This is a genomic window from Acidimicrobiales bacterium, assembly GCA_036378675.1.
Lineage (GTDB): Bacteria > Actinomycetota > Acidimicrobiia > Acidimicrobiales > Palsa-688 > DASUWA01.
The window spans coordinates 1-57,671 of record DASUWA010000027.1 but is presented as its reverse complement, the minus strand read 5'-3'; the positions used below and the strand labels follow the sequence as shown (position 1 = coordinate 57,671).

General features: G+C 64.8%; 57 protein-coding genes (1 of these 57 running past the window's edge). 34 read left to right on the top strand and 23 right to left on the bottom strand.

From position 1 onward, the window contains the following. From VFZ97_10140 to VFZ97_10110, 7 genes are all read right to left on the bottom strand, one after another. A protein-coding gene (locus tag VFZ97_10140) for a limonene-1,2-epoxide hydrolase family protein (GenBank protein ID HEX6393793.1) crosses the window boundary here: on the bottom strand, window positions 1-4 show its beginning. 398 nt of this gene lie to the left of the window's left edge; only the first 4 of its 402 coding nucleotides appear in the window; its start codon is at window positions 2-4; its stop codon lies off the left edge, out of view. 82 nt (window positions 5-86) lie between these two features. Next, entirely contained in the window at window positions 87-968 is an 882-nt protein-coding gene (locus tag VFZ97_10135) for an NAD-dependent epimerase/dehydratase family protein (protein ID HEX6393792.1), read from the bottom strand. Window positions 969-1,154: 186 nt separating this feature from the next. Continuing rightward, a complete protein-coding gene (locus tag VFZ97_10130; protein HEX6393791.1) occupies window positions 1,155-2,153 on the bottom strand; it encodes an MBL fold metallo-hydrolase in 999 nt (332 codons plus the stop codon). 117 nt (window positions 2,154-2,270) lie between these two features. Further along, window positions 2,271-2,762, bottom strand: a complete 492-nt coding sequence (locus tag VFZ97_10125) for a DNA starvation/stationary phase protection protein (GenBank protein ID HEX6393790.1) — start codon at window positions 2,760-2,762, stop codon at window positions 2,271-2,273. A gap of 28 nt (window positions 2,763-2,790) precedes the next feature. Continuing rightward, the gene (locus VFZ97_10120; GenBank protein HEX6393789.1) at window positions 2,791-3,687 is read right to left on the bottom strand and encodes an NAD(P)-dependent oxidoreductase; all 897 of its coding nucleotides are present in this window, start codon (window positions 3,685-3,687) and stop codon (window positions 2,791-2,793) included. Window positions 3,688-3,728: 41 nt separating this feature from the next. Next, entirely contained in the window at window positions 3,729-4,697 is a 969-nt protein-coding gene (locus tag VFZ97_10115; protein ID HEX6393788.1) for an aldo/keto reductase, read from the bottom strand. Between the two features lie 27 nt (window positions 4,698-4,724). Then, window positions 4,725-5,468 carry a YoaK family protein gene (locus VFZ97_10110; GenBank protein HEX6393787.1) on the bottom strand — a complete coding sequence of 248 codons (744 nt, stop codon included), beginning with the start codon at window positions 5,466-5,468 and terminating at the stop codon, window positions 4,725-4,727. Window positions 5,469-5,555: 87 nt separating this feature from the next. Here VFZ97_10110 and VFZ97_10105 point away from each other — a divergent pair, with 87 nt between their 5' ends. After that, on the top strand, window positions 5,556-6,428 hold the full coding sequence (locus VFZ97_10105) for a LysR family transcriptional regulator (GenBank protein ID HEX6393786.1): 873 nt from the start codon (window positions 5,556-5,558) through the stop codon (window positions 6,426-6,428). A 36-nt stretch (window positions 6,429-6,464) separates the two neighbouring features. Here VFZ97_10105 and VFZ97_10100 read toward each other — a convergent pair whose 3' ends face one another. Together VFZ97_10100 and VFZ97_10095 are read right to left on the bottom strand one after the other, a co-directional pair. Continuing rightward, entirely contained in the window at window positions 6,465-6,788 is a 324-nt protein-coding gene (locus VFZ97_10100) for an STAS domain-containing protein (GenBank protein HEX6393785.1), read from the bottom strand. Between the two features lie 93 nt (window positions 6,789-6,881). Further along, window positions 6,882-7,580, bottom strand: coding sequence for an alpha/beta hydrolase (locus VFZ97_10095; GenBank protein ID HEX6393784.1), 699 nt, complete (start codon window positions 7,578-7,580; stop codon window positions 6,882-6,884). 177 nt (window positions 7,581-7,757) lie between these two features. Between VFZ97_10095 and VFZ97_10090 the strand changes: the two genes are divergently transcribed. The 5 genes from VFZ97_10090 to VFZ97_10070 all read left to right on the top strand — a co-directional run bounded on the left by VFZ97_10090 (window position 7,758) and on the right by VFZ97_10070 (window position 14,207). Then, entirely contained in the window at window positions 7,758-10,502 is a 2,745-nt protein-coding gene (locus tag VFZ97_10090; protein ID HEX6393783.1) for an AAA family ATPase, read from the top strand. Window positions 10,503-10,817: 315 nt separating this feature from the next. Next, entirely contained in the window at window positions 10,818-12,125 is a 1,308-nt protein-coding gene (locus VFZ97_10085; GenBank protein ID HEX6393782.1) for an FAD-dependent oxidoreductase, read from the top strand. After that, complete coding sequence (locus tag VFZ97_10080) at window positions 12,122-12,754, top strand: LUD domain-containing protein (GenBank protein HEX6393781.1); 633 nt, start codon at window positions 12,122-12,124, stop codon at window positions 12,752-12,754. The genes VFZ97_10085 and VFZ97_10080 overlap by 4 nt, the downstream gene beginning before the upstream one ends. Before the next feature lie 2 nt (window positions 12,755-12,756). After that, window positions 12,757-13,263, top strand: a complete 507-nt coding sequence (locus tag VFZ97_10075; protein ID HEX6393780.1) for a thioredoxin domain-containing protein — start codon at window positions 12,757-12,759, stop codon at window positions 13,261-13,263. Between the two features lie 143 nt (window positions 13,264-13,406). Then, a complete protein-coding gene (locus VFZ97_10070; GenBank protein HEX6393779.1) occupies window positions 13,407-14,207 on the top strand; it encodes a VIT1/CCC1 transporter family protein in 801 nt (266 codons plus the stop codon). Between the two features lie 92 nt (window positions 14,208-14,299). Here the strand turns inward: VFZ97_10070 and VFZ97_10065 are convergent, their stop codons facing one another. Beyond that, window positions 14,300-14,908, bottom strand: coding sequence for a hypothetical protein (locus tag VFZ97_10065; protein ID HEX6393778.1), 609 nt, complete (start codon window positions 14,906-14,908; stop codon window positions 14,300-14,302). A gap of 13 nt (window positions 14,909-14,921) precedes the next feature. Here VFZ97_10065 and VFZ97_10060 point away from each other — a divergent pair, with 13 nt between their 5' ends. The 4 genes from VFZ97_10060 (at window position 14,922) to VFZ97_10045 (ending at window position 19,469) form a co-directional block, all read left to right on the top strand. Then, window positions 14,922-15,152 (top strand): hypothetical protein, encoded by a 231-nt coding sequence (locus VFZ97_10060; GenBank protein HEX6393777.1) that lies wholly within the window; start codon window positions 14,922-14,924, stop codon window positions 15,150-15,152. Continuing rightward, a complete protein-coding gene (locus VFZ97_10055) occupies window positions 15,149-15,316 on the top strand; it encodes a hypothetical protein (protein HEX6393776.1) in 168 nt (55 codons plus the stop codon). The genes VFZ97_10060 and VFZ97_10055 overlap by 4 nt, the downstream gene beginning before the upstream one ends. Window positions 15,317-15,410: 94 nt before the next feature. Next, complete coding sequence (locus tag VFZ97_10050; protein ID HEX6393775.1) at window positions 15,411-17,279, top strand: hypothetical protein; 1,869 nt, start codon at window positions 15,411-15,413, stop codon at window positions 17,277-17,279. A 6-nt stretch (window positions 17,280-17,285) separates the two neighbouring features. After that, window positions 17,286-19,469 (top strand): hypothetical protein, encoded by a 2,184-nt coding sequence (locus tag VFZ97_10045; GenBank protein HEX6393774.1) that lies wholly within the window; start codon window positions 17,286-17,288, stop codon window positions 19,467-19,469. Window positions 19,470-19,498: 29 nt separating this feature from the next. Here the strand turns inward: VFZ97_10045 and VFZ97_10040 are convergent, their stop codons facing one another. The 3 genes from VFZ97_10040 to VFZ97_10030 are packed head-to-tail and all read right to left on the bottom strand — an operon-like array spanning window position 19,499 to window position 20,912. Continuing rightward, complete coding sequence (locus tag VFZ97_10040) at window positions 19,499-19,957, bottom strand: Rrf2 family transcriptional regulator (GenBank protein ID HEX6393773.1); 459 nt, start codon at window positions 19,955-19,957, stop codon at window positions 19,499-19,501. A 49-nt stretch (window positions 19,958-20,006) separates the two neighbouring features. Then, the gene (locus VFZ97_10035) at window positions 20,007-20,396 is read right to left on the bottom strand and encodes a rhodanese-like domain-containing protein (protein HEX6393772.1); all 390 of its coding nucleotides are present in this window, start codon (window positions 20,394-20,396) and stop codon (window positions 20,007-20,009) included. 21 nt (window positions 20,397-20,417) lie between these two features. After that, entirely contained in the window at window positions 20,418-20,912 is a 495-nt protein-coding gene (locus tag VFZ97_10030; GenBank protein ID HEX6393771.1) for a hypothetical protein, read from the bottom strand. A 314-nt stretch (window positions 20,913-21,226) separates the two neighbouring features. Between VFZ97_10030 and VFZ97_10025 the strand changes: the two genes are divergently transcribed. After that, window positions 21,227-22,066, top strand: coding sequence for a hypothetical protein (locus VFZ97_10025; protein ID HEX6393770.1), 840 nt, complete (start codon window positions 21,227-21,229; stop codon window positions 22,064-22,066). Between the two features lie 5 nt (window positions 22,067-22,071). Here VFZ97_10025 and VFZ97_10020 read toward each other — a convergent pair whose 3' ends face one another. The 6 genes from VFZ97_10020 to VFZ97_09995 form a co-directional block, all read right to left on the bottom strand. Further along, window positions 22,072-22,956, bottom strand: a complete 885-nt coding sequence (locus VFZ97_10020) for a phosphate ABC transporter ATP-binding protein (protein ID HEX6393769.1) — start codon at window positions 22,954-22,956, stop codon at window positions 22,072-22,074. Continuing rightward, the gene (gene pstA, locus VFZ97_10015; GenBank protein HEX6393768.1) at window positions 22,953-23,864 is read right to left on the bottom strand and encodes a phosphate ABC transporter permease PstA; all 912 of its coding nucleotides are present in this window, start codon (window positions 23,862-23,864) and stop codon (window positions 22,953-22,955) included. The genes VFZ97_10020 and pstA overlap by 4 nt, the downstream gene beginning before the upstream one ends. Window positions 23,865-23,878: 14 nt before the next feature. After that, on the bottom strand, window positions 23,879-24,871 hold the full coding sequence (gene pstC / locus VFZ97_10010; GenBank protein ID HEX6393767.1) for a phosphate ABC transporter permease subunit PstC: 993 nt from the start codon (window positions 24,869-24,871) through the stop codon (window positions 23,879-23,881). Window positions 24,872-24,895: 24 nt separating this feature from the next. Next, window positions 24,896-26,281: a phosphate ABC transporter substrate-binding protein PstS gene (pstS, locus tag VFZ97_10005; GenBank protein HEX6393766.1), complete on the bottom strand. Its 1,386-nt coding sequence runs from the start codon at window positions 26,279-26,281 to the stop codon at window positions 24,896-24,898. Window positions 26,282-26,393: 112 nt separating this feature from the next. Further along, entirely contained in the window at window positions 26,394-26,840 is a 447-nt protein-coding gene (locus VFZ97_10000) for an Rrf2 family transcriptional regulator (GenBank protein HEX6393765.1), read from the bottom strand. A 45-nt stretch (window positions 26,841-26,885) separates the two neighbouring features. Continuing rightward, the gene (locus VFZ97_09995; GenBank protein ID HEX6393764.1) at window positions 26,886-28,070 is read right to left on the bottom strand and encodes a M20/M25/M40 family metallo-hydrolase; all 1,185 of its coding nucleotides are present in this window, start codon (window positions 28,068-28,070) and stop codon (window positions 26,886-26,888) included. Between the two features lie 164 nt (window positions 28,071-28,234). Between VFZ97_09995 and VFZ97_09990 the strand changes: the two genes are divergently transcribed. From VFZ97_09990 to VFZ97_09900, 19 genes are all read left to right on the top strand, one after another. Then, window positions 28,235-29,224 (top strand): amidohydrolase family protein, encoded by a 990-nt coding sequence (locus VFZ97_09990; protein HEX6393763.1) that lies wholly within the window; start codon window positions 28,235-28,237, stop codon window positions 29,222-29,224. Then, window positions 29,224-30,843 carry an ABC transporter substrate-binding protein gene (locus VFZ97_09985; protein ID HEX6393762.1) on the top strand — a complete coding sequence of 540 codons (1,620 nt, stop codon included), beginning with the start codon at window positions 29,224-29,226 and terminating at the stop codon, window positions 30,841-30,843. Before VFZ97_09990 ends, VFZ97_09985 begins: the two co-directional genes overlap by 1 nt. Window positions 30,844-31,158: 315 nt before the next feature. Beyond that, on the top strand, window positions 31,159-32,550 hold the full coding sequence (locus VFZ97_09980) for a hypothetical protein (GenBank protein ID HEX6393761.1): 1,392 nt from the start codon (window positions 31,159-31,161) through the stop codon (window positions 32,548-32,550). 4 nt (window positions 32,551-32,554) lie between these two features. Further along, window positions 32,555-33,403: a creatininase family protein gene (locus VFZ97_09975; protein ID HEX6393760.1), complete on the top strand. Its 849-nt coding sequence runs from the start codon at window positions 32,555-32,557 to the stop codon at window positions 33,401-33,403. Beyond that, complete coding sequence (locus VFZ97_09970) at window positions 33,400-34,083, top strand: type 1 glutamine amidotransferase (GenBank protein HEX6393759.1); 684 nt, start codon at window positions 33,400-33,402, stop codon at window positions 34,081-34,083. Before VFZ97_09975 ends, VFZ97_09970 begins: the two co-directional genes overlap by 4 nt. Then, window positions 34,080-34,856, top strand: a complete 777-nt coding sequence (locus VFZ97_09965) for an SDR family NAD(P)-dependent oxidoreductase (protein ID HEX6393758.1) — start codon at window positions 34,080-34,082, stop codon at window positions 34,854-34,856. The genes VFZ97_09970 and VFZ97_09965 overlap by 4 nt, the downstream gene beginning before the upstream one ends. A 34-nt stretch (window positions 34,857-34,890) precedes the next feature. Then, on the top strand, window positions 34,891-36,528 hold the full coding sequence (locus VFZ97_09960) for an ABC transporter substrate-binding protein (GenBank protein ID HEX6393757.1): 1,638 nt from the start codon (window positions 34,891-34,893) through the stop codon (window positions 36,526-36,528). Beyond that, entirely contained in the window at window positions 36,525-38,579 is a 2,055-nt protein-coding gene (locus VFZ97_09955; protein ID HEX6393756.1) for an ABC transporter ATP-binding protein, read from the top strand. Before VFZ97_09960 ends, VFZ97_09955 begins: the two co-directional genes overlap by 4 nt. Next, a complete protein-coding gene (locus VFZ97_09950) occupies window positions 38,579-39,457 on the top strand; it encodes an ABC transporter permease (protein ID HEX6393755.1) in 879 nt (292 codons plus the stop codon). Before VFZ97_09955 ends, VFZ97_09950 begins: the two co-directional genes overlap by 1 nt. Next, window positions 39,454-40,452, top strand: a complete 999-nt coding sequence (locus VFZ97_09945; GenBank protein ID HEX6393754.1) for an ABC transporter permease — start codon at window positions 39,454-39,456, stop codon at window positions 40,450-40,452. The genes VFZ97_09950 and VFZ97_09945 overlap by 4 nt, the downstream gene beginning before the upstream one ends. Continuing rightward, entirely contained in the window at window positions 40,449-41,534 is a 1,086-nt protein-coding gene (locus VFZ97_09940; protein HEX6393753.1) for an aromatic ring-hydroxylating dioxygenase subunit alpha, read from the top strand. Before VFZ97_09945 ends, VFZ97_09940 begins: the two co-directional genes overlap by 4 nt. A 44-nt stretch (window positions 41,535-41,578) precedes the next feature. After that, window positions 41,579-42,715 (top strand): agmatinase family protein, encoded by a 1,137-nt coding sequence (locus tag VFZ97_09935; GenBank protein HEX6393752.1) that lies wholly within the window; start codon window positions 41,579-41,581, stop codon window positions 42,713-42,715. Further along, window positions 42,712-43,554 carry an N-acyl homoserine lactonase family protein gene (locus tag VFZ97_09930; protein HEX6393751.1) on the top strand — a complete coding sequence of 281 codons (843 nt, stop codon included), beginning with the start codon at window positions 42,712-42,714 and terminating at the stop codon, window positions 43,552-43,554. The genes VFZ97_09935 and VFZ97_09930 overlap by 4 nt, the downstream gene beginning before the upstream one ends. Continuing rightward, window positions 43,551-43,853 carry an urease subunit gamma gene (locus VFZ97_09925; GenBank protein ID HEX6393750.1) on the top strand — a complete coding sequence of 101 codons (303 nt, stop codon included), beginning with the start codon at window positions 43,551-43,553 and terminating at the stop codon, window positions 43,851-43,853. Before VFZ97_09930 ends, VFZ97_09925 begins: the two co-directional genes overlap by 4 nt. Next, window positions 43,850-44,176, top strand: a complete 327-nt coding sequence (locus VFZ97_09920) for an urease subunit beta (GenBank protein HEX6393749.1) — start codon at window positions 43,850-43,852, stop codon at window positions 44,174-44,176. The genes VFZ97_09925 and VFZ97_09920 overlap by 4 nt, the downstream gene beginning before the upstream one ends. Next, window positions 44,173-45,882, top strand: a complete 1,710-nt coding sequence (locus VFZ97_09915) for an urease subunit alpha (protein HEX6393748.1) — start codon at window positions 44,173-44,175, stop codon at window positions 45,880-45,882. Before VFZ97_09920 ends, VFZ97_09915 begins: the two co-directional genes overlap by 4 nt. A gap of 7 nt (window positions 45,883-45,889) precedes the next feature. Beyond that, entirely contained in the window at window positions 45,890-46,582 is a 693-nt protein-coding gene (locus tag VFZ97_09910; GenBank protein ID HEX6393747.1) for an urease accessory UreF family protein, read from the top strand. Next, window positions 46,572-47,210, top strand: a complete 639-nt coding sequence (ureG, locus tag VFZ97_09905; protein HEX6393746.1) for an urease accessory protein UreG — start codon at window positions 46,572-46,574, stop codon at window positions 47,208-47,210. The genes VFZ97_09910 and ureG overlap by 11 nt, the downstream gene beginning before the upstream one ends. Beyond that, complete coding sequence (locus VFZ97_09900; protein ID HEX6393745.1) at window positions 47,207-47,956, top strand: urease accessory protein UreD; 750 nt, start codon at window positions 47,207-47,209, stop codon at window positions 47,954-47,956. Before ureG ends, VFZ97_09900 begins: the two co-directional genes overlap by 4 nt. Here VFZ97_09900 and VFZ97_09895 read toward each other — a convergent pair. After that, window positions 47,949-49,574 (bottom strand): alpha/beta fold hydrolase, encoded by a 1,626-nt coding sequence (locus tag VFZ97_09895; GenBank protein HEX6393744.1) that lies wholly within the window; start codon window positions 49,572-49,574, stop codon window positions 47,949-47,951. The two genes, VFZ97_09900 and VFZ97_09895, sit on opposite strands and share 8 nt — an antisense overlap. 454 nt (window positions 49,575-50,028) lie before the next feature. Here VFZ97_09895 and VFZ97_09890 point away from each other — a divergent pair, with 454 nt between their 5' ends. Beyond that, window positions 50,029-50,631, top strand: a complete 603-nt coding sequence (locus VFZ97_09890; GenBank protein HEX6393743.1) for an ACT domain-containing protein — start codon at window positions 50,029-50,031, stop codon at window positions 50,629-50,631. 26 nt (window positions 50,632-50,657) lie between these two features. On the opposite strand, the gene VFZ97_09885 is transcribed toward VFZ97_09890, so the two are convergent. Beyond that, window positions 50,658-52,811 (bottom strand): hypothetical protein, encoded by a 2,154-nt coding sequence (locus VFZ97_09885; protein HEX6393742.1) that lies wholly within the window; start codon window positions 52,809-52,811, stop codon window positions 50,658-50,660. Between the two features lie 216 nt (window positions 52,812-53,027). Between VFZ97_09885 and VFZ97_09880 the strand changes: the two genes are divergently transcribed. Beyond that, on the top strand, window positions 53,028-53,918 hold the full coding sequence (locus tag VFZ97_09880; GenBank protein ID HEX6393741.1) for a helix-turn-helix transcriptional regulator: 891 nt from the start codon (window positions 53,028-53,030) through the stop codon (window positions 53,916-53,918). A 139-nt stretch (window positions 53,919-54,057) separates the two neighbouring features. Here the strand turns inward: VFZ97_09880 and VFZ97_09875 are convergent, their stop codons facing one another. Then, window positions 54,058-54,360, bottom strand: coding sequence for a helix-turn-helix transcriptional regulator (locus VFZ97_09875; protein ID HEX6393740.1), 303 nt, complete (start codon window positions 54,358-54,360; stop codon window positions 54,058-54,060). A 106-nt stretch (window positions 54,361-54,466) separates the two neighbouring features. Between VFZ97_09875 and VFZ97_09870 the strand changes: the two genes are divergently transcribed. Then, window positions 54,467-55,942: an MFS transporter gene (locus VFZ97_09870; protein ID HEX6393739.1), complete on the top strand. Its 1,476-nt coding sequence runs from the start codon at window positions 54,467-54,469 to the stop codon at window positions 55,940-55,942. 67 nt (window positions 55,943-56,009) lie between these two features. Here VFZ97_09870 and VFZ97_09865 read toward each other — a convergent pair whose 3' ends face one another. After that, window positions 56,010-56,912 (bottom strand): SDR family NAD(P)-dependent oxidoreductase, encoded by a 903-nt coding sequence (locus VFZ97_09865; GenBank protein ID HEX6393738.1) that lies wholly within the window; start codon window positions 56,910-56,912, stop codon window positions 56,010-56,012. Between the two features lie 116 nt (window positions 56,913-57,028). On the opposite strand from VFZ97_09865, the gene VFZ97_09860 reads away from it, so the two are divergent. Then, window positions 57,029-57,671: TetR family transcriptional regulator (locus VFZ97_09860; GenBank protein HEX6393737.1), on the top strand; the 643-nt coding region annotated here is incomplete at its 3' end.

Genomic DNA, 57,671 nt, shown 5'->3' with positions numbered 1-57,671 from the left:
CCATCTGGTTCCTCCTCCGGTCGGGCTTCGGTCCTTCGGTCATGGGGTCTCATCCATTTCATTGCTGTTGGACACGAGAATCCCCTTTAGTTGCGGTAGCTGCCACCTCGAAATTCGTCGACGATGCCGAGGTGGGAAGGCTGCCAGCCGAGTTCGTTGCGGGCCCGATCGGCGGTGACTCCCTGGTCGAGCAGCAGGACCTCGGCAAAGTATTCGCCTAGCCGGGCACGCGCCTCGTCGTCTGATCCGGGGACTGCCCCAGGCGCGCCCACCGCAAGGGCGACTGCCTCAGTCACTTCCGCGACGGTCGGGCTGAGGTCGTTCGCGATCACGTAGTAGCCCCTGGCCCGGTCGTCTTCGAGCGCCCGGCGGAAGGCGTCGGCCAGGTCGGCGACATGGACCGTTGACCAGTGCTGCTGGCCGGTCCCGATCATGATGAGGTTGCCGTCGCTGTCCCGCGGGGAACCGAGCAGGACACCGGGGACCCCGCCGCCGGCGTCGCCGTACGCGGTGGCCGATACGATCACAATTCCGCGCATCCCGGCGGCGTCGAGCAGGCGCTTAGCGACCGCAGGCCTCCAGGCCACCAACGCGGGTGGGTTCAACGGGGACTCCTCGGTGATCGAGAGGTTCGACCCGAAGATCCACGCCCCGCTTATCTGGGCGTAGGGCTTGCCCGCAGCAGCGTAGGCGTCGATCGCAGCGTCGAGCACTGCCGACTCGAGGTCGGCGCTGGTGGCGTCGCCCGGGCTGGCGGTGTTGACCGCGCCGTCGGTATCGCTGAACACCTTGACCACCGCAGCCCGGTCGTAGAGATCGACGACGATTGGCGTGGCCCCTCGAGGCGCGACAGCTCCTGCTTCCGTGTCATCGCGGACGAGAGCGGTCACCTCGTGTCCGTGGGACACGAGGTCGGACAGGATGTGGGATCCGACGAATCCAGTAGCTCCGGTGAGGGCAATTCTCATTTGGCTTTACCTCCATTTGTGTGGTCCGGTTTTCTTTCGGTCGTGCGTTCTCGGGAAGGGGGTCGGTACCCTCGCCGTGCTCCGACGCGAACAGGTAGTTCAGTGCAAGGCTCCGGCACGGCCTCCACCGGTCGGCGATCTGGAAGATAAGGGTGGTGCTGGTTCCGGCCATCGTGTTCCTTTCGGTTAACGGCGGACCCGTGAGCCGTATCCCAAATCGAGGCGCATGGACTCCATGACCTTGAACGCGGCGCTGGCGGTGCAGACATCGACCGCCGCCAGCACGCCGGTGTATTTCTCGACGACCGGCGCCGCGGCGCTGGCGCTGACGGCTTCGTGGTATGCCTTCATCGCAGCCCAGGTGTTAGGTCCGTATTTCTGGAAGTACAGGGTCGGATCGACGGTGTCGAGCGCGATCGTTACGCCGGCCGCGATATCCGCCATGTACTGCCGGTGGAGCATCACGTCCTCCCGGGTCCCGAGCCGTCCAGAGTGGCCACCGATGAAGTGCTTCCACGGATACGCCAGGGCATTGGAGGGGGCCTCGAGGTACCCGGGGATGTCCCCGAAGCCGGAGATGCCCACGGGCGCCCAGCCCGAGTTGACTACGTCGACGAGCATGAGGGCGTCGTGGTCGGGCAGGTGGATGTAGATGTTGTCGGGAGAGTGGTTCGACCCGTACCACGCGAGGTCGATCCGCTCACCGCCGATGTCAAGAGTGAGGTGGGACTGAAATGTCTCATCCGGTGGCGGCCTCGCCGGGTCGTCGTCGCGCAGCAGGAGTCGCCTCGTCTCCTCATGCCCGATCCGTACGACGTTCCTGCCGAACAGGAACGACGCACCGGCGTGGTCAGCATGATGATGCGAATAGATCAGGTGGGTCACGCGGTTGCTGACCCCGCTGGCGCCTGCGATCTCATCCACCGCCCTCTGCAGGTTGTGGCCGATGCTCGGGGGTGCGTCGAGCAGAACGACACCATCCGGGGTGGCCAAGAAGCCAGACTGGTAGACGCCGTCGGTGACCCAATAGAGGTTCCGCTCGACTTGTCCTACGAAGTAACCGTGGTCGTTCACCGCCGGGCCCAGCGCCGACCGAGGGACTGGAGCGTATTCCCGCAACGTCTCAGCGGGCGTGGGTCCAAGTCCTCCTGACGCTGACGGGGTGATCGACGCCGTTGTCTCCATGTGTTCCTCGCGACTTCCATTGCTTCCACGGGGAATCCTGCGCCGGCCCTGCCGCGGTCGAATCCACAATTTCCTTAGTCAGACCTCAGCCGCAACCATGAGGTCCCGAGATTGCGGTCAGATTGTCCGGTTCTCGGAGCTGAGCATCCAAGCCTGCTTTTCGAGTTGGTCGATGATGGTGTGGAGCAGGTCGGATGTGGAGGGGTCTTCGGCGTCGACTTGGTCGTGAACCCGGCGGATGGTTCCGGCTGCGTTTCGCAGGGCGGTGGTCATCAGGTCGACGGCCTGGGAGGTTGCGATCTCCCCTGAGGGCAGGGGACTCAGGCTGGCGGTCGCGGCCACGATGGGGGCTCGCCCGTCGGGGGTGGCCCCTAGGGCTCGCATGCGCTCGGCGATGGTGTCGCTCGCGTCGCGGGCGAGGTCGACGATCTCGTCGAGCTGGAGGTGGAGGTCCCTGAAGTTGGGGCCGACCAGGTTCCAGTGGGCCTGCTTGCCCTGGAGGTGCAAAGCAATGAGGTCCACTAGAACCTGTTGGAGGTTGCCTGCGAGTTCCTCGCTGGCGGCGAAACCTGTGGTCATATTCCTGGGGGTATCGGTGATGGCTGTCATTTGGGTTCTCCTGCTATTTCGGTTGTGATTACGAAAGGGTGTTGAGGGAGTGGACCGAACTCTCGATTGCTGATTGGCCGAGGATGGTGGCGGCGACAGCGGAGAAGTCGAGCTGTCCGGCTCCTTGGCTCATCGCCGTTTGCATCCAGTGGCTGACTGCGGTGGCTTCTGCGAGTGAGAGCCCGGCTGTTTGGGCGGCCTCTTCGACCAGGCCCATGTCTTTGGTGGCCAGCTCGAGTTTGAAGCTTGCGGGATAGCTGCCTGCTTGCACGTTGGCGCGTTTGGCGTTGACGATTCCGCCTATGGGTGATTCGGACAGGACGTCCATGACGGCGTCCTGGTCGAGATCCAGCGCCTTGGCGAGGGCGAGGGCTTCACCGAAGGTGACCATGGCGGCTACGAGTGCCAGGTTGACGACCAGTTTCATCGCGGCTCCCGAGCCTGGTCCGCCGGCGTGTCGGACGTCGCCCAACGGCTGGAGTAGCGACTCGACCCGGCCGTACAGGTCGTCGTCGGAGCCGACGAATATGTGCAGTCGCCCGTTGGTCGCTTCGGGCACGCTTCCTCTGACAGGGGCGTCCACCTTGGCGACCTCGGCGGGTAGACGGGCGGCGGCTGTGGCGAACTCGGCGGGCCCGACGGTGGACATGTCGATCCATGTCTGGCCGGCCGTGATGGCCGAGGCAACTCCGTTCGGACCGAAGAGGACGTCTTCGAGGGCCTGGGGGTTGGCCAGCATGGTGATGAGGAACTCGGCTCCGACCGCGGCCTCACCTGGCGAAGCCGCAGCGTTGGCGACTTGGGCGAAGGGGTCGGTGTGGGAGGGGGTGCGGTCCCAGACGGTGAGGTCGTTGCCGGCGTCGATTAGCCGGCGGGCCATCGCGCTGCCCATCATGCCGAGTCCGAGAAATGCGATTTTTGACATTGTCAGCCTCCTTTGCGCTGATCGTTTGACACGGTTGTGCTTCACATGCCTTCGGGGGAGGGGCCGGCCACCCGCACCGAGTCGGCAAGGATGAGATCTATGTCGCTGCGATCCGAGTCGGACAGCTGGATCTCCGAGGCTGGGGTCAGGCCCTCGAGCTGTAACGGACGACGTGCCCCGACGATGGCGACGTCTACGGCCGGGTTCGAGATGGTCCAGGCCACTGCCAGTTGCGCCAAGGGGATCCCGCGGGACTGAGCGAACTCTCTTAGCCGCTCCACCACTCGCAGGTTGGTTTCGAAACGTTCACCGTTGAAATCGGGGCTGTGGTTTCGCCAGTCGTCGGCTGGGAATGTCGTCTCAGGGGTCATGCGCCCGGCGAGCATCCCGTGGGCGAGCGGCCCGTAGACGAGCACGCCGATCCCGTGCTCGGCGGTGTAGGGGAGGATTTCGTCCTCGATGTCACGGTGGAACATGTGATACGGGGGCTGCAGCGTTTCGACCCTCCCGTGCGAGGCCAGCTCGGCCATCTGCTTGGGGTCATAGTTCGACACACCGACGTGGCGAATTTTTCCTTCACCTACCAGCTTCTCGAGGGCCCCTGCGGTCTCCTCGGGTGGGGTGCGCAGGTCCGGCCAGTGGAGCTGGTAGAGGTCGATGTACTCGATGCGCAGGTTCCGAAGGCTGGACTCGACGCCAGCTCGCAGCCATCCGGCGCTGTTGTCGCGCAACAGGTTCTCGCCATCCATGCGCAGACCGCCTTTGGTGGCCACCACCACCTGGTCGCGGCGGGTGACCTTCCACAGCGTGTCGCCGAGCAGCCGCTCGGAGATGCCGAACCCGTACGCCTGGGCCGTGTCGAACAAGGTGACGCCAAGCTCCACGGCCCTTCGGATCGTGGCCTTGGCCTCTTCTTCGTCGAAGGAGCCCCAGTCCCCGCCGTAGGCCCAAGTTCCGAGGGCCAGCTCGGAGACCTCCAGCCCGGTCTTTCCCAACTGAACGTATCTCATGACATATCTCCTTTGCTTCGTGTCCTGCTAGTGAGCGGGTGTCTTCGCGGCCGCCGCTTCGGGGGCGACAGTCCTCGCCTGTAACGCCATAGCGCCGACCATCAGCAGCAGTCCAACGGCGATGGCCAGCGTCAGCGCGGTTTCGGAGTGGATCACCAAGAGCGCGCCGATGGCTGCGCCGGCGAGCATGGCGGCCACCGACAACAGCCTCCTGAAAATCGTCGGTGTTGCCCCCGCCCGGACGTCCGAGGCGATCCCGGTGAGCGTCATCGTCAGGACCGTGGTGGTCAGATCAGGAACAGCGAGGCTGCGGGCTGTGGTGTTCTGAACTCCCATGGCGAGGGCGAGCAGACCGGCCACAGCGTCCCGTGCTCCCGAGGGGAGCGGTATCGCTACTGCCGCGACGACGATCGTGGCGGTCCCCACCAGTACAAGTTCTGTGCCTGCGGTGATAGCGAGGAGCCGGGTGCGGCTGGAACCGAGACGACGGGTGAGCGGGCCTCCCGCTCCGGCACCGGCCAGGAACCCTGCGAGCGCGATGAGCGATGCGGTCAGGGAGAAGCCGGGAGCACTAGCCACGGCGAAGCCGATGAAGACGATGTTGCCGGTCATGTTGGCCACGAACACCCGGCCCAGTTCGAGGATGCTGACGGCGTCGACCAGCCCGGTCACCACGGTCAATGCCAACAGCAAGGCTGGGAGTCGCCCGTCGCGGGGATCGGCTGTGAACTGGCGAACCGTGTTGCGGATGAGGCTCCGATGTGTCTGCACGGTGCACCTCCTTGCTTCCATCCTCCGCCCGGCGGATTCATAAATCCAATAGCAATATGTGATCTCTTTCAGCAGTAGGCTTGCTGAATGGAGCTTCGTCAGCTCGAGGCATTCGTGGCTGTAGCTGAGGAACGCAACTTCACCCGGGCCGCCGCCCGCCTCCACGTGGCGCAATCCGGCTTGTCCGCCACCATCCGGTCTCTCGAGCGGGAACTGCACGCACCGCTGTTTCTGCGCACCACCCGCCAAGTCGAACTCACCCCGGCCGGGGGCGTTCTCGTAGTCGAGGCCCGGAGGACCCTCGCCGCGGCTCGCGCAGCGGTTGAAGCGGTTGCAGCGGTTGAAGGCGTACAACATGGAACGCTGAGCCTGGGGATCATGCAGGCCAGCTCGTTCATCGACCTGGCCGGGTTGCTGATCCGCTTCCGCGACGAATATCCCGGTATCGAGCTCCGATTGCAGCAGTCCGGCGCCACGGAGCTCGCCCGGTTGCTCCGAGAACACGCCGCGGATCTGATCTTGACCATCGGTTCCGACGAGGCCGACCCGGAGGTGCTGTCCAAACCTCTCGTCCGATCCCCAGTGATCATCGCCTGCCGCGCCGACCACTCCTTCGCGTCCAAGAAGACGATCGAACTGAAACAGCTCGCCGGCCAACCTCTCGTGGGTTTCCCCCAGGGGTGGGGGGTCAGAGACCTCACCGACCACGCAATGCAATCCGAAGGAGTGCAACCCTCCTATGCGTTCGAGGTCAACGACACCGCCACGATGCTCGACCTCGTCCAAGCCGGCTGCGGGGTCGGTGTCCTGCCCGAAGTCATGGCCGCTCTTCGCCCCGAGCTGTGCAGCGTGTCCATCAAAGGGCGTCAGCGGACCTGGACCATCGCCGCACAAGTGCTCGCACCTGCGCCACCCAACCCGGCTGCCAGAGCATTGTGGACCATGCTGGACTCCTTGTAAGCGCCCCGGGTTCACACTCGGCCCCAGCGACGACGGTCACGCCACGTCATCAGCCGTAGCGATTGTTCTGATTAGGAGGTCCTTGACTCCAGCGAGCTCGAATACCGCTGTGACCCGAGGTCGCGCGTTGATCACCTGTGCGGTCCCTCCTGCCGATCGAGCGCGGCGAATTGAACCGACCAGAGCGCTCAAGCCTGCGGCATCAATGCCTTCGACGCGCGACAGATCGATGGTCAGGTCAAGCTCCTGGCAAATCGCGTCATGGACCAGGTGTCGAAGAGACACGGCTGACGTCCAGGTGAAGTCTCCAAACGGGCGCAGCTTCACCCGACCATCGGTGCAAGTTTGGATCTCGATCATCGATAGCTCCTTTTGAGATTGCTGGCCGATCAAGGCCGTGCGCTTCGTCGCCTGGTGCCCGTGCGTGACGGTTGGGCTGCCCGGCATACGGCGTCAGTGCGGTTGGACCACCGCTTCGGCGGCCTGAGATATGAGGTTCGCAACCGCAGCAGGTTGGGATACGTAGATGGCGTGGCTTCCGGGGACCTCGACTGTCGTCGAGCCGGCTCGTTCGGCCATGGCCCGCTGGGCGGGGGGCGGGATCATCCGGTCGTCGGTAGCCACGAGGTACCAGCTGGGCTTGACCCGCCAGGCGGGCTCGGTTACGTCGCCGTCGAGGGCCTTAACTCCCCAGGGCACCTGGGAGTCGGCCATGAAGGCGGCCTGGCTGGCCGGCAGGTCCGCCGCGAAGGAAGCGGCGAACTTGTCGCGGTCGAGGAACAGAAATCCCTCGACCGGGGGGAGGATCGGGGGGACCGGGGCGCCAGGGGGCGGGTCCGCGATGAGGGTGCTGACCAATTCGCCCTTGTCGGGTGCGAAGGCGGCGATATACACCAGGGCGCTGACCTGGTCGTGGGTTCCGGCCTGGGTGATGACGACACCGCCGTAGGAGTGGCCGACGAGCACGACCGGGCCGTCGAGCTGCTCGAGCACGAGGATCGTGGCTCCCACGTCATCAGCGAGCGAAGTGGTGGGGTTCTGCACGACGCGGACGTCGTAGCCTTGCTGGGTGAGCTGGTCGTAGACGCCTTGCCATCCTGAGCCGTCGACGAAACCGCCGTGGACCAAGACGATCGGTGGTTTGTTGTTCATTTGTCTCTCCTCGTGGCAGAGGTGATTGGGTCACACTGACCGTAAGAGGGGAGGCTGGTTGATCGAGTCCCGCGCGGCGCGTAGTCCGCTGGCTCCTGCCGATCAAACGATTCGAGCCTTCCCGCACCTGAACTGCCTTGGCTAGTGTCCGTTTCATGCCCATGGCGAGGCCCGGACATGCCATCTGAGCTTTTGGGAAGAGCCCGGGAGCGGGCGATGGTTGAAGGTCTGGTGGAGCAAGCCCGACAGGGTCTGAGCAGTGTCATGGTCATCCGTGGAGAGGCCGGCATCGGCAAGACCGCCCTGATTGAGCACACACTCAGCTCGGCCCGAGGTTCAGCTCATGCTCGGGTCATGGGATTCGAAGCAGAGATTGAACTTGGCTTTGCCGGGCTCCACCGGCTGTTGGCACCATGGTCATCGGCGATGGTCGACCTGCCCGAGCCCCAGCGGTCCGCGCTAGCGGCGGCGTTCGGCGAGATCAGTGACACCGTTCCTGATCGGTTCCTCGTCGGTCTGGCCGCCCTGACGCTTCTCGCCGCCGCTGCGTCCAGCGACCGGCCTCTTCTTTGTGTCGTCGACGACGCGCAATGGTTGGACCAAGCGTCTCTTGAGGTGCTGGCCTTCGTGGGTCGCAGGCTGTACGCCGAGAGTGTTGTTTTGATATTTGGAGTGCGCGACGTGCTCCCCCCACCCACTGTGCTTGCCGGCTTCCCCGAGCTGCACCTGTCCGGGCTGGATGAGACCGTCGCTGCACAGTTGCTCGCTGCCCTGGGTGCCTCGATGCTGGACGATCGGGCAGTGAAGCGGATTGTCGAGGAGACCAACGGCAATCCACTTGCCATTGTCGAGCTGGTGAAGGCGATGGCTCCTGAACAGCTTGCCATCGGCGGGTTCTTCCCTGACGTCCTCCCGATTGACCATCAGCTTGAGAGGCAATTCCTACGGCAGGTTATGTCCCTTCCGACGGGTTCAAAGAGGCTTCTGTTGTTAGCGGCCGCGGATGGGACGGGCGATTCAGCACTGCTGTGGCGAGCGGCCAAGTCGCTTGGCCTCACCGTCGATGACGCCGCCGCGGCGGAGGCGGCGAACCTCTTGCGGCTACGGCCGAGCGTTGCATTTCGACATCCTCTTATTCGCTCCTCTGTGTATGGCGCAGCTACTCCAGCGGAGCGACGCCAATCTCACGCAGCTCTGGCCGAGGCCACTGACGCGCGTCGCGATCCTGACCGAAAGACTTGGCATCGCGCCGCCGCAACCGTCGAGCCCGACGAGCACGTCGCGTCGGAACTCGAGCAGTCCGCCATCCGAGCCCGGAGCAACGGAAGCTACGCGGCGGAAACGCGCTTCTTGAGTTTCGCGGCCGATCTCAGCCCCGACGATGCGGAACGAGGTCGGCGTCGCCTCGCCGCCGCAGAAGCAGCGCTCAAGGCGGGTGGCAGACAGCAAGCGCGAAGCCTGTTGTCAGAGGCGATGCCAGAGTTGATCGGGACGATACTGCAGGCGCAGGCTCTGCGCCTCGACGCCGCATTGCAGGCCGAAGCCGTCCCTGGCGAGGTGCCGGCCATCTTGCTCAAGGCGGCGCGAGCACTACGGCCCCTCGACGAGCAACTTACGAGAGAGACACTGCTCGAGGCGCTCGCCGCGACGCTTATCTCATCGCAGCTGACCCAAGGGACCGACCAGTTCGAGATCGCGACCGAGGCTATGACAGCGGTCGCTGGACATCACGACAGAACCATCACCGACCTGATGCTCGAAACCTTCGGCACCCGGATGACCGCCGGGTTCGAAACGAGTGTTCCCCTGCTGCGAGAATCGATTGAAGCCTTGCTGAAACACGATCTGTCAGCCTCAGGTCTGCTGCGTTGGTCGGTGTTAGGGACCAATCTCGCGTGTGATCTGTGGGATATCGACGGGTTGCGCGACCTCCAGCAGCACATGGAGCGGGTCGATCGCGAACGAGGCGATCTCAATCATCTCCGGGCGACTCTCGGTGGTAGCGCCCAGTACGAGATGTGGGCTGGAAACCTCGCCCTCGCCGAGGCTCTCCACGACGAAGCGTCCCGGATCGCGATCGCGCTGGGCGAGTTCCCCGAAGGTGACGTCCTGAACGTGAGCGTCTACGCCTGGCTGGGCAGGGAGGAGCGCACACGCGAGATAGCAGCCTTGGCCACCAGCGAGTTCTTCGAGGCCATCGGCGCCGGCGTAGTAGTTAACCTCGCGTTGGCGGGGCTGGCTACCCTCGAGATAAGTCTCGGTCGCTATCGTCAGGCGGTGGTGCCAGCCAAGCGCCTCTTCGACGACGATCAGCTTCCCTTCGGCAACAACATACTTCCATTGTTGGTCGAGGCATCCGCGCGCTGCGGTGAAGACAGACTTGCCGCCGAGGCTCTATCCCGGCTCGCCAGCAGGGCAGAGGCATCGGGGACTCTATGGGGCCTGGGCCTGCTCTCTCGTTGCCGAGCCCTGATCAGCGAAGGGGCAGAGGCCGAGGCCCACTACCGAGACGCCATCGCCAAACTTGAACAGACGCCGGCGGCAACTGATATCGCGTGGGCGCACCTGGTTTTCGGTGAGTGGCTGCGCCGACAAAACCGACGAGTCGAAGCCCGCGAGTCGCTCCGCGTGGCCTTAAACATGTTCAGCTCGATGGGAGCCAAGACCTTCGCTCAGCGAGCGACGATCGAACTGCGAGCAACCGGCGAGCACGCCCGGAAGCGGTCACCGGAGGCACGCGACAGCCTTACCCCTCAAGAGGAGCAGATCGCACACATGGCCGCGCGGCACGCCACCAACGCCGAAATCGCTGCGCAGCTATTCATCAGCGCTAACACCGTCGACTACCACCTCCGCAAAGTGTTCAGAAAGCTCAACGTGAACTCAAGACGGGAGTTGACCTCGATGCACAAATCCGGCTAGTGCCTTGGGGCGCTTAGCCACGGCGGCGTTTCGCCGCTCGGGGGCGCCCCGCTGGCTGGTCTGTAGCGGCGCCGGCCGGAGCCTGGGGTCGGAGGATCGACACGATCGGGCCTTCGACAAGGCTCTGACCAGCGAGAATGAAGGCCCCTGACGTTTGCCCGAGCGAGCACCGTACGCTTCTGCGTTAGCTGCGAGGAGGAGGGACACGAATATGAGCTCTGGGTGCACCCATCTCGATTACTGGTGCTATGTCGACGAGCTGGCGTTGGAGCTCGAAGGGGCCCCGCCGGCGCCGTCGCATCCCTGAGGATCCTGGTGTCCGATTTCGCCTCGCCGTCGTCGATGTTCGATTACGACTCGCGCCCGGTCACGCCACAGGTGGTGCTGGTCGGCGGCCGAGCGTCGCCCGACGGGTACGCCATCCGGGACTTCTTGAGCCGGAACGGATACCCGTACGAGTGGGTCGATGTGGACGATCAGCAGCGAGTCAGCGCGCTGTTCGGGTCCGACGATGTGGATCGATCTCGGCTGCCGGTATGCGTACTGCCGGACGGTACCCGGCTTGCGCCGGCGAGGATCGAGCAGGTGGCGGCCGGGTTGGGGATGGTGTCGGCGCCGTCGTTGTCCGAGTACGACGTCACAATCGTGGGTGCGGGACCTGCTGGCCTGGCTGCCTCGGTGTATGGCGCTTCTGAGGGGCTCCGGACCGTGGTGGTCGAGGCCGTGGCGCCCGGCGGTCAGGCCGGTACGACGTCGATGATCGAGAACTACCTGGGCTTTCCGCAGGGGATTTCCGGTAACGAGCTGGCGACCAGAGCGGCCGCGCAGGCCCGCCGTTTTGGGACGGAGATTCTCCTGGCCCGCCGGCTGGTCGACCTCTCGACGGACGGACCGGGATATTCGGTGTGTTTGTCGGATGGATCCACCGTGCGGACCAGGGCGGTGATTCTGGCCAGCGGCGTTGACTGGCGGAGAATTGAGGTCCCCGGGGTCGAGGACCTCCTCGGCGCGGGTGTGTATTACGGGGCCGGACCGAGCGAAGCGCTTTCTTGCCGGGGCTGTCGGGTGGCGGTCGTCGGAGGGGGGAACTCAGCAGGACAGGCTGTGGCGCGGTTCTCGCGCTACGCGTCCCGGGTCACGCTGTTGGTGAGGGGTGACACGCTTGCCGCGTCGATGTCCCAGTATCTGATCGACAGTGTGACCAACCTCGCCAACGTAGACGTCCGCACCTCCACCCGGATCGTCGGCGTCGAGGCCGACGGGCACCTGCATGGTTTGGTCCTCTCCACAGGTGAAGAGGGAGAGCAGGAACGCTTGCCGGTGGACTCGTTGTTCGTCTGCATCGGCGGTGTTCCCCGCACGCAGGGTGCGGGGAAGGTCGGCCTGGCGACCGATGCTTCGGGCTATATCCGCACCGGTAACGATCTGGCGGCGGTGCCCGGCTCGCTTGACGACTGGCCGTTGCCGCGCCAGCCCCTGCCGCTTGAAACGAACCTGCCGGGTCTGTTCGCCGCCGGCGACGTGCGTAGCGGTTCGATCAAGCGTTGCGCAGCCGCGATAGGCGAGGGATCAATGGCTCTCGCGCTGGTTCACCGGCGGCTAGCGGAACTGGGCGGCGAATGAAGCTGAGCGAAGAGGTCACAGCCGAGTTCTCCGAGCTCGCCTCCGACGGCCGGATCCAAGCCGCCGCAACGGCGCTCGAGCAAAACGGGATACAGACCCAGATCGTCGACTCAGGCGAAGAGGCCCGGGAGGCGGTTCGTTCGCTTCTGGTCGACGGCGCGGAGGTATACAACAACACGTCGCAGACACTCGAAGCGATCGGCGTGGCAGACGACATCGAACGGTCCGGTCGATACCAACCGTTGAGGCTGCGCCTGTACCAGATGGACCGCGAAATGCAGAAACGTGAGATGCGCAACCTCGCCGCGTCCCCTGATTACGTGGTGGGTAGCGCCCACGCACTCACGGAGGACGGTTTGCTTCTGTTCGCGTCTGCGTCGGGGAGCCAGCTCGGCCCGATCGTATCGGGGGCAGGACGGGTGATCCTGGTGATCGGCGGCCAGAAGATCGTCCCTGACGTCGCTACTGGGATGCGACGTTTGTACGAGTACTGCTTTCCACTCGAGGACCAGCGTGCCCGGCTCGCTTACGGGGTTCCCAGCGGCGTCAACAACATCCTGATCATCAACCGGGTGGTCGGTCCCGGCCGGATCACGGTCATTCTGGTGAAAGAACGGCTCGGTTTCTGATGGTGCAGCCGATCGACGATCACGTCGACCATGTGCGTGGGGCGCCTGGGGGAAAGGTGATCCTGGTGTATGGCGATTTCGAGTGCCCCTACACCCGCCAGGCATACAGGGAGATTCAGTCCGTCGAGGACAAGATGCGGGACCGAGTGCGCTTCGCGTTCCGGCACTTCCCGCTCACCGAGATCCATCCCCACGCCATGGCCGCGTCGAAAGCCGCTGAAGCTGCAGCCGCACAGGGCCGCTACTGGGAGATGCACGACATGCTCTTCCACCGGCAGAAGGCGCTCGAAGACGGGGACCTGCGCAGTTACGCAAAGGACCTGGGTCTCGACCTCGACGCGTTCGATGGCGACCGAAACAGCGATGCGGTCGCCAAACGGATCCAGCGCGACGTCGACAGCGGGGACGACACCGGCGAGGTGTTCGGCACTCCGACCCTGTTCATCGAGGGCAAGGTTCACAGGGCGTCATATGACGCCGCCACCATCATCGAGGCTCTGGGGACTTAGCTCCGAGGAGCCTCTGGTGGTTCGAACTGAACCAGATCAACATCAAGGAGCGGAGCATAAGGAGGTACTGAGATGCCGACCTATTGGATGGTGTACGGCGACGAGAGCCAGGTGGTCGGCGAGACCTACCACGATGTCGATTCATGACATCTGCCGACCTACCAACGGCGCCGGCAACCCGGCTCGGCAAATGCGTTGCCGAGGGTCCCGGCGCAAAGGGCGAACGAGACGCGGCTGAGCCCCAAGTCACCAGACGTCGACATCAGCACATAGGCGGGAAAGACTGGCTAAGGGACGTCATCCTCGGCGGGCAGGATGGCCTGGTCAACATCCTCGGGATAATCCTGGGAGTGGTGGCTGGCGGTGGTAGCAAGACCGTCCTCTTGTCGGCCGGCTTCGCAGCGGCCATAACCGAGTCGATTTCGATGGGAGCAGTCGGCTACACGTCGACCGTTGCCGACCGGGACTACTACACAGCGCAACGAGCGATCGAGGAATCGGCGCTGAGCGATGATCACGACATGGAATGCCTCGAGATCACCAACCTCTATCGCAGCAAGGGGTTCTCCGGTGAGCTACTCGATCAGGTCGTGTCGACGATCACCGCCAACCGAGAGAAGTGGCTCGGCACGATCATGGAGGAAGAGCGCCACCTCCAACCTGTCGAAACCAGGGACATCATCCGCAGCTCCGTGGTCATCACCATCGCGACCCTCATAGGGCACCTGATCCCCCTCTTCCCGTTCGTATTTCTGGCCCGCAGCACCGCGATGGTCATCGCGATCATCCTCAGCGCACTCGTCCTATTCGGTGTGGGGACCTACCAAGCTCTCACACGAGTCGGTGTGTGGTGGAAGACCGGAGCCAGGATGGTCGTCATCGGGCTGGGAGCCGCCGGCGTCGGCTTTCTGATCGGCCGTCTCTTCCATGCGAGCGGGGCTTGATCCCCCAACTCTCGCGTCTAGAACGCGTCTTGGACTTCGGCTAAATGCAGCCGTCTTGATCGTCCATGGTCAATAAGGATTGGGATCGTCGCCTAGGAAGTGTGTGAGGGAGCGAACGAGGCGAGTGTCGCCACAAGCTGGTTGTCGTAGGTGATTGTGAATCCCGCAACGGTCTGCTGACCGTGTTGCTTCTCCGAGAACTTCACCCAGAAATGGCGGCTGGGATCGAACCAGTAGGTCTCGGTCCGATTGTCGGTTTGCGAAGACCCGGGCAGGCTATGCCTCTCTGTCGTGATCTGCCAGGTAGGTGTGTTACGGCCCGCAATGTTCAGCGTCACGGGCCCGTCCACGGTGACATTCCACGCCTCTGTCCTCTCGGTGCTTCCGTCGCTTGCTATGACCGCGCTTGTACCGCTGTAGCTCCGCCCGGCCGCCAGCGGCAGAGGTACTTGCAGCAGCGGTGGACGGTAGTCACCTTCGTTGGACTGAGCCACTGGGCCGAATCGAACCTGACCTCCTTCGAAATCGAAGAACACTCCGCTATCGCGGCAGCCCAGAATTTCGCGTTCTTGGTGGTCGCTGGAGTAGGTCAGGTCGAGGACGACTTCCCGCGGATCAGAGGTCCCGGAGTGCGCAACCATCGTCATCTGAGGCGGGAAGTTGCGACTGCCGAATCCGGTCGCCGTCTCCGAGCCGCTCACGTCCCAGATGTAGGTGCCGAGTGCAGGAACGCCTGCGCTTGATGATGAGGCGGCGGGGGGAGGGGATGGAGCAGAAGCCGAGGCAAGAGTTGTCGGCGACCCAGTTCGCCCCGGTCTGCTCGACACGCCGTTGGTGGTTGATGTAGTCGGGGCCGACGTCATGGATGCAGGCGACGTCGTTGGCGGCCCGGGAGCCCCGAACGCCGAGAACGGACCATTCGCAATGCTGGGCGGCCTGGTATGACCCGGAAGGACGAATGGTCCGCCAAGGCTGAAGTGAGGGGGTCGTCGGTCGAGCACGCCGACCTTGTAAGCGGCCAAACCGTCGCACACGACCAGGACGGCAGCGAAGGCCGCGAGCCGTCGGCGGCGCCGGCTTGTAAGTGCCCCGAAAGGGACGGTTCTTGACAATCCACTCATAGTCGCCTAAGCATATCGCTAAATCCGATGGATAAAGTCGGAAATTGCCCCTGGCACCCCAGCCCTACCTAAGGACATACCTGTGAACCGTCTCATCTGGCGCGCCCCTAAGCGGCGCTTCGCCCTAGTTCTGGCCGTCGCGCTCCTGTCGGGCCTGCTGTTCAAGGCCGTCTCGACCCCCGCGCATGCAGCAGTAACCGTCTTCCGGTCCACCGTCGTGAAGGACGGAAAGCCCTACTGGGTGACCAATCACCTCGTCAGTTCGTACGTCCCGGGCCTCGTGGCTCCGAGCAACGGTGAAACTGTGACGTCGACTAATCCCAGCCGCCCGCACGAGTACCTATTGGTGTGGGCTGGCGATGCCAACGTCTCTGACACGACGGGCGCCTCTTTGTCCGAGATAAAACCAGGCGTCAATATCGTGAAGACGGTAAACGAGGACGCCGTGGACGACCCTCCCAATCCCGACTTCCTCGCTGTCATCGACGCCGACCGCAACTCTCCGACCTACGGCAAGGTCGTCAACACCGCCACGGTCGGACCGGTGGAGGAGAACGAACCCCACCACACGCAGTACATCTACCACAAGGGCGACCACATCTTCGCTGGCGGACTGTTCAGCTCGGTCACCTACGTGTTCGATGTGGCGAAGCTGCCCGCCATCTCGCTGGCTGGTGTCAGCCTTCCCACCGACACGATGGGCGGCTCCATTCCTGACGCCTTCTGGACCCTCCCGGACCACACCGCATACGGCACCTACATGGGCGGCCCGGTCCTGCCCGGGCCGTACACCTACACCGACGGACAGACGCGGGTGGGCAACGGTTACGGCGGCTCACCAGGTGAGATCATCCATTTCGCCGCCGACGGTGCCGTTCTGTCCCAGGAACCGGCCGCTTTGCCCACGGCGGAGGACTCGAGCAATTGCCCGAACTATCCGGCTCTTCCGGCCGCGACCTGTGCCAACCCACACGGCATCCAGGCCCGGTCTGACCTGCACCGGCTCATCACCAGCGACTACGCCGAACCACGCAACATAGTCCTCGACCCGATCAAGCCGTGGGACCAGAACATCTTCCGCGACACGGTCCGCATCTACGACATAAGCGACGAGAACGACCCGAAGCTCGTCTCGGTGTCACAGATGCCCGACGGCCCCCGGAACGAACGAAATCCTGGCCACGAAGAGCCCCGGGGCATCATGGAAACCACCGTCACCAACCTGCCGCAGCACAAGGGTGCCTTCGCCGAGTCGATGTGCGGAGGAGCGATCTTCTACACGCCCGACATCACCGCATCCAACCCGGTGTGGCGTGAGGTCTTCGACGACACCGCCGCCGCCAAAGTCGTCCAACCTGACGTCACCGAGGGTGCCGGCTGCGACGGCGGCGGCTGGGTGCAGACCGATCCGACCGACCACTACCTCTACCACGCGCTGATCGGCCGGAACCCGGGCAGCCTGGATCAATACGACACCGGCTCACCCAAGATGGTCTACGCCCTCGACATCGCGAAGCTCATAGCCGCCGGACCAGCGGTCCAGTGCAACATCAACAGCATTGACCAGGTCTGGGACGGCGGGAGCGCCCCCGACTGCCCGACGGTCGCCAGCGTGCAATCGATACCGGACGGCACGACCGGCGGACCACACTGGGGTGCACTCGACAACTTCGCTCATGGCCCCGATGGCCTGTTCGCCGAGACCAGCACGCCCGATCGGATCGCGGTTTCTGACTACTTCGTCGCCCGCACCGGCGTGGACGGCAACCACAAAGTCTGCATGCTGAACCTCTCGCCGACCGGCAAGCTTTCGCTCGACACGTCATTCCGGGACGAGAACGAAGGCACGCCCTGCGTCGACTTCAACCGGACCGACTGGCCCCACGGCAAGACCGGCAACGCCAATCCACACTCCGAGCTGTTCGTCGTCGCCGACGACGCACTTCAGTAGGCGGACGTGAGACGACTGGCCGCGGTCACCACGACGGTGACCGCGGCCCTGGTCTTCTGCGCTCCCCCTGCCAGCGCCCATGAGTTGCACGGCGGCGGCGTCCCCCAACCTCTATCCCAGGTGCTCGGGCGCACGGTCGCCGGGGGAGTCCTGATCGCCTCCACCCTGCTGCTAGCGGGCCTTCTCGCCGTCGGCGCGCTGATGGGCAGGCGGGCGACGAACCTCAGGCGCGCGCAGGTGACGCTCGCGGTGGTGGCGACGGTCCCCGACGCGGTCGTCCTGGTCGCGACGGGATCCACCGCGGCCAAGCTGTTCAATCCTTGGCCGGCGCGTTTAGCGGCCCTGCACCTTGGAGTCGTAACCGTGCTGATGCTCCGCAACTCGCGGCTCGGTTGGCGGGTGGTCGATGGCATTGGTGGCACCGTTCTTCTGGTGGTCCTGGCCTGGGCCAGCCACCCGAAATGGGCCTCGCAGGGGGCCGCTTCCCGTTTCGCTATCGGTCTCGCCCATCTGGACGGGGCCGCCATATGGGTTGCGGCGGTGCTCGTGCTGCTCCTCGACCGCGAGGGACGGGCCCTGCCCCGCCGTCTGGGTGGGATCGGCATCACGAGCGCTGCCGTCACCGTCGCCAGCGGCGTGCTCAACGTCACCGTGCACCTGCCGAACCTGGGCGCCCTGCCTGTCACGGCGTACGGGCGGGTGCTGATCACCAAGATCAGCCTGGTCGCCGCCGCCGTTCTGCTCGGCGCGCTCGCCTATCGGTACCGGCGCAGTCTGCGGCTGACGGCGACAGAGGCGGGGGCCATGGCATTGGTTCTGGTTCTGGCCGTCACGCTGGTCGGGATGCCCGGGTCGTCGTCCAGGCCGCCCAGTGACTCGTCGCCGCTGACGCGGGTCCGCGTCGGCGCCCAGGAGATCTCGGTCGTAGTCACGCCTGACCGCCCCGGCCCCAACCTGGTGCAGATAGCTACCTCGGACCCACTTGTCGAGCCGGTGGCATGGGTCGGCCGCGACACCCGGTCCCTGAACTTGCAATCCGATGACGGTGCCGGGGAGTGGTCGGCTTTAACCGACCTGCGTGGCGGTACAGTCCGGCTGCACCTATTGATCGCGCGCCGTAAGGCCTTCGCGGACATTCGGGTTCCGAGTCGCGCGCCGAAAGAGATTCTGCTCGGCGAGATCAGCTCCCTTGACGGCCCCGATCGGGCCGAGTGCCTGAGCCGTCACATAGGCCACGTGGTCGCGTTGGCCGAGGCCAACCAGGCGGGCCAGGGACCGTTCGTGCTCACGCCGAACCTGGAGCAGGCCAAGGACGTCGTGGGCGCATGCGGCCCCTCGGATCCAACAACGTTGACTGCTGCCGTTTCTCAGGCTGAGCGGATGAAGTTGCCTGTCTTCGGGGCCCCGCAAGGCACGCCCGTGGACGATGGGGTGGTGTTCGAGCCTGACCCCGCCACCCTGGGTCGTGCCTACGGGCAGGAGCTGATATCTGCGGACGCCCGATCGATAGCGGTCATCGGCGACGACACCCTCCGGTCGACAGCTTTCGTGGGCGGGTTGCAGCAGGTCCTGGCCGCGCACGGTATCGCGGCAACCACCCTCGAACCCGGAAGGCGACCTAGTGACCAGTTAGCTGGCTACGACGCAGCCGTCGTCGCCACCGGGTGGAAGGACGCCCGAGCGGCACTCCCGGCTTCCGGGAAGGGACCCCGGCGAGGAATTTTCTTTGCGCCGTGGCTGATGGACCAGGGTCTCATGAGCGAGAGTCTGACACCGGACGGTGTCCAGATCGCAGTCGGCGTCCCGGAGGACCTGCAATCACCCATCGCTCTTGGGTACCTCAACGCGCTCGCCCGCTTCGCTCCCCGCGAGATCCCTTCACTGCCGGGCCTGGAGGGGTACATCGAAGCCAGGACTGCATTGGACCAATACGGAGACCGAAAACCTCTCAGCTCGAGCGATGAACGCCTTGACTTGGCGACCGCGTTGGCCCGTGAGCGGAGAACTGGCGTGACGCTCGCAGGAGTGTACGACCGACCGGAACTCCAGTTCTTTACGCCCACCCGGATCGACTTCCTTCCGCCAAGTCTCAATCGCGGTCACAGTGGGCACAGCGCTCCGAGCTTCATTTCCGATGGCGGAAACCTCGGTGCGATCAGCGCCGTCTTCTCGCTCGTTCAGCCCGGTTGAGGGAGCATCCCGGCATCGACACGGTGTCACTACGGCATCCGCGCCACCCAGGCATCAGGGTCGGCCACCAGCTTTGCCACCGACTTGCGGAATCTCCCGTGCAGAACATCCTCGATGGACACCGACTCCAACACCGCTCGCAGGCTCGCCCGAGTCGCGATCCACACGTCCTGCAAGTGTTCCGCAGAACCTTCATACGTCTTCATCTCGGGCCGCAGGCCCTGGACCTCCGCCAGCGGCCCGTCGATTGCCCGCATCACATCGGCGACCGTGATCTTCGACGGCGGCCGAGCAAAGCGGTAGCCGCCGTCGAGTCCCCGGCGGCTGGTCACAAGCCCCGCCCTGCGTAGGTCGTTCAAGATAGAAGCCAGGAACTTCGTCGGCAGGTTCTGAGCTTCCGCCAAGGCCTCTCCTGTCACCGGTTCACCCTGCTGGGCCAGCTCGAGCAGGGCTCGCAGGGCGTAATCGACCTTGGCGGGAATGTGCATGCTCCCATTCTTCTGCGCGGAGGCTTTGAGTAGTGGGCACCGATGTTGCTCAGGCGCCAGCGGTCTTGTGCCGACGGAGAGCTTGGAAGCCGCCTTCGAGATCGGTGACGTTTCGCCTTCCTATGTCCAGGAGGCTCGCCGCCGCCAGGCTCGAGGCGTAGCCCTCGTCGCACACGACGATCACCGTACGGTCCGGATCTTTCGCAGCCTCGATGCGATGCTCGCCGTGAGGATCGAGTCGCCACTCGAGGACATTGCGTTCGATGACGACAGCTCCTTCGATGTCACCATCGAGGCGTCGTTGTTCGCTAGTCCGGGTGTCGATAACCAGCGCGCCCTGCTCGATAGCTGCCTCGAGCTGTTCGGGCATGATCCGGGGGGCGATGCGGTCGCGGACTCTCTCGAGCAGGCGCTCGAGTGCTGCCTCCTGACCGGCCATACCGAATTATGACGTAGCCACTTATGACTTAGCCACGAAATGGGCGAGGTCCGGATCGAGCTCTTCTTCGAAGACGACGACACGCGCCTGGTCGTCGAAGAAAGCCATACGTGACAGCGGCGGCGAGTACACGTGCACGCTGAGTGCTTCTTCTTCGAGGGCGACGACGTCGTGGACCACGCCGGCGCCGATAGTCGTCCCCTCACCCCGTCTGAGCACCTGCTCAGTGCAGGCGCCATCGGACCAGCGGACCTCTTTGAGTGTGCCAAGGGCTACGGCGAACCCGGCGTTAGAGGAACCATGATGATGCGGCGTGACTGCCGCGCCCGGAGCCCATCGGAGGATCCACACGTCGTAGGTGTCGACGGCAACGACGCGTATCCCCGACCGGGCGGCCATGTCGGCGACCAACCAGCTTCGCCATCTGTCGGCTGTCAGTGCCAGGCCCGACGCGATCTGCCGGAGTGCTTCGAGATCTAGGGCCTTGTCTTCGGAGATAGAGGCCGAGGCTGGCATGGCGACACATGCTAGAGGCTATACCCGAGTAATTCAATCGGATTTACCAGCAAAAGGGATTCCAGGAAGCCCACATCCTCGAGTTGACCGGTATTTCCTAGTACATCTATAAATAGAACCTAATTAGTCGAGTATCGGGAGTGGGTGTGACCAAGCACGAAGGGACCGATGGAAGGCGAGCGTCCGCAAGGTCAGGCGCGACCAAGCGACAACGAGCGACAGGACGATGGCGATCCACGAACGGCCGGAGATCTTTGGCCCGGCGGACCCGTCTCTGTGTCGCCGTTCTTGCCTCCGCCGTACCTGCTCTCGGGGTGGGCCTTGCCGCAGCGCCGGCGTCGGCTGCCACGGTACCGCTCGGATACTGGCTGGTGACGTCGTCGGGCGGCGTCCTCGGATATGGACCAGGAAGTTCCGAGCTCGGGTCGCCGAAGCTCGGCGCGGTGAAGCTGAACTCCCCGCTCGTCGGAATCGCGGGCACCAATGACGGAAAGGGCTACTGGCTGGCCGGGGGCGACGGAGGGGTCTTCACCTTCGGAGACGCGGCGTTCTACGGCTCGTTGGGTGCAACACGCATAAACGCTCCCGTCGTCGGGATCGCATCGACGCCGTCCGGCCACGGTTACTGGGAGGCCGCCGCCGATGGTGGGGTCTTCACCTTCGGAGACGCGGCGTTCTACGGCTCGTTGGGTGCAAGTCGGATCAACGCTCCCGTCGTCGGGATCGCATCGACGCCGTCCGGCCACGGTTACTGGCTGGTCGCTGCGGACGGCGGGGTCTTCACCTTCGGGGACGCGGGATACTTCGGTTCGATCCCCGGGACGGGGAACCCACCGAGTGCGCCCGTGGTCGGCATTGCCCCCTCCGCCGATGGTGGCGGCTACTGGCTGGCCGGAAGCGATGGTTCGGTCTCCCGTTTCGGCGATGCGATCTTCTACGGTTCGGCTGTCACCAGTGGCCTCATCCCTAACTCGCCGATAGTCGCAATCGCCGCCAGTCCCGACGGCAAGGGCTACTGGTTGGTCGGGGGTGACGGAGGGATCTTCGGCTTCGGCAAGATTCCTTACTTCGGGTCTCTGCCCGGAGAACTGGCCTCTGGTGGGCTCGTCTTGTCGTCGCCCGTTTCGGTCGTCGGGATCGCTGTCATCCCCTAGGGGCCCTAACCAACCTCGCCTTTTACGTAGGAGAGCGTGCGCGGATCTTTCGGGGAGTTGAAGATGAGGTCGGTCGGGCCGTGCTCCACCAGTTCACCGGTGGAGCGGTCCTCGCCGAGCATGAACACGGCCGTGTGGTCGGACACCCGGGTCGCCTGGAACATGTTGTGGGTGACCAGGATGACCGTTACGTCGGCCGAGAGCCGGCGGATGAGCTCCTCCACCTTGCCCGTCGCGATCGGGTCAAGTGACGAGCACGGCTCGTCCATGAGAAGGACGTCCGGCTCCACCGCCAGGGCGCGCGCGATGCAAAGCCGCTGTTGCTGTCCGCCGGACAGGCGGACGGCAGGCGAATTCAATCGTTCTTTGACGATGTCCCACAGGGCCGCGTGGTGCAGGGCGGCTTCCCCCGCCTCGCGCAGGAGCTTCTTCGAACGGACACCGTTGAATCGCAGGCCGGCGATCACGTTCTCGAAGATGCTCATCGTCGGGAACGGGTTGGGACGCTGGAAGACCATGCCGACCCTGGTTCGGACCAGTTCGGGCGGTGTTCCCGGCGCGTATGCGTCGAGATCGCCGACGCGGATGGTGCCCGACACCACGCCGCCGTCGTCATCGTGGAGTCGGTTGATCGCCCGCAGTAGCGTCGTCTTCCCGCAGCCCGAGGGACCGACAAGTGCCGTGACCTTGTTGGCTGCGAAGGGGACGGTGACGTCCCGCAACACTTGATGCTTGCCGAAGGACACGCTTACATTCCGGAGGTCGACCGCAACAGGATCTGACATCGAAGAATCCGCGGCCCCCCCTTCGTTCACGCCCGAGCTCCCGTCGAGGGACGTGGCCTCGTGACCGAAGGATCCTTCACTTCCGACCGAGGGGGTTGTCGTCATCGTGCCCGCCTGTTGAGTCTGGCGGCGACAGCGCGAGCGGAGATGCTGAGCAGCAGCACCAGACTGAGCAGTACAAGGGCGGCTCCCCAGGCTTGGCGCTGGGCGTCCGGGTACGGTTGAGTGCCTTGTGAGTAGATGAAGGGCGGCAGCGCCCCCATCGCGTTGAGCGGAGACAGCGTGAAGAAGGTGTTCCCGGCAGCGGTAAATAGGAGGGGCGCCGTCTCGCCAACGGCCCGCGCGACAGCGAGGAGGTTCCCTGTCACTAGTCCGGGTACTGCTCCGCGTAGCACGACCGACCGCATGACCCGTCCCCGCCGGCTGCCGAGCGCCAGGCCGGCGTCGCGGAGATCGGACGGCACCGATCGCATCGCCGCCTCGCTCGCCCGGATCATGATAGGAAGCATGAGCACTGCCAGCGCGAGGCTGCCTGCCAAACCGGAGAAGTGCCACGGCTCGACCAGTACCGAGTAGGCGAAGATTCCGATAGCGATCGACGGCACCCCCGTCAGGACGTCCGCGCAGAACCGCACCATGTCAGCGATCCGGCCTCGACGCTCGAGAAGGAACAGAGCCGTCGCGAGACCGAGGGGCACTGCTATCAGCGTGGCTATGCCGACGATCACCACCGTGCCGACGATGTAGTTCTCCACCCCACCACCGGGAATGCCCGGAGGAGTCGGGGTGTGGGTGAAAAAGTCCAGCGAGATCGCGCGAAACCCCCGTGCGACCGTGTACCCGACCAACGCAGCCAGTGGGGTCAGAGATATGCATACAGCGACAAGACAAAGAGGGACCGCTAGGCGACTCCGAATTCGACGCGAAGAGAGCGACCTACGGGCGATTGCCCTGATCTCTTCACGGCGGACAGCAGCCGCCTCGGTCCCGACGGTTGGGCTCGCGACCGCCATCTACCGCGCGGCTTTCATGAGGCCGCGAACCGCCGGCGGGACCGAAGCAGGATCTGGCCGCCGGCGTTGACCAGAGCCGTGATTCCGAGGAGAACCACCACCAGCGCGACGACCGAGCTGCGGTTGAGTCCGGGGTTTGCCTCGGCGAAGAAGTTGATGATCGCCGACCCGAGAGTCGACCCCGGCGCCAGGAGCGAGTGGGGTATCGCCGGCCGGTTGCCGATGACCATCGCGACGGCGATCGTCTCGCCGAGAGCCCGCCCGATCGCCAGAGTTACGGCGGCCTCTATGCCGGTTCTTGCGCCGGGCAGGACGACCTTTCGTACGACCTGCCAGCGGGTACCCCCGAGAGCACGACCCGCTTCCCTGTCCTCCCTGGCGACCGATGCCATAGCAGTTCGTGACAGCGCGACGACTGTGGGCAGGATCATCACCGACAGGACCACGCCCGCCAGCAGCACATCGGCCCCGAGCGCGGGACCGTGGAAGAGCCATCCGCCCCCGGGAAGGGACTTCAGGAACGGCTCCACGTGATGGCCGAATGCCGGGCTCAGAACGAGGAGGCCCCACAGCCCGACCACGATGCTCGGCACCGCGGCGATCAGATCCACCGCGACGGACAGCGGACTCGCTATCCATCGCGGGGACAGTTCCGAGAGATAAGCCGCGGTGGCCACTCCGATCGGTACCGCCAGGATGGTCGCAACGGCGGTGGTGACAAGGGTGCCGACGATGAAGACCCCGGCGCCGTATGTACCGCGCGACGGGTCCCACGTTCCGGACCAGAAGAAACTGATGCCCGAGTGGGCGAAGGCTTGGCTCGATGACATCAGCAGCGAGACGACCAGGGAGACGATCACCACCAAGAAGAACACAGCGCCGGACCATCGAATGGCGGGATAAGCGCGGCCGCGTGGCTTTGCGCGCCGCCGTTCAAGAGCTTCCCGCACCCCTCGTACCGGGCCGAGGCGAGGCGGAACCTCCTCGAGCGCGGAGGTAAAGGTCATTTCGGGATGGCTTTCGCGGTGGGCCTATCCGGTGAAGAGCGGCTGGCCATTCGGGCCGTCAAGCTGGAGAAGGGTCTGGTGGGCGAGAGTCACAACGTTGGCAGGAAGCGGCGCGTAGCCGAGCGTGGATGCTTGTTGCTGTCCCGTGGTGGAGACCCAGTCGAACAGCTTGCCGAGGGCGATACCGACGTTGGCGTTGGACTGCTTCTGGTACAGCAACGTCCAGCTGAAGTTGGCCAACGGGTAGGTGCCGGCGCCTGGCCCGTTGATGATGTTGAAGTTGGATGCGCTGAGGCTCGCCGCGTTGGCTCCGGCGGCGGCGATGCTCGTGCGCGATGGCGTGACGAAGCTTCCGGTCTGGTTCCTCAACGCGATGTTGTTGAAGTTGGCCTGGAGGGCGTATGCGTATTCGACGTAGCCGATCGCTCCAGGGTTCTGCTGGATGTAGCTGGCGACTCCGGTGTTCAGTTGTTGACCCACACCGACGTTGGACACTGGCCAGTGGGTGGAGGAGCTGTTCCCCGCCTTCGCGGTCCATGCCGGACCACCGGTGTCGATCAGGTACTGGTCGAGGTCGTAACCCGGGCCGGATGAGTCAGCCCGGTGCACCGCGATGATGGTGGTGCTCGGCAGGGTGATCCCAGGGTTGAGATTGGCGATCGCGGGATCGTTCCAGTGAGTGATGTTCCCGAGGTAGATGTTGGCGAGGGTGGGGCCGTCGAGATGGAGGCCACCGTTGATTCCGGGCACGTTATAGCTGAGCGCCACCCCGCCGAGGTCGACAGGAACCTGGAGGATGGCGCCCCCCGATCCGCTCGCGGGCGTCGGAATTGGGATCTCGGATTGACCGAACTGGACGGTGCCTTGCTGGATATCGGAAACCCCGACGCTGCTCCCCACGGGCGAGTAGTTCACGGTAACCGCGTGGTCCGCCTGGTTGAAGTAGTAGAAGACCCGGGCGAAGAACGGCTGGGCCGAGTTGGCGCCTGCTCCCGTCAACTGTTCCGAAGGCGTAGACGTGTCGCAAGAGCTGCTCAGGACGCCACCGGGTGCCGACGACGAGCACGGCCCGGCCGGGCTGGCGACCTTGGGCGCGGGCGACCCGGACCCCGCACCGCCCGCACCCGTCGCGGTCTTCGCGGGAGCGCCCGATCCGGCCGCGGTAGTGGTAGTGGCCGCGTCGTTGGATCCTGCGGCGGTGGTCGTGGTCTCCCCCGGGACGGTTGAAGAAGCGGACCCGTTAGCCTTCTTGCCCGACGCCTTGACCGATACGGAACTGCTGCAAGCGGCGGTGAACGCGATAGCCGTGCCGGCGACGATAACAAGCCTCAGGCCTGTTGAAGCCCCGCGGCGTCGGCCTATAGCGACTGGTTCCGGTTGCCCCTTCACTTTCCTCGTGTCCCGTGCCACGCGACTCCTCTCTAACGCGACAGCAGCCCTGTCGCAGCGACCAATTGGGACTCAAAACTACCTACCCGCTTAATAGAATAGGATTAGTCAGGTTTTCCTGTCCACCCGCCGTCTACACCTCGGCCGGACGAGGCAGTTCGCCCAGGTGGGGCGGCAGCCGCCCGGCAGCCAGGTCTGCCACCGTCACCGATTCCAGGACCACCTGGACACTGGCGGTGGCAGCGAGCCACACCTCGCGAAGCACCTTCGACGTGCCCGAGTAATCGACCGGCATGGGAGGGTTGTCGCCGACGGTCACCAGCTGTCCTTCGACAGCCTGGATCACATCCGCCACTGTGATGTCTTCAGGTGGTCGCTTGAACCGAAACCCCCCACCGGTTCCCCTGCGGCCCGTTATCAGCCCCGCAAGTCGAAGGGCGCGCATCACATGGGGCAAAGCAGATGGCGACAGGCCTAGGGCAAGAGCGAGGGTGTCGAGGGTGACGACCTCTCCCGCTGGCCGCGCGGCTAGCTCGGTTAGAGCGCGAACCCCGTAGTCGGTCTTCACTCCGACCCGCATCACTAGGAGTACCTAACCACACTAAATAGATAGATATAGTCAACATTAGCAGCTGCCCGAAAGTTGTGAAGCTATGGCCGCAAAACCCATCGCTCCGGATCGCAGCGAGTCCAGAGTCACGTACTCGTCCACCTGGTGGGCGACATGCTCTTCGCCAACGCCGAACCCGACTGTCGGAATCGAACACTGGCCGGAAAGGTGTGATCCGTTCGTGCAGAACGAGTAGTGCCGCGGAGTGTCGTCGAGGCCCACCGTACGGAGTGCCGCCCGTGCTCTTTCAACCAGGAGTGAGTCCTCCGGGGTCCACCAGGCGTGCTCGAATTCGGGGAGGGTGAATTTCTCACCCCTCCAGGTTCGGAACTCGGCGTTGACGATCAAGAGGTCCAACACCGGATGCTCAGACCATGAGCTCCAAGCCTCTGTCGCCGCCTGGCTGATGGTCTCGATCAGGGAAGCGGCGGTCTCGCCGGGGAGGAATCGGCAATCGAAGCGGGCAAGCGCGCGTCCTGGGATCGTCGACACCGACGGGTAGGGCGTTGAGGCGACATCGATGCACGTGATGTCGCGACGGCCGAGGAGAGGATGGTGCGGATGGTCAATGTGTCGGACTGCAGTGATCAGCTCGGCGAGCGCTTCCGCCGCGTTGACCCCTTGGCCGGCGTGACCTGCGTGACATGCCCGACCAGTCACGGATGCCGATAGCTTCGCCCGGCCGCGTTGGCCTATGCAGAGATGCGTGTCGCTCGGCTCCGTGGTGATCGCCCAGGTCGGTTGGAATTGCTCGACAACCTCCGCAAGGGCCGCGCCTTCGATGTCCTCCTCGTTGATGCTGGCGACAAGGGCCACCTGCCCGGACAGGGTTCCAGCATCGCGGGCGGCTGCGAGCCCATATGCAGCTGAGGCGATCGAAGCCTTCTGGTCGCAAATGCCGAGACCGTAGAGGCGGCCGCGGCGGATCTCGCCACCGAAGGGGTCGACGGTCCATTTCTCCTCTGAATGAAGGGGGATCGAGTCTATGTGCCCGTCGATCAGCAGCTTGGGTCCAGTCTCGGATCCCAGGTATCCGACGCAGTTGCCGATCCGATCGATGCAGACGTGGTCGAACCCAAGCTTCTCCAGCTCGCGCGCCGTAAGTTCGACTGCGGCTTGCTCGGTTCCCGAGATGCTCGGGGTAGACGCGAGTTCTTTGGCGAATCGGATCGCGCCTTCGAAGTCGATTCCGGAGCGCACGACTAACGCTATACCGGCTCGCCATCCCCTCCCTCTCGTTTACGCGATCGTCATGAACACGAGACCTAGCCGAAAAATGGAGCGGCGTACGGTGCATCGCCATTCGCTGGGCTACTCAAATGGAGGGTAGGGCTGTTCGTGGGTGACGGGATCCCCCATCGCCGATGAGATCCGAGCCGCTGATCGACGCGCACGTGCACCTGTATCCGGACTCCCGAACCGGAGCACAGGCAAAAGATGGCTATCAGATCTGGGAGTACGGCGACGATCCCGGCGTGAGGTTCGACGCCGGGTTTGGCGTGCTCGAGGAGGTCGGTGACCGCTTCGCCGACCACGGTTTTGACCGTGTCGTAGTCCTCCAGCTCTTCGACGCGATCAGCGAGCGCTCTCGCATACTCGAGGATCTCGCAGCAGAAGGGAGAACGAAAGGATCGCCAGTAGAGGCGGCGGAAGTCGACTCACGGCTCAGGGAAGCGCTCCTTGCCGGGAACCGATGGGCGGTTGCCGCCACTTCGGGGGAACCGTTGCTCAGCGCTTACGTTTGCATCGATCCGTGCATCCTGTCGCAGCACGTGATCGCCCCACACCTCGCCGCCATGGCCAGCCTCGGTGCCCGAGGAGTGAAACTGCATCCGGTGTCGCAGGGGTTCCGACCAGCCGATCCGCGACTCACGGCGTTGTACGACACTTGCTGCGAGCTCGACTTGGTCGTGCTGGCGCACTCGGGCCCAGGTCACCGATATGGCGCGTCAGCCCGGCCGCGCGAGTTCGCACTCGTCCTCGAGCGGTGGCCGAACCTGCGTCTCGTGCTCGCGCATTTAGGAGGTGCGGCGTTCGTCGAGGCTGCGTCCCTCGCCGCTGATTTCCCTCAGGTCAGCTTCGACCTGTCCGAGATCATCGAGTGGGTGGGTGCGCCTAGGGCCCCGTCCCTCGAGTGCCTGGTCGAGACAATTCAGAGCATCGGCGTCGGGCGGGTGATGCTCGGCTCTGACTTTCCCTGGTACGACCCCTCTGCCACGGCGGACAAAGTGTCCGCGTTGCCAGGGCTGAGCAACGCGGAGAAAGCCGCATTGCTCGGCGGGTCAGCCGTGGAGATCCTGCGACTGGAAAGGGCGGACCTCTCTACAAACCCCCAAACGAGGCAAGTTCCCTAGTGACGACAAAACACCGACCTAGTCCGTTCATCACGCCCACGGCGATCTCGACCGTGCTCGTCGCGACCGCCCTCTGCCTGGCGGGGTGTGGCAGCGCAGGAAAAGGGAGTGCCGCGCCCGGAGGAGGTGGCGGGAGCTTCCCGACGAGCCACACCCTCACCCTGTCTTTCCTGCAGGACCCCGGCCAGCCTCCAGACCCCGCCGTCTACTACGCCGGCGAGGGGATCATCCTCCAGGACAACATGTACGACGGCCTCGTTCAGTACGCCGGCGGAACAGCGGCCCGCCGGATCATCCCGGACCTTGCCACGAGCTGGACGGTATCTAGCGACTCGACGACCTACACGTTCCAGCTCCGACCAGGCGTCACCTTCCATGACGGAACCGCGTTCGACTCGTCGGCGGTCGCCCCGTCCTTCGCCAGGGACTCAGCGGTCAACGGTGGGCCGGCTTACATGGCCCAGGCCCAGGCGTCGATCACTCCTGAAGGCCCTTCCGTGGTCGTGATCAAGCTCAACGCTCCCAACACGTCGTTCCTCGATTACCTGGCCTCCGCTTACGGGCCGCGCATCTACAGCCCGACCGGGCTCGCCGCCCACGCCGGGAGCGACCACGACCAGGCGTACCTCACAACCCACGACCTGGGGACCGGGCCGTACACCCTGACCAAGGCACAGGTCGGAGTCGACTATCAACTGAGCGCTTACCCCGGCTACTGGGGGAGTAAGCCCTACTACACGACGGTCGACCTTCCGGTCATCGACAACATCAACACAGAGGAACTCGAGTTCCAGCACGGGCAGATCGCTGCCATCCTCCACGACCTGACCAGCCAGGCGATCAGCTCTTACGCGCATGACAAAGCGGTCGTTGAGTACCGCCTCCCAACCCTGACCGTCGAGCTCGGTTATCTGAACCCCACATCGAGCTTTCTCACCACGCCGGCCAACCGTGTCGCCCTTCTGGAGGCGATCAACCAGAAGCAAATCGTCGCCGACGTGTACAGCGGTCACGGGACTCTCGGCTCGACCGCCTACCCCGCGGACCTCCTCCCGCCGGGGATGGGAATTCAGAACTACCCCTACGACCCGAGCGCCCTTAGAAGACTGGTCGCGGGCCTGCCGTCTTCGCAACGCAGCTTCACTATCGGCTACGACACCGGATCCCCCGACGATCAACTGATCGCATCGCTGATGACCGATCAGCTCGACGCGGCGGGACTGTCGGTTAAATCCGTCGGATATCAGACTTCCACCATCTACGGCTGGGCGCCGCCCGGAAACCCCTCCGGCGCTCCGGACCTCCTCGTCGAGTACGGCTGGCCCGACGCTTACGACCCATACCAGTGGGCACACATCGACTTCGATCCAAACGGAGGAATCAACTTCCTCCACTGCACCGTCCCCAACTCGAGCGACCAGCTCAGCCAAGCCGTCGCCGCGGGCAACACCACTCTCTTCGGTCAGGTCGGCGACGAGGCGGTCAAGACGGGCTGCTACATGAACATCGCTAACCGCAACGACGTATTCGTCGCTCAACCGTGGCTCAAGGGGATCGTGGCCGCCCACGTAGCCGCTTACCCGTACAGCCTCACGCTCGCCGACCTGTACCCGGGATGAGAAACCAATACGCAGCAACCAACGAAGAGCCTGAAACTCAGCGTTCATTCTTGCGTCACAAGTGCGAAACGACCGACTTCTACAGTACGCCACAGTCAACAAAGTTCAGCTGCGCCTAGGGTTCCGCAGTTCCGATCCGGCTCACAGGCCAATCGGAAGGTCTGGTCCGAGAGGGGCACACACCGGAGCGGAAGCAGTGGTGTGACACGGAGGGAGAAAAGCCCGGGAGGCCATTCGCTTCCCGGGCTTTGCCTTTCCGGAAGCCTTTGATGTCGTCCCGACCGATCAGGACGAAGAGCTTCAGGGAGGTTTCGGATGGACACGATCAAAGCGACGACACAGGAGCACGAGGACCTCGCCGTGTCGTTAGCGCAAAGTGGAGTCGAGTATGTGTTCGCTTCCTTCATCGACGTCACCGGACGAGCCAAGTCCAAATGCGTACCGGTTGCTCACTTGCCGCAGCTGATCGCTGGGCACGAGAGGTACACCCCGAGGGGCATGGGCAACCTCGGCCAGATGACACCTGACGAGGACGAGTGCGTGGCGGTTCCCGACCCCAGCACCCTCCAGATCCTCCCGTGGGACAAACGGTTCGCGTTCATGGCGGCAGACCTTTACTACGGTGGCTCGGAACGGTTCGCTCACTGCACCCGGTCCATTCTCAAACGTCAGGTCGAAGCGGCCGCTGCCGCGGGCTACACCTTGAACCTCGGGGTCGAAACCGAGCTTTACGTGGTCAAGGAACCTGCCCGGTCAGGGTGGACCTACCTCGAACCAACCGCACCAACCGGGATGCTCCGTCCCACGCCGGCCTACGACGTCGAGAGCACCCTCGATGCGATGAGCTTCCTCGACCCCATGGTCAAAGCCATGGACGAGACCGGGTTCGGGGTGTTCAGCTTCGACCACGAGGGAGGGGACGGCCAGTACGAGTTCGACTTCGACTACGCCCCTGCCCTTCAAATGGCCGACCGACTGACTCTGTTCCGTCTGATGGCGAAACAGATCGCCAAGAGCGCAGGTCTGACGGCGACGTTCATGCCGAAGCCCTACACCGAGGCCTGGGGTTCCGGGGCCCATTTCAACATGAGTCTCGCGGACGTCGAGACCGGCGAGAACCTGTTCCGAGACGCAGATGATGCAAAAGGTCGGGGATGGAGTAAGACCGCTTACGGGTTCGTGGCGGGGATACTTCGCCACGCCCCCGCGCTCGCGGCCATCTGCACTCCCACCGTCAATTCTTACAAGAGGCTGCAACCGAGGCTGTCCGACGGGACCGTGTCGTGGGCTCCGGTGTGGGCTGCGTACGGGGACAACAACCGCTCCTGCATGATGCGCCTCCCTCGCAATCGGCCATGCGTCGAGAACCGTGGCGTGGACTCCGCTGCGAACGCCTATCTCGCCGCGGCCTTCCTGCTCGCGGCCGGCCTCGAAGGGGTGGCCGAGAACCTCGACCCCGGTGACCCGGTGGAGGACCTGACCTACGACTGGACCAAGGCCGGCCCGAGCTCCTCCGACCTAAAGGCGGTGCGCCTCCCGAGGAACCTCCTCGAGGCCATCGAAGCCTTCGACGCGGACCCCCTCACCCGAACCGTCTTCCCGCCTCAGTTCGTGTCGGCCTACGTCGAGATGAAGGTCGACGAATGGACCCTCTACCACTCTCAGGTGACGGATTGGGAGCGGACGACCTATCTCACCATGTTCTGAGTCGATGACGAGCGAGCAACGCACCGGACCGCTTCGCTGGACGGACCTGGCATGGCCGGAGATCGGCGCCGTGTTCGAAGCCAGACCTCACGACGTCGGCCTGCTGCCCGTAGGCGCAACCGAGCAGCACGGCCCTCATCTCCCTTCAGGAACCGACACCATCCTGGCCACCGCGATCTGTGAAGCCGTCTCGGCCGAAACCAAGGCGATGGTGTTGCCTGCGATTTCGCTCGGATGCAGCTACGGTCACGGGAAGCAGTTGCCGAGCACCATCTCGCTGACTCCCGAGGGCCTCGCCTCCGTCGTCCGCCAGACCCTTGAGTGGGCGAGCTTCTCGGGCCTGCGCCGCTTCCTCCTCGTGAACGCGCACTTCGGCAACCAGGCGTCCCTCATGGTTGCGAGTGACCACTTGCGGCTCGAACGGCCGGACCTGCGGGTCGGAGTCATCGGTTGGTGGTCCGCCGACCCGGAAGTTGCTGCGGAGACCGCGATCGACGGCGAGGACATCCACGCCAACCGTACCGAGACATCACTCATGCTCGCTGTCGCGCCGAACCTGGTCAACACCGACCGCCTCGTTGCGAGCGACGACCCGGACAGAACGGGCGACCTCGTGTTCCGCTACACAGCCACCTCCTTGTCGACCAACGGAGTGACCGGGCGCCCGTCGGAAGCGTCAACCGAACTCGGAGAACGCCTCTTTGCGAGGACTGTCGCCGCGATCTCCTCATTGGTGGAACGGGGGCGTATCGAGGAGCCGCCCCTCATCGACCACACCCCCGACGTCCTTCCTACATCGCCGCCCGGATCGCACGACAATCTCACACCTCGATCGGTGATCAGCAAGCGATGAGAAGCAGGCTCGTTGCGCTTATGATCGGGAGGAGCCCGGAGCGGAGGTACTCCGTGCACCGGGGTTACGTCGACGCCATAACGGCCGTTGGCGCCCAGCCGGTGATCGTCCCGGTGGGTCCCGGCATCGACACGGACCGCACGCTCGGGCTGGTGTTGACGTGTGACGCCCTGCTGCTGAGCGGAGGGAACGACGTCGATCCCGCTGTCTATGGGGCGCAGCGAGGCGGGGGAGAGAAAGACACCGATCCGGACCGAGACGCCCTCGAAGTGGCCGCCGTGGCTACGGCCATGGATGCAGGAAGACCAGTCCTGGGAATCTGCAGGGGTATCCAGCTGCTTGCAGCGGCGCTCGGAGGCACTCTGATTCCGGACCTCCCATCGGCGGGATTTGTGGATCACGACGAGGAGGAACGAGAGGGCGAACCAGTCCACGGCATCGTCGCCGAAGCCGGATCGGTTGCCGGTCTCGCGGTCGCCGGCGCAAACCGAGTCAATTCCATTCACCACCAGGCGGTCTCCGACCCCGGGCCGGTTCTCAAAGCGGTCGCGTGGAGCCCCGACGGGCTGATTGAAGCCGTAGAAGCCCCTGGGGCACTGGGCATTCAATGGCACCCGGAGAGGCTCATCGAGTCCGACAGCCGACACCTCGCGCCGTTCCGATGGCTGGTCAGCCGATGAGCCGGCGGACCGCTGTCATCACCGGTGGGGGCCGAGGACTCGGCAGAGGAATCGCGCTCGAGCTGGCGAGGTCGGGCTGTGACCTGGTCCTCGGGTGGCGGTCCAACGAGCCTGCCGTCGAAGAGACGATCGAACGCGTCGGCTCCGTGGGTGGCCACGCGATCGGCGTCCACGGCGACGTGAGCGACCCGACCACCGCGGCCCAGATGGCCAAGGTCGCGGTGTCCGAGCTCGGAGGGCTCGATGTCTGGGTCAACAACGCTGGCGTATCTCGGCTGGCCCCTCTACTCGAGACGACCGTCGCCGACGTGACGGCCATGATGGAAGTCAACTTCTTCGGGACCTTCCACGGACTGGTGGCAGCCGGCGCGGCCATGAAGGAGGCCGGCAGAGGAGGGCGAATCATCAACGTCGCATCCGACCTCGGTTTGTTGGCGGCGCCGATGCTCGCCGGGTACAGCGCTAGCAAGTTTGCCGTGGTGGGCCTGACCCAGGCCGCCGCCGTCGAACTTGCGCCTTGTGGCATATCGGTCAACGCGGTGTGTCCCGGCACCGTCGAGACCGACATGGTTATCGCAGAGGAGCTGGCGGAGGCTGCGCTGAGCGGCAGGTCGCAAGAAGCCGTGCGACAAAGGCTCACAGAGGCAGTACCAGCCGGCCGACTCTGCACCCCAGAAGACGTGGCGGCGCTGGTCGTGTGGCTAGCCGGTCCGTCAGCCGGCTTCGTGACCGGCCAGGCCATCTGCACCAACGGCGGATCGATCCTCCATTGACCACAGCCCGAACCACCGTATGAGGAGTGCATAAGTGAATCACGCCGTCACCTCAATCCATTGGCGAGCACTGATCACCGGGGGACTGGTCCTCGGCCTTGTCGCTGCCGCTTGCGGCAACAGCTCACCAAGCGGATCGGCGCCCTCGTCGGGGTCGCTTGGAGTTTCGTCCTCCCACACTCTCGACCTGGCCTTCGGAGCCGACATGCAAGTCCCCGATCCGGACATCTTCTACGAGATCGAGGGCAATGCCGTGGTCACGTCGGTCTACGAAGGATTGGTGAAATACGCCGACGGGTCAACCAAGATCATTCCGGCACTCGCCCAAAGCTGGGAAGTGGCTCCGGATGGCAAGACGTACACCTTCCATCTCGTACCCGGGGTCACCTTCCACGACGGGACATCGGTCAACTCACAAGCGGCAGCGTTCAGCTTCGCGCGCCGGACCGGAGTCAACTCTGCGCCGGCCTACATGCTTGCCAATGTCGTATCAACCGAGACACCTGATCCCCAGACGTTCATCGTTCACCTGAACCAGCCGGTCTCCGCGTTCATGGATTACCTGGCCTCGCCGTACGGACCGAAGATGGCGAGCCCGACCACGGTTAAGGCCCACGAGGTCGGCGTCACGAGCAGCAACCCCAATGGCGACTGGGCCCAGGAGTACCTGAAGACCCATGACGCCGGGACCGGCCCTTACTCGATCACTCAATTCGTTCCCGGTAGCCACTACGTGCTTTCCGCCTACAACAACTACTGGGGCACCAAGCCGTACTACACGACTGTCAACATCGACATCGTTCCTGATATCAGTGTCCAGCAGGCGGAGCTCCAGAACGGCAAGCTATCCATGATCCTGCACGGACTCCCGGTCAACGCGGTGCAGAGCTTCAAGTCCGGTGCCGACTTCCAGGTTCACGAGTTCCCGGCCCAGTTGAAGGCAATGCTCTACGTGAACCCCACTCTCGGGATCTTCAAGAGCCAAACGGTCCGATCGGCGCTGCGTCAAGCCATCGACAAGGCGGCCATCGTTGCGAGCGTGTACGGAAACACCCTGGCTACCGTGTCCACCCAGGCGTACCCCGTCGACGAGTTCCCCCCAGGCACGGCTCGGGACAATCCGACCTACGACCCGACCGCGTTGAAGAACGCGCTGAAGGGAGCTAACGGGCCCACGAGCATCAACCTGTCTTACTCCACGGACGATCCGACCAATCAGCGGGTGGCCGAGTTCATCCAGACCGAACTCGACGCGGACGGCCTCAGCGTGCAGGTGCATGGCGTACCGATCAGCCAGGTCTTCAACTACGCCAGCACCCCGCCTGATCAACTCCCCAACCTCCTCGTGTGGACGGTCAACCCGGACGACTCGCACCCAGACAGCTGGATACGCATCTTCTCGAACACCAACGGTTCGCTGAACGAGCTCCACGGGTCGGTTCCTCAAGCCGACGCTCTGATGGACGCGGGACTCCACTCCACCGACCCGACCACGATCCAATCCGATTACGCCCAAGCCGGCGCCCTCGTGGCCGAGTCGGGTGAATGGATCAGCATCGCCGATGTACGTGACGTCGTCGTGTCGCACGCCGGTGTCGGCGGCTGGTACTTCCAGCTCCCGACGGCCGACACGGTCGTTCTCGGTGACCTTACCTACACAGGTAAGGGATGACGACGGTCCTCCGCCGGCCGCGATCGCGCCCGCCGGTCCTCGCAGGGGACCTACCGATGGGCAATCCGGACGCGGCGCCATATGGCGCCCCGTTGGTCAGCGTCGAGGACCTCCACGTTTCGTTCACCCGAGGCGACGCCGTCGTACATGCGCTGCGAGGTGTGAGCCTCCAGGTGGAACCCGGCGAGATTCTCGGGCTCGTGGGTGAGTCCGGGTCCGGCAAGTCGGTGCTCGGACTCACACTGCTCGGCCTGCTCCCGACCAGCCCCGCACCTGCTGTCAAGGGGTCGGTAGTGGTGCGCGGGACAGACATGGGAAGCGCAACCGCCGAGGATCGACGGGGGGTCCGGCGCCGATACCTGGGTGCGGTGTTCCAGGATCCGATGACCTCCCTCAACCCAACCATGCGCGTCGGTAGGCAGGTCGCCGAAGCAGCCAACGACCAGGGCTCGGTACTCGAGCTACTTGAATCGGTGGGGATTCCAAACGCCAAGCGGCGGATGCAGGCGTACCCCCACGAGCTTTCCGGGGGTCTGAGACAGAGGGTGATGATCGCCATGGCGATCGCCGGGTCGCCGTCGCTAGTTATCGCGGACGAGCCCACCACCGCCCTCGATGTGACCGTACAGGCGCAAATCCTCGAGCTGCTGCGCGACCTTCGCGATCGCTATGGAACCAGCTTCATCCTGATCACCCATGATCTGGGGGTCGCAGCGCAGATCAGCGACCGAATCGCCGTGCTCTACGGCGGCCGCCTAGCCGAAGTCGGTGCTGCGACGTCGATGTTCTCGTCCAGCCGCCATCCCTACACGCGTGGCCTGTTGAAGTCCCGGCTCGTTCTCGACTCCGACAGAGACCGGCCGGTCAGGACCCTTCCCGGTGAACCCCCCGATCCCCGCGCCCACCCGACCGGCTGCCCGTTCGAGCCGCGCTGCGAACTACGGACGGAGCAGTGCGCGTCGGATCTCCCGCAGTTGCGGCTCCCGGACCCGGCCTCTCAAGGAAACGACCTCGTCGCCTGCTTCAACCCCGTCCAGCACAACACCGCGGTCGAGGCGTTCGCACAGGCGGCTCCATGGGAGAGCCCCCCACGGCGCGAAGGGGGACGAGATCCTGCGGTCCTCATCCACGGTGTTCACAAGCATTTCGGAATACGTTCGGGCTGGTCCAAACTGCGCTTGCACGCCCTTCGCGGCGTATCCCTTGAGATAGACCGCGGGGAAGCCGTCGCTCTGGTCGGCGAGAGCGGGTGCGGCAAGTCGACGCTCTTGCGAACCGTCGCGGGGCTTTACAAACCGGATGGGGGAGACGTCGAGTTCTCCCGCGGCACGACCGCGCAGATGGTGTTCCAGGACGCCGGTGCATCGCTCACCCCGTGGCTCACGGTCGGCGAAATGATCGGGGAGAGGTTGCGTCTCGAAGACCTGAGCCGCGGCCAGAAGTCAGACCGGGTCCGCCAGGCGCTTGCCCTGGTGGGGCTTCCCGCAGAAGTTGCGTCCGCGAAACCGGCCCAGCTCTCCGGTGGCCAATGCCAGCGTGCGGCTCTGGCCCGCGCCACGGTGGTCCCGCCGGGCATCCTGCTGTGCGACGAGCCCACGAGCGCCTTGGACGTCTCTTTGGCTGCAACCGTCCTCAACCTGATCGGTCGGCTCCGCCGCGAACTCGGCATGGCCGTACTGTTCGTCACTCACGACTTGGCCGCGGCGAGAATCGTCGCGGACCGCATAGCGGTCATGTACCTCGGGCAGATCGTCGAGTCGGGCGAATCAGACGAGGTGTGCGCCAATCCGTCTCACCCGTACACGAAGGCACTGCTGGCGGCCGTGCCCGACCTGGGCAAGTCGGCCACACCGATATCCGGGGAGCCTGCGAACCCGCTTGACCCGCCGGAGGGATGCTCGTTCCACAGCCGGTGCCCTGACCGGGTCGCCGAGTGCGAGACACGCAAACAGGTCCTGGTGTCCGTCGGTCGAGGGCAAACCAGCCAGCGCTGTGTCGCCTGCTCTCGTGTCGCTCCATCAGACGGCCTGGCGATCGGTCAGGTGCCCTGATGGCGGTAAGCGAACCGTACCTCAGGCCGCCCGTCACCCGGAGACTGGGGCGGGTCCGCGACTTCCGCGCGGTCGGTCGGCGTGCGGCGGTAGGGGACCGGATTGCGATCTCGGCCTTCCTCGCGGTGATCCTGGTGGCGATCGCCGCTCCGTTGCTGGCACCTCACAATCCCATCCAGCCGGCCGGGACGCCGTTTCTTTCGCCTGGTCACGGTGGCTTCGTCTTCGGAACAGACGAAGTCGGACAGGACATCCTCTCCCGGGTGCTTTTCGGACTTCGATCGAGCCTCGAAGCCGCCGGCGGGGTGATCCTGTCCGGAGTAATCATCGGCGGGACGATCGGTCTGGTTGCGGGCGCCGCTGGAGGTTTGATCGACGACCTCCTGATGAGGATCACCGACATCTTTCTTGCCCTCCCCGGCCCGGTCCTTGCCATCGCAGTGGTCGCCTCTCTCGGGCCCAGCTTCCTCCACACGCTGATCGGTGTGGGAATCGTGTGGTGGCCCTTCTACGCCCGTATTGTGCGCGCTGAGGTTCGGTCGCTCGCTGTCCGACCCCACCTCGAGGCCGCCCGGCTCTCTGGGGTCGGGTCGTTCCGGCGAGCGTGGCGGCATCTTCTTCCCGGCGCGGTGCCAGCCCTTCTGGTGACCGCGAGCCTCGACGTCGGGAACCTCATCGTGACCTTAGCGTCGTTGTCGTTTCTCGGTCTGGGCGCCCCCGCTCCCGCACCCGAACTGGGAGCCATGGCGGCCCGAGGTCTTCAATACCTGCTCCAGGAATGGTGGGTTCCGGTGATCCCGGCACTGGGCGTGTTCCTGGTTGCTCTGCTCGCCAACCTTGCCGGTGACGGGATCAGAGACCTGCTGGGAGACCGATGATCAAGGTCATCGCCAAAAGGCTCGGCGCCATGGTGGCAATCCTCCTTGTGCTATCTGCTTCGATCTTTGTGCTGCAGAAGCTCAGCCGTACTGACCCCGTGCACGCATACCTGGGTGCGAACGCTTCCAAACAAGCCATCTCCCTGGAGAGGCATGCTCTCGGCTACGACCGGCCGCTCGTCGACCAGTACTTCCACTACATCAAGGGTCTCCTGACCGGCAATCTCGGGGAATCGCTTCGCACCCGCCGTCCGGTGGCCACCGACGTCGGTGCATACCTGCCTGCGACGATCGAGTTGACTCTGTTCGCCCTTGCCCTGGCGGTGCTTATCGGTGGCTTGCTCGGGCTGGCGTCGGCCGGGCGGTGGCGCGGCTCGGGAGCGTTACGGTTCCTTTTGGTCTCGGGGGCGTCGGCGCCGTCCTTCCTCCTGGCGCTGCTCGGGATCCTTCTGTTCTTCAACCGTCTGCATTGGTTGCCTGCCACCGGTGACACCGGCTACAACGACGCTCCGACCTCTCCGACCGGGATCCTGCTCGTCGACACCTTGGTGCACGGCCAGGTCGGCATGTTCTGGGACGCCTTCCGGCATCTGATACTGCCCGGCGTCTGTGTGGCGCTGGGACCGGCGGTCTCGATCGGGCGTGTCCTACGAACGGGACTGGTGACCAATCTCCGTTCCAACTTCGTCCGAACCGCTCGAGCGAAGGGTCTTACAGAGAGGGCGGTCCTGTTTCGCCACGCCTTGCGCAACTCTCTCGGCGCGGCCCTCAGCATGACCGGGTTGCAGGCCGGACTGATGTTCGCCGGCGTTGTCGTGATCGAGACCGTGTTCGCCTGGCCGGGTATCGGGCTGTACACCGACCAGAGCATTCCTGCGGCCGATTTTCCCGCGATAGGCGGGGTGACCCTCATCCTCGGGATCGGTTACGTGGTCATCAACACCGCTGTCGACATCCTTCAGGCGGTCGCCGACCCGCGAGTAGCGTTCGCGTGAGTTATGTGACACAGGTCGGACCGGAGAGGACCACGGGTCCGCACCCCACCTACCCGCCGAGCGACTGGTACACCTCTCCAGAGCTCCTCGAGCTCGAACGCCGGAGAGTGTTTGATCACTCATGGTCGCTGGTCGGCACGCTCGACGAACTGGGTGAGCCAGGGGCCTACCTGACCGCGACCGTCGGCACGGGTCCGATCCTCGTTGTCCGCGACAACGCTGGAAACCTACGTGCGTTCCACAACCTCTGCCGGCACCGAGGCCTGCCGGTGCTACAGGGGCAAGGCAACTGCGGAGGCTTCCTAACCTGCCCGTACCACCAGTGGTCCTATGACGTCGAGGGAAGACTGCGCCGGGTTCCTCAGATGCAGCGCCAGTTCGAGGGCATCGACCTGAGCGATTGGGGCCTGCTGCAGGCGGCGGCGGATACGTGGCACGGGATGGTCTTCGTCAACCCTGATCCCACGGCAAGCCCGCTGCGCGAGGCGCTCGGCGAGCTGGCAGACCGGCTGGATCCATTCCTCTCCGGTCCGCTCGTCGAGATCGCACGGGTGACGTACACCGCCAAATGCAACTGGAAGCTGATCGTCGAGAACCACATCGACGTCTACCACCTTTGGCATTTGCACCGCCATTCCCTGTCCATGTACGACCATCAGGCATTCGAGTGGGACATGAAGTCGAACAACTGGTGGAGCTATGAGCCCTTGAAGGATCCGGAAGACGCCCCTAGCCAGCCTTTCAACTGGCTCACCGAATACGAGCGCGAGGGAATCGGCGCCCATCTCTTTTTTCCGAACCTGATGCTTGTCACGACCGGTAGTTACTTCGCGTCTTACGACGCCACTCCAACTGCACCCGATGAGACGCTGCTCACGTTGCGTATCTGGTCAGGCGCCGACTCCGATCCCGAGGCTCTTCTCCAGTCGGTCCGTTCGTTCATGGCAGAGGACGTAGACGTATGTGAACTCCTTCAGGAAGGTGCGGGCTCATCGCGGTTCACCACCGGCCCGCTGGCGGCAACCCACGAAGCACCTATCCGTGAATTCCATCGCGCCCTCGTCGCCCTGTGCCGTGACTGACTCAGTGAAGTACTTGTTCACCAAGAGAGGGAGCATCACGCGCAATGAGCGACATCGAACAGCCCTACAGGCACACGCCCATGTACGGTCCAGAGGCCAAACGGGCGGTCGAAAACGAAGCGATCCTTCCGATCACCGCATGGGAGCGGGAGATAGAAAGGGGTTTGGCTCTCGGGCTGCCCGGGGCCGACTCGATCGTCGATCGCACTATCCCGACGTTCTCGAGAGGAGAGCTCCCTCATTTCGCCGGGATCAACACGTTCTTGAAGGCGCCCTATGTCGAAGACGTGCACCGGTGCGGTGAGCACGACGTGGTCGTGCTGGGCGCGCCTTTCGACTCCGGTACGACCTACCGTCCGGGGACCCGGTTCGGGCCGCAAGGTATCCGACGGATTTCCGCTTTGTACGGGACCTACAGCTTCGAGCTAGGCGTCGATCTTCGGGAGTCGATAACCATCGGAGATGTCGGCGACGTTTTCACCATCCCGGGCAACCTCGAGAAAAGCTTCGACCAGATCAGCAAGGCGGTCTCCCACGTCTACGCGTCGGGAGCTTTCCCGGTGGTGCTCGGCGGAGACCATTCGATTGGTTACCCCACTGTGAGAGCAGTTGCCGAGCACCTTGAAGGCAACCTCGGCATCATTCACTTCGACCGCCATGTCGACACCCAAGAGACCGACCTCGACGAGCGGATGCACACGACACCGTGGTTCCACGCCACGGACATACCGAACGTTCCGGCAAAGAATCTCGTCCAGATTGGGATCGGCGGCTGGCAGGCGCCGCGACCAGGTGTCAAGGTCGGGCGTGAGCGGGGAACGACGGTGCTGACCGTCAACGACTGCGTCGAGATGGGCATGCAGGCAGCGGTGGAGGTTGCTCTGGAGGTGGCCTGGGAGGACGCCGACGCGGTGTGGCTGTCGTTCGACGTCGACTGCCTCGACGCCGCGTTTGTACCCGGGACCGGGTGGCCGGAACCGGGAGGATTCCTTCCGCGCGAGGCCCTGGAACTGGTTCAAGGGGTGGCGAGAGGAGGCTTGGCGGGAATCGAGGTGGTGGAGTGCGCACCCCCGTACGACTCGGCTGATATCACCTCCTTGGTCGCCACGAGAATTGTCTGCGACACTCTTGCGACTCTCGTACTGCACGGTCACCTGCCGAAAAAGGTCGTGTCGTCGTGACTTCCACCGGCGCCGGGGTCAAGCGGGTCGTGCTGCTGACCATGGGCTGGGAGGATCTGCCCAAGGCCTGGTCAGTGCACGGAACTCCCCGCGAGGAGAGGCTCATAGAGCCCGTACCCGCGGTGTTGGTCGAAGTGGACGGAGGGTGGGTTCTCCTCGAGACGGGATTCAACCCGGCGCTCATCAACGACGTTCCTCTCAGACGCCGCTACCACGACTCGTTCTTCGGGATCGAGCCGATCCTCCCGCCGGGCGGCGACCCTCTCCTCGATGCCTTGGAGCGGGAGGGGGTACCGATCGACGCGATCGACGCAGTGGCGGTGAGCCACCTGCACAACGACCACGCAGGCGGCATACGTCATTTCTCGGGGAGGACCCCCGTTCACCTGCAGAGGGCGGAGCTCGAGTTCGGGCTCGAGCGCTCGATCGAGGCTGAGCGCAACGGCTACTGCCGCGTCGACTACGACGACCCAAAAGTCATCTGGAACCTCGCGGACGGCGATGCCGAGGTCGCGCCAGGGGTGTCGACGGTGCTCACCCCCGGACACACGCCGGGCCATCAGAGCTTCGTGGTTCGCTACGACGGCTCGGTCGGTGGGGGAGGCTTCGTATTCGCGGCAGATGCGGCCGACCTGACCGAAAACATCACTCACGAGCTGCCCATCGGCGGGGTCATCGATTGTGAACCTGCAGCTACAGTTGCGAACATCCGCCGGTTGAAGGAGTTGTCGAGCCGTGAGGGGCTGATGCTCGTGCCGGGCCACGACCCTGTGGTGTGGCCGGCGCTTACCGAAGAGCTCCGTCAGTCCAAAGGCGTCTGGCGAGGGGCTGAGATGTGAAGCTGTCGCCTCACGAGCAGGATCGCCTGTTAGTTCACGTTGCTGCCATGGTCGCCCGGGACAGGCAGCAAAGAGGCGTCAAACTCAACTACCCAGAAGCGGTCGCTCTGCTGACCGTCCACATCATCGAGGGGGCGAGAGATGGCCGAACGGTCGCCGAGCTGGCCAGCTCAGGCAGGCATGTCCTCTCCCGAGCCGACGTGATGGATGGCGTACCGGAGATGCTCCGGGAGGTCCAGGGCGAGGCGACCTTCCCGGACGGCACCAAACTCGTCACCATCCACGACCCGATCCCGTGAGGCCCGGCGAGATCATCGTTGCCCCGGGGGACATCGTCGTGACAGCCCCCGCTGCCGTCTCGATATCGGTGTCCAATCACGGCGACCGTCCCATCCAGGTCGGATCCCACTTTCACTTCGCCGAGGCCAACAAGGCGCTTGCATTCGATCGCGATGCAGCGTGGGGGATGCGTCTGGCCATTCCTGCCGGGACCTCCGTCCGCTTCGAGCCGGGGATCAGCCGCCAGGTTGGGCTCGTCCCGCTTGAAGGGCAACGGATCGTCCTGGGACTGCGTGGCCTCAGTGCCGGCCCCCTCGAACCGAGGCAGGACCCGAGCCGTTGACCTCGATTGGACGCGACCGTTACGCGGCCCTATACGGTCCCACGACCGGGGACATGATTCGCCTCGCCGACACCGACGTTCTCGTGGAGGTGACCGAGGACCGCTGCGGACCCGGTGATGAGGCCATCTTCGGCGGCGGCAAGACGATTCGCGAGTCGATGGCACAATCCGCAGCGACGCGGGCCTCGGGCACGCCCGACCTGGTGATCACAGGAGCCGTGGTCCTCGACCACTGGGGGATCGTCAAGGCTGATGTCGGAGTGCGAGACGGGCGAATCACCGCCCTCGGCAAGGCCGGCAACCCTGACATCACGTCCGGAGTCCATCCCGCCTTGGTCGTCGGGCCGTCCACTGAGGTCATCGGCGGTAATGGACTGATCCTCACCGCCGGCGGCATCGACTGCCACGTGCATTTCATCTGCCCCCAGATCATCGACGAAGCAATCGGGTCGGGGATCACGACGCTCATCGGCGGGGGCAGCGGCCCTGCCGAGGGGACCAAGGCGACCACAGTGACGCCAGGATCGTGGTACACGGCCCGGATGCTGCAAGCCCTCGATCCGTATCCGGTCAACGTGGCTCTGCTGGGAAAGGGCAACACTGTTTCGCCGGACGCTTTGTGGGAACAGCTGTGCGGGGGGGTGTCCGGCTTCAAGCTCCACGAGGACTGGGGATCTAGCCCCGCCGCAATCGAGTGCTGCCTCGGCGTCGCCGACGAGGCCGGCGTCCAGGTGGCACTCCACACCGACACACTCAACGAGGCCGGATTCGTGGAGGACACGCTCGCTGCGATCGCTGGGCGTTCGATTCACACCTACCACTCCGAGGGCGCGGGAGGAGGGCACGCTCCCGACATCATGGTTGTGGCGTCGCACCCCAACGTGCTTCCGTCGTCCACCAACCCGACGATGCCATACACCGTCAACACCCTCGACGAGCACCTGGACATGCTCATGGTGTGCCACCACCTGAACCCGAGGCTTCCCGAGGACCTGGCCTTTGCCGAAAGTCGCATCCGGGGCTCGACGATGGCAGCCGAGGACATCCTTCACGATCTCGGCGCGATTTCGATGATCGGCTCCGATTCGCAGGCGATGGGAAGGGTCGGCGAGGTGATAACGCGAACCTGGCAGACCGCGCACGTGATGAAAGGACGCCGCGGAACGCTCTCCGGCGACAGCGTCGCGGACAACCACCGCGCGCGCCGTTACGTTGCGAAGTACACCATCGCCCCGGCCATCGCGCACGGCCTGGGTTCCCAGATCGGCTCGGTGGAGCCGGGCAAGCTCGCCGACCTGGTCCTGTGGGAACCCGCCTTCTTCGGGGTCCGGCCCCACCTAGTGCTGAAGGGAGGGATGATCGCCTGGGCCGCGATGGGCGATGCCAATGCTTCGATCCCCACCCCCCAGCCAGTCCTTCCACGCCCCATGTTCGGGGCGTCGCCGAACACCGCGGCCGGGTCCAGCATCGCCTTCGTGGCGCCGGTCGCCCTCGAAGAGGGGATCAACGAAAGGGTGGAGCTCAAAAAAGCGGTCGTGGCGGTCGACGATGTCCGCGGGCTCGGCAAGGCGGACATGCCGAACAATGACTACCTCCCCCGGATCCAAATCGAACCCGACTCGTTCGCCGTGACGATCGATGACGAGATGGTCGAACCGGCACCCGCGGCTGTGCTGCCGATGGCCCAGAGATACTTCCTGTTCTAGGCAGACCGTGAGATCGCTGCTGCTGCTGGTGTCGGATTCCCGTTTCCCCGCAGGGGGTCACGCCCACTCCGGGGGAGTGGAGCAGGCATGCGAAGACGGTGTGATCGACGACCTTCCCCAACTCGAAGGGTTCCTGAGAGGACGGCTCGCTACAGCGGGCCTCATCGGAGCTTGCATCGCGGCGCGCATCTGCGCCGGCGTGCAGGATGGCGCCGATCTCGACCGTCTGTGGCGTGTGGCTGACATGGAATCCGATGCCAGGATGCCCTCCCCGGCAGCGCGGTACGCATCGCGAAAACAGGGGGGTCAGTTGCTGCGGACCGCCGACCGTGTCTTCGAGGCCGATCCGTTGGCGTCCCTCGCTGCCGCTGCTGCTCTAACCGGGAGCGACCCCCATCAGGCGGTCGTGATGGGCGTGGTCGCCGCCGTGGCGGGGTTGTCTCCTGGCGAAGCGGCGATGTCGGCGGCTTACGCCTCCGTAGCCGGTCCCGCTTCAGCTGCCCTGAGGCTGCTCGGTCTGGATCCCGCCGGCACAGGGAAGGTCCTCGCGGGGATCGCCGAAGACGTCGACGCGGTGGCGGCAGTCGCGGCGCGAGACGCCAGGCGACCGCTGCGGAAGATCCCCTCGCCGTCGTCGCCGATTCTCGACCTGCTGGCCGAGGAGCACTTCGGGAGAAAGGAACGACTATTTGCATCGTGACGCCACACCGACTGAGCCGGGCCCTCTCCGCTTAGGCGTAGGGGGACCCGTCGGAAGCGGTAAGACCGCCCTCGTCGCGAACCTTTGCAAAGCATTTTCGAGCCGGGTTCAGCTAGGAGTGGTTACGAACGACATCTACACGACCGAGGACGCTGACTTCCTCAAGCGCGCCGCTGTCTTGGAGCCCGACCGGATCGTGGCGGTGGAGACCGGGTGCTGCCCTCACACCGCGATCCGCGACGACATCGCTGCCAACCTGGATGCCATCGACTGCCTAAGACGCGCGTTCCCGACACTTCAGATGGTCGTCGTAGAAAGCGGCGGTGACAACCTCACCGCAACCTTTTCACGGGGTCTGGTGGACAAGCAGGTGTTCGTTGTCGATGTGGCAGGGGGAGACAAGGTGCCGAGGAAAGGCGGCCCGGGGGTCACCCGGTCCGACCTCCTCGTCATCAACAAGGTCGACCTGGCCGACCTCGTCGGAGCGAACCTCTCGGTGATGGAGACCGACGCCAAGGCCATACGCAAGGACCTCCCGGTGTGCATGATCTCGTTGCGCACAGGCGAAGGAGTGGAGCGCGTACACGACTGGGTCGAGAAATGCCTGGCCGAAGCCTCCCGGGTGTGAGCCAATGCTCCGCAGCAAGTCTGCGCCTCGGGCGCGGGGATGGGGGGATCCCGATCGTCGAGCAACTGCGGTGCTCGGGGGCGCTCTACTTCCGCCCGACAGAGTGGGGGGTATGGATGGTGGGAGCAGGTGCGCACCCGATCGGCGGGGATCGGCTCTCGGTCCGCTTGACGGTCGCGGCGGGATGCAATGCCGAAGTGCGTTCCACGTCCGCCACCCTCGCCAGAAAGGGCCCTGGTCCCGGTTGCGAGCGTTCGGCCATGGTCATCAACGTTCGAATCGGCCGCGAGGCAACTCTGATGTGGAACCCGGAGCCTGGCGTGGCGGCTGCGGGCTCGGACCACGTGGCTGATACCCGCATCCGAATGGGTGATGGTGCCCGCCTTGCGTGGCGTGACGAATTCGTGATCGGACGCCACGGTGAGGAGCCCGGTACCTGGCGGAGCAGGCTGCGGATCGCGGGCGCCGGATCGGTGCTCCTGTCATCGGACACCGCCGCTGGTCCTCGTGCGCCAGGTTGGCGGAGCAGTGCGGTACTTGACGGCGCGCGGGCGATCTCGACCCTCGTAGTCATCGATCCGCTACGCAAGTTCGGCGCGGCGACTCAGGAATCCCGCGGTACGACCAGGGCGCTAGCGCTGCCGCTGGCCGCGCAGGGAGTGCAGGTGGTTGCTTGGGGCCAGGAGCTATCGGATTGCCGCGAGGCCGTCGAGTCACTCGCCTGCCGGGTTCGTGCTACTAGCTGACCACGACCTTTAAGCGCGCGGACGACGGGCGACGGTTCGGATCCCAGTTCCGTTGGTTCACCCGGCGGTCAACGATTGGCGAGCGGGGCGCTGACCAGGATTCGGCCTCGAAGATGTTCGAAACCTGGGCGGAGTCCTTGATCCCCGACACCAAGAAGGTGTCGATTGCCCGGCCGCCAGCGGACCGGGCGTGGAGAGACTCGATGTTGATTCCGTGATCGGAGAACTTCCGGCACAGGTTTGATAGCGCTCCGGGTTCGTCGCGCACGGTTATGGTCACGAGAAGTCGGTCGCCACCACCGCCGTGGGACGTGACGTGTTCTGGAGCGGAAGTTCTGGCGCCGGGGAGTGGAACGGTGGCGGCCATGACTTGGAGCCGGCGCCCCAGTTCGTTCCATCTTTCGTCTGTGAGCGATTGGCCTCCATCGATGATGAACGAGTGGAGAGCCAAGTTCCTTCTGGTCCAGGTTGCGGCTGAGGCGTGAAGAATGGAGAGACCGCTGGCAGCGAGGACTCCGGCGCTGTCGGCCAATAGTCCTTTTCTGTCGGTGGTGAGAATGGCCAGCCTCACGGCGTCGGAATCGACGATGGGACGGGCGACCGCCCGGACTTCATGCGGGCGGAGTTTCGGATGGCACAATGCCAAGTCGGCCGCCAGGACCGACGGGGAATCGCTCAGCAGCCACAAGGGGGGTGCCTTCCGGACCAGGTCCGAAGCCAGTCGTCGAGGCATCTGCATGGTCGCGAGAAGCACCGATAGATCGCTCGCCGTAGAAGCGGCCCGCGATCTCCGGTCGCTAGCGATCAGTCCGTCCAAGACCGGCGCGATGGATGCCGCGAAGGAGTCGGGATCGGCGAGCATCCAAGTGTGCCCGCCCTTGACCACCCGCCCCTGGGTTCCGATAGCGTTGCACAACGTTTCAAATGCGGCCCGGGGAACGACCGCGTCGCCCTGGCTGGTGAGCACCAGAACTGGAAGCCCCTCGGCGCGCAACTCCCGTGCCTCCTCGCGAAGGTCGGCTTGTTGGGCCAGGAGTGCCGTTCGAAGGACGCCGCAAGGGTTGCCAGTGAGAGTAGGAACGAGGTCGGACCGTACGGCACCGATCAACTCCACTGTCGACGTGAGAGGCCACAGTTCACGAGCGAACCCCGACACCCAGTCCCAGGGAGGTCTGGGCGACACGCCGCCGACCGCGTTGAGCAGAACCAGATATGACACCAGGTCTGGGTGCTGAGCGGCGAGCTTGATGCCAACCCCGCCGCCGAACGAATGACCGATCACCATCGCCGGCTCATCGACTCCGACCGTGCACATGAATTCCGCCACCCAACCTGCGTATCCATCGAGGGTCGTTTCAGAACTGGGCAGTCCGGCAGTCCCGCCGAAAGACGGTAACGCCGGGGCGTACACCCGGCATCCACGCGACACTAAGCGGGAGAGCGCCCGCTTGTAGGTGTAGCTGCCGAGCGCCCACCCGTGAAGGAACAGCACAGGTGGACCCTGGCGTCCTCCTACTGCACCGACCGCTCGTCGACCTTGCACCTCCGTTTGGAACCATCTCAGCCGGTCGTCGGTGGCGGTGCCCTCGACCTCGGAGAAACTCGGAAGCGCACCCACCCACCAAACGTTCCTCACGTTCTGTAACGGCTTGGTTTCGACAGTGTGAAGAGTCAGACCATGCGGACATTGGCCCAGCAAGGAGTGGAGCTACAGATATCGCCGGGGGCACCCGGGTCGCCCGGGGGGGATGGAACCCCGGGTGCCACGCCCGGCGCGATCGCCTCGTCTCCTGGGAAGGATGGACGTCGGCGTCGAAGCCATCTAACCGCCACGCGGTCTCCGGAGGGTCACCAGAGCATGAACGTTTCGCGAACACCGTCGGGGCTTCATACCGAAAATGCGTGCGCCTCCACGTCGTCGCCGCATTTGGGCCGATATATCGGGCGGCGGATGGCCGCCGGCATGCGGCGGCCACGTCAATATTTCGTTCGGCCGACGGAACTATTGCGCTTGTGTGAATGTTGGCCGCCATTTCGGTCCCCGGCCGCGGACGCCGTGTACCGTCCGGCCGGTGAATTCCGTCGTGCGTATCCGGCTTTGCCTCGCCGACCGGGCGGGCGCTCTCGGCCAGGTAGCGACCGTCATCGGTCTGCACGGCGGGAACATCCTTTCAGTCGACGTTCACAGCACCGACGGCGCGTCGGCGGTTGACGATTTTGTCGTCGAGTTTCAGACCGAGCCGTCCCACGATGATCTCGGCACCGACCTGTCGATGACGGCGGCGGCGACCATCGTCCAGATGGAGCCGGCCCAATCGGTGGACGTGGTAACCGCGGTGCTGGACGCCCTCGAGCGCGGGGCCAGAACCAGGACCGACACCGGAAATGTCTCGGTCCAGGCAGGCGAAGCCGGTCTCGAGTTGATCGACAGCCTCGCCGCAGTGTGCCCGGCCACTGAATGGTCGGTTGTCGAGCAGACGCCCGACGACCCCGACAACGACCCCGGCTTCGCCGAGAGCGATGTCGGACCGCAGTTGGTCGTCCCGATCCCCGGATCAGCCGACGCCCTTATGGGCCGGCGCCCGGCGACCATGGACTTCACCGTCACCGAGAAAGCCCGAGTCGACGCTGTCATACGCCTGTGGGAGTGCATGAACGTAACAGGCGTGGAGTGACCGGACATGAGCGTCCGAGCGAGTTCTCAGCGGGAGACACTGGCTTGGGTGGGTTGCCTGGTGCGCCGTTCTTCGAGCATGGAGAGCAAGGCCCGTCGGGCCACCGCGTCTAGGGTTGTCGCGCCGGCGTGATCCGAGGTGGCTGCGCTGAGCAAGGCGTCGAATGTCGTCGCGCCAGCTGGTAGCGGGGCGGCTCGAACCACTCGGCCGAGCGATTCGATGGCGGCGGCGAGTGAGGGGGCCGGTTCCGGAAGGCGCAGCTCGGCTCGCCATGTCGACCCCGGGCCCGCGGCGGCCAGCAGCCGGTCGATGCCCTCGGGTGCGTAGGCCGCCGCTTCCGATACGCCCTCGGCCCAGGCAGTGAGGATGGTGAGCTCATCGAGTTCCAGCACCGGCTGGCTAGCGGCGGTAGACGCTGAGCGTTGTGTTCCAGGGCCTGGGTCGTTGTTGGCGGCGTGGACTTGGCGGACGGCCACGCCGTAGCAGGAGGTGCTGTTGTCGATTGGCCACCGACCGTCGGCGCTGTAGCGGGTGGCGCGGTCCATGCAGATGGTTAGCAGAACGCCCTGAGCGCCCGGCTCGAGCGGAATCTCGCGGACGCCACGGGTGGGGTCCTTCCATAGCGCGATGACCCGAGAGGCGTCTCGGCCGACGGGTCGGGAGCGCTCGACCATCCCATAGGAGGTCAGGGTCAGGACAGCCGAGCCGGGATCGTCGGCCAGGACGCTCGCGTATCGGGCCGTCCAGCGGGAGGGGAGCTGCGGCCCGTCCAGCAGCATATTCATGACCAACGTGGGGCCGACCGACCGGATGAGCTGCGCGATTTCGTCGTTGTGGGCCAGGTCCTCGCACACCAGCGTGGTCAGCACCAGTTCGGCTACTTCGACGAACTGGATTTCCTTCCGGGGTACGTCCATGGCTTCCCACCAGCGGATGTGGGGGTGCAGGGCACCGCCCAGGTGGTACTGCTCCACCTGGTCTTCGTCCAGCGACCAGCGGTGGTGTTTGTTCTGGCGTATGTGAAACCACGGTTGATGTCCTTCGCTGGGCACCCGCCCGCCCTTCTCGAGTCTGGGGTTGAACCCCATGTGCAGCCAATTGTTGGGGAACTGGCCCGAGTGTGGCGTGGTCTGGCGCACCCCGGCTATCAGATTGACCACCCCGTGGCGGTCCAGCAGGGTTTCGACGTCGTCGATGTCGTCTTCGCCGACGGCGCTCTCTGGCAGCAGGACGACGTCGACGCTGCCCGCCTCTTGGCGGGCAGCGACCAGCACCCGATCCAACAGGTCAAGGTCGAGCCCTTCGGCGGGGGCGAACTCGAAGAATCCATATGGGTCCTTGGCCCGCCGCCGCACATCGCCGACCGGGTGAAAGTCGGATGCTTGCACTCGTAGCGGCCACGGCAGCAACAGCAAGGTGGCGTACTCGGAGCGCAGGTCGGTACCCCGATGGCGCGCCGGGATCTTGTGCCAGTGGGCGTCGATGCCGGGGCCTTGAACGCAGACGTAGCGGGAAAACGCCAGCCGTCCCGTGGGCGGAGTGATGACCTTGGGCAGGACGCGCAGGACGCGGGCGTCGATGCGGGCGAGCGACCCGGTGCGGGCCAGCAGCTCGCGGCCGCGGGCCCGATACACGCACCCATCGGCGTGGGAGCTGTCCAGCGCCACGCCCAGCCCGATGCAGGCCTCGTCGGCGATGGCGTGCAGCGTCAACAGCGCCTCACGAAGTCGGTGCTCTCGCCGGGTGGCCAGCTGCTCGAGCGACACGTCGGCGCCCTCACAAAAGACCTTCCACGCTGCGGCGACCAGGTCGGGCAGGGCGCCGCTCCGGTCCTCGGCCCAGGCACTCCATCGGCGGCCAGCCTCCTCGACCGCCTCAGCCCACTCGCCAAACCCGCTGGGGGGCCAGTCCTCAACGGAGAGGGCGTAGCGGAACGCTTCCGCTCGCGTCAGCACCACATTTGTCAGCGCGAAGACATCAGGGGGCCACTCCAGAAGTCGGTCCGTGATCGGGGTCGCGCTGGCGGCGTGCCAAATCGTTCCCAGCGTCGGCTCGCTCATGTCCTCATACAACTTGCGGACAGGCGGTCCGGTTGCGCTGCCGGCCTCGAGCTTCCCGTTCATCTCCCGAACGAGGGCTGCCTGGGCGGACGGGTTGCCGTCCATATCGGTGCTCCCCACCTTTCACCTCCACCAATGGTGTGGATCAAGCTCGGCGAACGTGGCCGATGGTCCTCGAACCGACACGGCCCAGGCGCGACGTCTTGAGGACGTGGCACCTTCCTGACGGTCACGCGGCGAGTGTGCGGCCGGGGACCCGCACCCACAAGAGACCCGTCGAGGCTGGTAGCGGCAGGGCCATGTTCCCCACCGCCTGCTCGGCGTATGGTCTTTGGCGTGGCAGGTGAGAACCTGATCGGCGAATACCTTCGGGCTCGTCGTCAGCTGGTCCGCCCGAAGGACGTCGGCCTGCCCGCTGTCGAGGGCCGTCGCCGGGTGCCCGGGCTGCGACGGGGGGAGGTAGCGTTGCTGGCCGGCGTGAGCACCGACTACTACATCCGCCTCGAACAGGGACGCGACCAGCATCCCTCCCCGCAGGTTCTCGACGCGCTCGCACGGGCCCTGCAGCTCGACGACGACGCCACCGCCCACCTCCACCGCCTGGCCAGCCGCCCGCGCCCCAGGCGCCGTCGAAATCAGCGACCGGAGAAAGTGCCCGCGGGCATCGTGCAGCTGATCGAATCCTGGACAGACACTCCCGCCGCCGTCGAGAACCGCTACACGGACGTGCTCGTCGCCAACCCTCTCGCCATTGCACTTTTCCCGCACTTCTTTGCTGTGGGCACCAACCTCGTCCGCGCCGTGTTCCTCGACCCCCACGTGCGCGATCTTCACCAAGACTGGGAGTGGCTCACCCAGGCCGCCGTCGCCCATCTGCGCGCCCAGGTCGGGCCCGACATGGACGATCCCGGGCTCAACGAACTGGTCGGAGAACTCTCGGTGCGAAGCGAGCGCTTCCGCCAGCTGTGGGCGCGGCACGACGCCCGACCCAAACGCAGCGGCACTGTTGCCATCGACCATCCCCTGATCGGCCCGATGGAGCTGAGCTTCCAAAAACTGCCGATCCCCGACACCGACCACCAGACACTGACCCTCTACCACGTCGCGCCAGGCAGCCCGAGCGCCCAAGCCCTCTCCCTGCTCGCTGCCATGGTCGCCGGAGACCCACACGACACGCACCCCACCACTCCCGACGAAACCTCCGACGACCTCGCCCTGAGCCGCTGATCAATCGAACGTGCTATCGCCCGAGGCCGGGTGATTGTGTACGGCTGTCGAATCGCGATTCGCCCACCCGAGGCTTCCAGCGGCCCGGCGGCGGTGATCAGGGGAGGGCGGAGCTAACCGCTGATGGCTAGCTGGCCAGCTACTCGCTGTTCAACACCAAGTCGATCAACCCGGGAAACCGATCGTTCAATTCCTCCCTCCTTAGCCGGATGTACTTGCGGTTCCCCTCCTCTCGCTCGGTCGTGATCCCCGCCGCCAGGAGAACCTTGAAGTGGTGGGTTCCCGTCGCCTTGGTGACGGGAATCTCGATGCTCCCGCACGTCATCCCGCAGTCGTCCGAACATCCTGCGAGTTGTCTGACGATGTCTAAACGGACCGGATCCGAAAGCGCTTGCAGGACCGTAAGCACGCTCGTCTCGTCCTTGGATTTCTTGTTTGACATAGATCGAACATCCTTGTACGGTGCTCATCAAACATACACCACCGCCGAACTAAAGGCGGTTGCAACCTTTTCCTAGAAACAATCCCCCTCAGAGGAGCAACCTGCGATGTCTTCTTCAGTCGCGCCCGCGAACCAAGTCCAAGCCAGCGCCGAAGGGCCAAATCAACTTTCACGGAGCGCCTGGGCCTCGCTCTTGGTCCTGTGCGGCGCCTTGTTCCTAGATGCTCTAGACGTATCGATGGTCGGCGTGGCGTTGCCGTCAATTCGCACCGATCTGCACATGTCAACCAGTTCGCTCCAGTGGGTGGTGAGCGCGTACGTCCTCGGCTACGGCGGCTTTCTTCTCCTCGGCGGTCGTGCGGCGGACCTGCTGGGCCGACGACGAATGTTCCTCGTATCGCTCGGGGTTTTCCTTGTGGCATCCGGTCTCGGCGGACTCGCCACCACCGGAGGAATGCTGATCGCCACCCGGTTCGTCAAGGGGATCAGCGCTGCCTTCACAGCACCAGCGGGTCTATCGATCATCACCACGACCTTTCCGGAGGGGTCGGCCCGTAACCGGGCGCTCTCGGTCTATACCGCCACCGGCGCGACTGGCTTCTCTGTCGGTCTGGTGTTCGGCGGCGCACTCTCGACCGCCGGCTGGCGGTACGTCTTCTTCGTGCCGGTCGCGGTCGCCGCGATAACCCTGCTCGGTGCGGTCAAGTTCGTGCCCAACACCGAAGGCAAGGCCAACCTGACCCAGAAGTTCGACGTAAGCGGCGCGGTCGCTCTTACTACCGCCGTCCTGCTGCTCGTGTTCACCGTCGTTGAAGCGCCCCAGGTCGGATGGGCAACCGGTCGTACCGTCGGTTCGTTCGCTGGGGCCATCGCGATACTGCTGGGGTTCGTCTTGCACGAGCAGCGCGTCGAGGCGCCTTTGGTACGCCTAGGCATCCTTCGATCCTCCTCCCTCGTCCGCGCCAACTTCGCTGCGATGGCCTTGTTCGGCGGGTGGATCGGGTTCCAGTTCATTGCCATGTTGTACATGCAGCAACTCCGAGGTTGGTCTCCGCTGCACGCCGGACTGTCCATCTTCCCGGCAGGCGTGATCGTCGCGGTGCTCGCGCCGAGGTTGCAACTGCTGATCGAGCGCTTCGGTATCCCCCGCCTCATCATCGTCGGGCTGGCTTCCACCGTCACCGCCTACTCGCTGTTCTTGCCGATCGGCCACGGTTCGAGCTACGCGGCCGCCATGCTGCCCACGTTCCTCCTCGCCGGACTCGGATTCGGTCTCGCCTACGGGCCACTCAACATGGCCGCCACGAACGGTATAGCCCCACACGAACAGGGCCTCGCCGGTGGTCTCTTGAACACGTCGTTCCAGTTCGGGGGAGCGCTAGTCCTCGCCATCGTCACCGCGGTCAACAACGCAGCCAGCAAGGGCGGTCATACCTCCACCACCCTCCTCCACGGCTTCAAGACAGCAATTATCGTGTCGGTGGTAGCGGCGTCGATAGGCGTGGCCACCTCGCTCCTTCGCCGGATGGGGGAAACCGGGCCAGACACGGTCGTCGAAGTCCGCGAGACCCAAGCTGCCTGAGGAGACCGCATTCGCGACCGACGGCGAGCCAGTGGTACGACGCAGGGAGGCTGCGTGCCGGGCCGGGTCAGACCGGGAACGTGACTCCGGTCAGCTCTTCGGAGACTGTCCACAGACGGCGCTGGATGGCTGGGTCGTGAGATTTCTTGTTGGACTTGGCCAGTTTGGGGTAGCCCCTCGCGCCGAATAGTCCGCGTGGGCCGTAGTACTGGCCGCCGAGCACACCGGGGTCGGTCGCAGCGCGCAGAATCGGCAGTGCGCCGATGGCTGCCTTCTGGCTGATCGCCTGCGCGAAGAACGCTGCGATCGCGGGCGAGTTGCGCGTGAGCTCGGTTGCGGCCAGGCCTGGGTGGGCGGCGACCGCGATGGTGGTGCCCGGGCCGGACAGCCGGCGCTGCAACTCGTAGGTAAACATCAGGTTCGCCAGCTTCGACTGGCTGTAGGCGGCCACCCGGCTGTACGAGCGTTGGCCCTGGAGATCGTCGAAGTTGATCCGGCCGCGAATGCGATGCGCGGCGCTGGAGACCGTCACCACGCGGGAGCCCGGCACCGGCAGCATCGACTCGAGCAGCAGTCCGGTCAGGGCGAAGTGCCCCAGGTGGTTGGTTCCGAACTGCAGCTCGAAGCCGTCCCGCGTCGTCCGCTTCGGCGTGAACATGACCCCGGCGTTGTTGATCAGCACGTCGATCCTGGGGTGGTGGGCCTGCAGCTCGTCTGCGGCGGCGCGTATCGAATCCAGGGAGGTCAGGTCGAGAGGCTGAACCATGACGTCCGAGCCGGGTGCGGTGTCGGCGATGCGGGCGGCGGCTCGCTTGCCCTTCTCGATGTCCCGCACGGCCAAGACCACCGACGCGCCTCGCCAGGCGAGTACTTGGGCGGTCTCGAACCCCAGGCCGGTGTTTCCGCCGGTGACCACGGCCAGCCGTCCCTGCTGGCCTGGCACGTCATGACGGGTCCATTTCGCGCTCATACTTCCTCCAACCGTTACTAACTATGATGTCCGACTTAGCTCGATGCTATGTTGGACGTCATACATAAGTCAACGTAAAATCGACCATGCCCCGACGCACTGACAGCCGTTCCCGGATGATCGACGCCGCCGCCGAGCTGTTCCGCCAGCGCGGCTACCACGCCACCACCTTCTCCGATGTGGTCAACAAGAGCGGCGCACCCCGCGGCTCGACCTACTTCCACTTCCCCGGCGGCAAGCAGGAACTGGCCCGCGAAGCCATCGCCATGGCCGGTGACGAGATCGAGGAAATGGTCGAGCAGGCCGCCCGCCACGCCGATACCCCCGGATCCGTCGTCCGCGCGCTGGCCCAGATGCTCGCCGACCGCTTCGAGCGCTCCGGCTACCAAAGCGGCTGCGCGATCGCCACGATGGTCCTCGAGCTGGCCCCCCGCGACGAGGAATTCAGCGCCGACTTCGACAGCGTGTTTGCACGATGGCGGGCGGCGCTAGTTAGCCGCTTCGAACCGCTGGGCGTCGCCGCCGGTCGCGCCGCTGTCCTCGCCGACCTGACCATCTCCGCGCTTGAGGGTGCTCTGCTCCTCAGCCGCGCCGCCCGCAGCATCGAACCGTTCAAAGCCCCAATCGAGGCGCTCATCAGCGCCATCGACCACGACACCGCCTCCCAGCCTGCCGCCCCCCGAGGGCGGGCCCGCCACCCACAGCCCACTCCTGCCTGCAGCAATCGCAACAAAGATGACGCGAACACCCATGAACGTG

What these genes read in the sequence shown, in the direction of transcription:
- VFZ97_10135 (HEX6393792.1), bottom strand. Translation starts at nt 968, where the DNA reads ATGAGAATTGCCCTCACCGGAGCTACTGGATTCGTCGGATCCCACATC.
- VFZ97_10130 (HEX6393791.1), bottom strand. Translation starts at nt 2,153, where the DNA reads ATGGAGACAACGGCGTCGATCACCCCGTCAGCGTCAGGAGGACTTGGA.
- VFZ97_10125 (HEX6393790.1), bottom strand. Translation starts at nt 2,762, where the DNA reads ATGACAGCCATCACCGATACCCCCAGGAATATGACCACAGGTTTCGCC.
- VFZ97_10120 (HEX6393789.1), bottom strand. Translation starts at nt 3,687, where the DNA reads ATGTCAAAAATCGCATTTCTCGGACTCGGCATGATGGGCAGCGCGATG.
- VFZ97_10115 (HEX6393788.1), bottom strand. Translation starts at nt 4,697, where the DNA reads ATGAGATACGTTCAGTTGGGAAAGACCGGGCTGGAGGTCTCCGAGCTG.
- VFZ97_10105 (HEX6393786.1), top strand. Translation starts at nt 5,556, where the DNA reads ATGGAGCTTCGTCAGCTCGAGGCATTCGTGGCTGTAGCTGAGGAACGC.
- VFZ97_10100 (HEX6393785.1), bottom strand. Translation starts at nt 6,788, where the DNA reads ATGATCGAGATCCAAACTTGCACCGATGGTCGGGTGAAGCTGCGCCCG.
- VFZ97_10095 (HEX6393784.1), bottom strand. Translation starts at nt 7,580, where the DNA reads ATGAACAACAAACCACCGATCGTCTTGGTCCACGGCGGTTTCGTCGAC.
- VFZ97_10090 (HEX6393783.1), top strand. Translation starts at nt 7,758, where the DNA reads ATGCCATCTGAGCTTTTGGGAAGAGCCCGGGAGCGGGCGATGGTTGAA.
- VFZ97_10080 (HEX6393781.1), top strand. Translation starts at nt 12,122, where the DNA reads ATGAAGCTGAGCGAAGAGGTCACAGCCGAGTTCTCCGAGCTCGCCTCC.
- VFZ97_10070 (HEX6393779.1), top strand. Translation starts at nt 13,407, where the DNA reads ATGACATCTGCCGACCTACCAACGGCGCCGGCAACCCGGCTCGGCAAA.
- VFZ97_10055 (HEX6393776.1), top strand. Translation starts at nt 15,149, where the DNA reads ATGACCCGGAAGGACGAATGGTCCGCCAAGGCTGAAGTGAGGGGGTCG.
- VFZ97_10040 (HEX6393773.1), bottom strand. Translation starts at nt 19,957, where the DNA reads ATGCACATTCCCGCCAAGGTCGATTACGCCCTGCGAGCCCTGCTCGAG.
- VFZ97_10035 (HEX6393772.1), bottom strand. Translation starts at nt 20,396, where the DNA reads ATGGCCGGTCAGGAGGCAGCACTCGAGCGCCTGCTCGAGAGAGTCCGC.
- VFZ97_10030 (HEX6393771.1), bottom strand. Translation starts at nt 20,912, where the DNA reads ATGCCAGCCTCGGCCTCTATCTCCGAAGACAAGGCCCTAGATCTCGAA.
- VFZ97_10020 (HEX6393769.1), bottom strand. Translation starts at nt 22,956, where the DNA reads ATGACGACAACCCCCTCGGTCGGAAGTGAAGGATCCTTCGGTCACGAG.
- pstA (HEX6393768.1), bottom strand. Translation starts at nt 23,864, where the DNA reads ATGGCGGTCGCGAGCCCAACCGTCGGGACCGAGGCGGCTGCTGTCCGC.
- pstC (HEX6393767.1), bottom strand. Translation starts at nt 24,871, where the DNA reads ATGACCTTTACCTCCGCGCTCGAGGAGGTTCCGCCTCGCCTCGGCCCG.
- VFZ97_10000 (HEX6393765.1), bottom strand. Translation starts at nt 26,840, where the DNA reads ATGCGGGTCGGAGTGAAGACCGACTACGGGGTTCGCGCTCTAACCGAG.
- VFZ97_09990 (HEX6393763.1), top strand. Translation starts at nt 28,235, where the DNA reads ATGAGATCCGAGCCGCTGATCGACGCGCACGTGCACCTGTATCCGGAC.
- VFZ97_09980 (HEX6393761.1), top strand. Translation starts at nt 31,159, where the DNA reads ATGGACACGATCAAAGCGACGACACAGGAGCACGAGGACCTCGCCGTG.
- VFZ97_09975 (HEX6393760.1), top strand. Translation starts at nt 32,555, where the DNA reads ATGACGAGCGAGCAACGCACCGGACCGCTTCGCTGGACGGACCTGGCA.
- VFZ97_09970 (HEX6393759.1), top strand. Translation starts at nt 33,400, where the DNA reads ATGAGAAGCAGGCTCGTTGCGCTTATGATCGGGAGGAGCCCGGAGCGG.
- VFZ97_09965 (HEX6393758.1), top strand. Translation starts at nt 34,080, where the DNA reads ATGAGCCGGCGGACCGCTGTCATCACCGGTGGGGGCCGAGGACTCGGC.
- VFZ97_09955 (HEX6393756.1), top strand. Translation starts at nt 36,525, where the DNA reads ATGACGACGGTCCTCCGCCGGCCGCGATCGCGCCCGCCGGTCCTCGCA.
- VFZ97_09950 (HEX6393755.1), top strand. Translation starts at nt 38,579, where the DNA reads ATGGCGGTAAGCGAACCGTACCTCAGGCCGCCCGTCACCCGGAGACTG.
- VFZ97_09945 (HEX6393754.1), top strand. Translation starts at nt 39,454, where the DNA reads ATGATCAAGGTCATCGCCAAAAGGCTCGGCGCCATGGTGGCAATCCTC.
- VFZ97_09935 (HEX6393752.1), top strand. Translation starts at nt 41,579, where the DNA reads ATGAGCGACATCGAACAGCCCTACAGGCACACGCCCATGTACGGTCCA.
- VFZ97_09875 (HEX6393740.1), bottom strand. Translation starts at nt 54,360, where the DNA reads ATGTCAAACAAGAAATCCAAGGACGAGACGAGCGTGCTTACGGTCCTG.
- VFZ97_09870 (HEX6393739.1), top strand. Translation starts at nt 54,467, where the DNA reads ATGTCTTCTTCAGTCGCGCCCGCGAACCAAGTCCAAGCCAGCGCCGAA.
- VFZ97_09865 (HEX6393738.1), bottom strand. Translation starts at nt 56,912, where the DNA reads ATGAGCGCGAAATGGACCCGTCATGACGTGCCAGGCCAGCAGGGACGG.